Raw genomic sequence first — 55,502 nt, 5'->3', positions numbered from 1 at the left:
GAGCGGACACAACCTGCCCCTGCGCCGTACCCGCCTGATTGGTCGCCAGGTATTGGTCGACAACCTGGTGACGCAACTGCCGCGCCAGCGCTTCATCACCCTGGTCGGCCCCGGTGGCATCGGCAAGACCACCGTGGCCTTGCGCGTCGCCGAACAGCTGATCGGCCGGTACCGCGACGGCATTCGTCTGCTGGACCTGGCGCCGATCAATGATCCGCTGATGATCGCCGGTCACCTGGCCGCGTTGTTGGGCCTGTCCCTGCACGACACCGAACCACTGAACAGCCTCGCCCTGTTCCTGCGCGAGCGGGAGATGCTGCTGGTCATCGATAACTGCGAGCACCTGATCGACCATGTGGCGCTTCTCTGTGAAAGCCTGCTGCGTGGCGCGCCGCAACTGCAAATTCTCGCCACCAGCCGCGAGGGCCTGCGTGCCGAGGGCGAATTCGTCCAGCGCCTGGAATCGCTGGACTGCCCGCCGCCCATTGCCGTGCTGGACCGTGCCCAGGCCTTGAGCTTTTCCGCGCTGCAATTGTTCGTCGAACGGGCCATGGCCAGTCACGACAGCTTCGAACTGAGCGATGCCGAGTTGCCGCTGTTGATCGACATCTGCCGACGCCTCGACGGCATACCACTGGCGTTGGAACTGGCGGCCGCGCAAGTCGCCAGCCTCGGCCTCGCTGGCTTGCTGGCGCAACTGCAGGACAGTTTTCGCCTGCTCACCCACAGCAGCAACACGACGCTCGGCCGGCATCAGACCCTGCGCGCCACGCTGGACTGGAGCTTCGAACTGCTCAGCACCTGCGAACAGACCTGCTTGCGCCGACTGAGTGTCTTCCGCGGCGGCTTTACCCTTGAGTCGGCCGCGGCGGTGATCGTCGGCGGGCATATCGAACCGCGCGAAGTATTCGGCTCGATCACGCAACTGGTGGCCAAGTCGCTGCTGAGCGTGGACGTCGGCGACGAAGAGGTGTTCTACCGCCTGCTCGACACCACCCGCAGCTATGCCCTGGAAAAACTCGAGCAGACCAGCGAGCTGCCCGGCACCCGCGAGCGCCATGCCGAACGCTGCCTGGTCTTGATGCAACAGGCGCACAAAGAGTGGGAGCGGATACCGACAGCGTTGTGGATCGAGCGGTACGCCCGTGGCCTGGAAGATATCCGCGCGGCCCTCGATTGGGGCCTGGATGCCCGGGGACCGCAGACACTGGCGATCCGCTTGACCGCGGTGTCCGCACCACTTTGGCAAGAGCTGTCGCTGCCCAGGGAGCATGGCGGCCATGTGCGCAAGGCCCTGGCCTTGCTCGATGCGACGCTTGAACCCTGCCCGCACCTGAAAATGGCCCTGAAGCTGGCCCTCGGCAGCGCCTGCTACCACGCCCAGGGCGGCACCGCTGAAGCCATCGGCGCTTTCGTCACCGCCAGAACCCTCGCCAGGCAGTGCAATGACGTGGTTGGAGAACTGCGCGCCGTTTCCGGGTATCTGGCCGTCAATCTCCTCTGCGGTAACTATCAGATGGCCCTGGAGCAGAGTCAGCAATTCGACCGTTTGGGAGTGTCCGGCGACCCTGTGTTGTCTCTCAGCACCCATCGCTTGCGAGTGTTGGCGCTGCACTTTGCCGGAAATCAATCACGGGCGCGGCTGAATGCCGAAGAGGTGCTCCAGCGCATGGCCCACAGCGGCCATCTCAACCGCTTCACCCACGGCTTTGGCGTGCAGTACGACCAGAGCGTCGCCGCCCTGACCATTCTGGCGCGCGTCCTCTGGATACAGGGTCTGCCGGATCAAGCCTGGCGTACGGCACGACAGGCGCTGAACATTGCCCTGCAGATCAACCATGGCACCTCCATCTGCTACACCCTGGCGCTCTCGGGTTGCCTGATCGCCCACTACAACGGCGACACCCGCACTTCCCGCGAACTGTTGGGCCTGCTGCTGGAACAGTCGCGCAAACACTCGGTGCTGCCGTTCTACACCTTTGCGCAACACTATGCGCAGGTCATGGACAGTTCTGACGAACCCCCGCCGCGACTGGCGGGTGTCGGATTGATCAAGGAAATCATGGTGACCCTGGACACCGGCTTCGTCGATGACGACTTGCTGCAACGCGCCAACAGCGGCGCGGCGGGCTGGAGTACCGCGGAGATTCTGCGGGCCCGCGCCGATGCGCTGCTGGCAGCGGATTGCCCGGTGAAAAACCGTGACGCCGAACCCCTGCTGCTCAAGGCGCTCGACATAGCAAACACTCAAGGCGCCCTGGCCTGGGAACTGCGCAGCGCCACTTCGCTGGCGCGGCTTTGGCAGCGTCAGGGTCGCCACCAGCAGGCACATGAACTGTTAGCGCCGATCTACCAGCGCTTCACCGAAGGGCATGCCACGCCAGACCTGATTGCTGTGCGCCGATTACTCGGCGAGTTGCAGGACCACCGGCCGGCCTGACCGTCGATGCGACTGACTGATGTAGTCGGCGTACCGCATTTCAAAGGTGCGCAAGGCGCCACTGTGTTCGAGTTTTTCCAGGGCGTAACTGCGGGTGGTGTTGAGAAAGCGGTAACGGGTTACGCCACTGGCTTGCTCGCGCGATAGCAGCGACTTCAGCGCCAGGCTTTCCAGCACCTTGTTCAGGTTGGCGGACAGCAGTGTGGCGCAACTGACCACGCCCATCGCCGCGTCCGGGGTGAACGCCGACTTGAACACCGCCAGGCGCTGCAACACGGTTTGCTCCACCGGGCTCAGCCGTTCGTAACTCCAGTCCAGGGCGGCCTTGAGAGTCTGGTGCCGGGGGACTGCCGTGCGCCGGCCTTGGGTCAACAGTTGAAAGCAGTTATCCAGTTGCGCCTGCAAGCCCACCAGCGCCAGCGCATCGATCTGCGCCGCCGCCAGTTCTATCGCCAGGGGCAACCCATCGAGCCGTCGACAGATTTCGCGCACGGCCCTGAGGTCCTGCTCGCGCAGGGAAAATCCTTGCTGACGGGCACGTGCGCGGCTGACGAACAGCTGCGCAGCCGAATAGCCCATGACTTCGTCGACACTGTGCAACGCCGATACCGGCGGTACCACCAGCGGCGGCAGCGCCAATAACGCTTCCCCAGTGGCCAGCAGCGGTTCACGACTGGTGATCAGAATCGACAGGCGCGGCGCCGAGTCCAACAGCCTTTCGACCAGGGCCTGGCAGCGCTCCAGCAAGTGTTCGCAGTTATCGAGGATCAACAGCGCATGCCGTTGCCTCAGCACGTCCAGGGTGGTGCCGGTTTCCAGCGCCAGGGTGCGCGTCAGGTGATCCTCCACCTGCGCCGGATCATCGATCATCGCCAGGTCCACCCGCCACACGCCATCGCGATAGTGCTGCAACAGCAGTTCGCCGACGCGCAGGGCGACCATGGTCTTGCCGATACCGCAGGGCCCGACCAGGGTCATGCAGCGCCGTATCGGCAACTGCCGGACCAGACTGCCGACCACCGCATCACGGCCGGTGATCGACGTCAGCCGTGCGGGCAGGTTGTGTTGGGGTTTATGCGCAGGGGCGCAAGAGATCGGCATGAGCTCCGATGCCTGTTGCACCGGCGCGACGAAGCTATAGCCGCGCTGGGGAATGTTGACGATGTAGCAGTGACCGCCCTCGCCATCGCGAAAGGCTCGACGCAGCGCGGCAATATGCACCCGCAGATTGATTTCCTCGACCACCGACCTCGGCCAGACCTTGGCGATCAATTCGTCCTTGCTGACCACCGAGCCTGCGTGCTCGACCAGTACCTGGAGGATATCCAGGGCCCGTCCCCCCAGGCGCAGCGGTTGATCGCCTTCCAGCACCAATCGCTGATGAAGGTGGAACGCGTAGGGGCCGAAGCGCAGCACGGTGTCGCTATTTATGTATCCAAGGCTAATCATTGACCTTCACCCGCAGGGAGCCTGCCCGGCACACATCCGGACGGTACCTTCCTTGCTATGAGTTCAAGGCTATCTTGGCAGGCCTCGGCGACCGTACAACCGTCACGGGGGGAGCGTCACGGCCATTACGGTGCGCATCACGGCCAAAAACGTCAGCTGAATTGCTCGCGGTACTGGGTCGGGGTCAGACCGAGCTTCTCACCGAACAGAAACCGCATGTGCCGCACGCTGCCGAAGCCGCTTTTGAAGGCCACGGTCTTGAGTGGCAACTCTGTGGTTTCGAGCAGGTTGCGAGCGCAATCGATCCGCGCACTTTGCAGAAACTCCATGGGCGTCATGCCCACTTCCCGGGCGAACACCCTGGCGAAGTGACGCGGGCTCATGGCGGCCAGGCCGGCCATGCGTTCGATGCTGAAGGTTTCGTCGAGATGCTCGAGTACATGGTTCTGCAACCGGGTGATCGCCGTTTCCTGGGGCGCCACCGCCGCCATCAACGGGCTGAACTGCGCCTGGCCACCCTGGCGTTTCATCACCACCAACAACACCTTGGCCACATCCTGTGCGAGTTTCTTGCCATGGTCGTCGGCAACCACTGCCAGCGCCAGGTCAATGCCGGCGGTGACGCCACCGGACGTCACGAGATTGCGATCCTGGACGAAAATCCGATCGGTCTCGACGGTGGTCTTGGGGAAAGCCTGAATCAAGCGCTCGGTGTAGTGCCAGTGGGTGGTCACGCGATAGCCGTCGATCAACCCGGCATGGCCCAGCACAAACACCCCGGTGCAGATGGATCCGTAATCCTTTGAGCGACTGACGTTGTGCTTGAGCCAGTCGAGCAATCGCGGATGTTTTTCGTTGTAGGCACCGGGGCCTCCGGGCACCAGCAGCAGATCAAATCCGTCACAGGCCTGATCGATAGTCAGATCGGCGAGCACCCTCACGCCATTGGACGCCCGCAGCGCACCGGGTTCGGTGCCGATGGTCGTCAGCACGTAGTGGTCGTCGGGTTTGAGGTACCGATTGGCAATGGAAAAAACATCCATGGGCCCGGCCATGTCGAGCAGGAGAAAGTTGGGGAACAGCACCATTGCCACGGTTTTCATGGGTTCAAATCACTTAGGAGTATCAAGCCACTGGAGACTATCCCTTGTGGGAGCGAGCCTGCTCGCGAATACGGTTTCATATTCAACATAGAGGTGAGGGTCAGACCGCTTTCGCGAGCAGGCTCGCTCCCACAGGGTCCCGCCCGGTATTACTGTGCATTATGGCGAAGTACGGATTCAGCGTCGTCAACATTACTGTCAACCTGAATGAGACAGTATTTCAATTTTCATCTACTTTTTGCACCACTGGGTAACCATTAACCTTCTCCTCACTCGGACGAATCAACGTCCCCACAGGAGATTCCATCATGCTGACCCTTCGCAAAGCTTCTGATCGTGGCATGGCCAACCATGGCTGGTTGAAGTCGTTCCATACCTTCTCTTTCGCCAACTATCGCAACCCGAAAGAACAGGGTTTTTCCGATCTGTTGGTGATCAACGATGACCGCGTCGCCGCCGGTAAAGGCTTCGGCCAGCATCCGCACCGCGACATGGAAATTTTCTCCTATGTGCTCGACGGCGCACTGGAACACAAGGACACCCTGGGCACCGGCTCGGTGATCCGCCCTGGCGACGTGCAATTGATGAGCGCCGGCAGTGGCGTGGCGCACAGCGAATACAACCACTCGGACAAGCGTGCGGTGCACTTCCTGCAAATCTGGATCGTGCCGGATGTAAGCGGCGCCAAACCGCGCTATCAGCAAGAACACTTCAGCACGCAGAAGAAACGCGGCCGCCTGCAATTGATCATCTCCCCCGACGGGGACAAGGGTTCGCTGAAGGTGCGTCAGGATGCCCGGGTGTATGCCGGCCTGATCGACGGCCAGGAGAGTGCCACCCTGGAACTGGCCGCCCATCGCTACGCCTACGTGCATGTGGCGCGCGGCAGTGTCGAACTCAACGGCCTGCGCTTGCAGGAAGGCGACGGTGTGCGGGTTCGCGAAGAACAGGTGCTGACCTTGAGCAACGGCGTGGATGCCGAGGTGCTGGTGTTTGATCTGCGGCCGCAGGAATTGCCTGAAATGCCTTGACCATAGGAGCGCTCCTACAAACTCTTGTGGGAGCGAGCCTGCTCGCGAAGGCGGTGTATCAGTCACATCAATGGTGAATGTGCCAATGTCTTCGCGAGCAGGCTCGCTCCCACAAGGGGGATTGCCCACAGAGCTACAAGGTATGTTCGCTGGAAGATGCAAACTGCTCGACTATCTCATCGATCACCGCCCGTACCCTGGCGGTGTGTCGCAGGTCGGCGTGGGTCACCAGCCACACGTCATAGGGAATTGGTCGGGAGCGTTCCGGCCACAGCCTGACCAGTCCATCCTTCTCCCCCACGTACACCGGAATCTCCCCTATCCCGATCCCTGCAGCGATGGATCGACGCACCAACAGGCTGGAACTCAGGCTCGAAACGATCCGCCCACGCCCCAGCGGCTCACTGACCAGCGTCATGTCCTTGCTGCCCTGCAAATACGGCTGATACACCACCAGATCATGCCCTTCGAATGCCGATCCCGGCTCCGGAATGCCGTGGGCGTCCACATAGTCTTGCGAGGCGAACAGGCCCACCGGCCACCGGGCGATTCGCCGGGCGATCAGGTCCGGGTTATCCGGTCGGGTATTGCGCACCGCGATGTCGGCCTCGCGCTTGGCCAGACTGAGGATTTGCGTCGAGGCGTCCAGTTGCACCCGCACATCAGGGTGATGTTGATGCAAACGGGCAATGGCCGGAATCAGAAAATCGATCGCCAGGGAGTCCGTCGTGGTGACCCGCACGATACCGGTCAAGCGATCGTCAAGGCCCTGAATCCGCCGCTCCAGCTCCAGCGCCGAATGCTCCATTTTCTCCACGGCACGCATCGCCGCTTCGCCCACGGCGGTCAGCGCATAACCTTCGGAAGTACGCAGAAACAGGGTCGCGCTCAATGATTTTTCCAGCGCAGCGATCCGCCGGCCGACCGTGGCCTGGTCCACCCCCAGTACCCGCGCGGCGCCCCGAAGTGTCGATTCGCGGCAGACCGCGAGAAATACCCGTGCGTCATCCCAGTTCATGGCGCTCTCCATGCGATGCATTACTGCATCACTACAAAGTGAAATCGCAGCATTATTGCATCAAACAACCTCGTTATGCTGGACGCCAGAGAACACTCACAGGACAAGGTTCATGCCCAGCTCACCAGCTCCCTCCGACACAACACGTAGCGCGATCTGGCTGGCGATCTTCGCCGGCCTCTGCGCCAGCCTGGTCAGTATCGGCCTGGCGCGGTTTGCCTACACACCGCTGATTCCCTCGCTGATCGAAGCCCACTGGTTCTCCGCCAGCGACGTGGTGTTCCTCGGTGCCGCCAACCTGGTGGGTTACCTGATCGGTGCGCTGATCGGTCATCCTCTGGCTCGACGTACGTCCAACAAAACCGCCCTTCGGCTGATGATGCTGGCGGTGACCCTGGCGTTTTTTGCCTGCGCCTTTCCGTTGTCGGTGAACTGGTTTTTCGGTTGGCGCTTGCTGTCCGGCATCGCCGGTGGCGCGATCATGGTGCTGGTGGCGGCAACGGTGCTGCCCCATGTGCCAGCCGCGCGCAAAGGCCTGGCCAGTGGCGCGATCTTTCTCGGTCTTGGCCTGGGCATTGCCGGATCGGGGACAATCGTGCCGCCGCTGCTGAGCCTTGGCTTGCAGCAAACCTGGCTAGGCCTGGGCGTGCTGGCGCTGGCTCTGACTGCAGCCAGCTGGTTCGCCTGGCCGCCCGCCGCGTCCCATGCAACAGCCGTAATGCCCGCCAAGTCCGCGCCAGCAACGATCAACCCGAGTGTCTACCTGCTGTTTGCCCAATACGCGTTCATGGCGGCCGGGCTGGTGCCGGCCATGGTGTTTCTGGTGGATTACGTGGTTCGCGGGCTCGGTGCAGGGCAACACGTCGGCGCGCTGATCTGGGTGATGTACGGCCTGGGCGCGATTGTCGGACCGGTGAGCTACGGTTTTCTGGCCGATCGATTGGGGGCAAAACCAGGCATCCGACTGGTGCTGGCGGTGCAGGCGATTGCAGTTGGCCTGCTATCGGTTTCCAGCTCTTTCGCGGCGCTGGCCTTGCTGGCAGTGATCATCGGCTCGTTTCCGCCGGGCATCGTGCCACTGGCGCTGGCCCGGGTTCACGAACTGGTCCCCGAGCATCATCAACAACAGATCGCCTGGAGTCGCGCCACCGTGTCGTTCGCCACCTTTCAGGCGATCTCCGGGTTTGCGTACTCGGCGCTGTTCAATGCCAGTGGTGGACGCCATGAGTTGATGTTCGTGATAGCGGCGGGGGCGATTGTCGTGGCGTTACTGTTGGAGTTGGCTGTTCGCTTCATGCCCCCCTCCCATGTGGGAGCGAGCCTGCTCGCGAAGACGTCGGCACATTGAACAGAGTAATCGCCCGACACACAGCTTTCGCGAGCAGGCTCGCTTCCACACTGGATCGGTGTACTGAACTGATTTTTTCACTAGAGGTATCGAACATGTCCCTCCCTCAAACCATGACCCTGATCGAGATCACCCAACCCGGTGGTCCCGAAGTCTTGCAACCACGCCAGGTGCCGGTACCCACGGCCGGCGCCGGTGAAGTACTGATCCGCGTGCGTGCCGCCGGAGTGAATCGTCCTGACGTGATTCAGCGCGCCGGCAAGTACCCGATGAAACCCGGCATGAACCCGATCCCGGGACTGGAAGTGGCCGGTGAAGTGGTCGCTGTCGGCGCTGGCGCCAACGAGTTCAAGGTCGGTGATAAGGTCTGTGCGCTGACCAACGGCGGCGGCTATGCACAGTATTGCGTGGTCCCGGCCAGCCAGACACTGCCTATCCCCGAGGGCCTGGACTGGGAACACGCGGCGGCAGTTCCGGAAACGTTTTTCACCGTGTGGGCCAACCTGTTCGAGATGGGCGGCGCCCGAAAGGGTCAACGGGCCTTGATCCATGGCGGCACCAGTGGCATCGGCACCACCGCACTGATGCTCTGCCGCGAGTTCGGCATCGAGGCCTTCGCCACGGCGGGCAGTGAAGAAAAGTGTGCCGTGATTCGCGATCTGGGTGCCGAAGCGATCAATTATCGCGAGCAGGATTTCGCCCGTGTCATCGCCGAAAAAACCGCTGGCCAGGGCGTCCATGTGGTACTCGACATCATGGGCGGTTCGTACCTGAACAGTAACGTGGCGGCCCTGGCCCTCGAAGGACGGCTGGTGATGCTGGGTTTCCTCGGCGGCGCAATTGCCAAGGATGTCGACCTGTTGGCAATCATGGCCAAACGCGCCACGGTCACCGGTTCGCTATTACGCTCACGCACCCGTGAAGAAAAGGCCGCGATCGCACTGCAGTTGCGCGAACACGTATGGCCGGTGCTGGCGGCCGGTCGCTGCCTGCCAATGATCGACAAGGTTTACAGGCTCGACGAGGCGGCGCTGGCTCATGCGCGGATGGAAGCGGGCGATCATGTTGGCAAGATTGTGTTGCGGGTGGAGTGATCCGCAGAAACAACACTACCCGCCTGTGGGAGCGAGCCTGCTCGCGAAAGCGGAATGTCTGACAAATAGATATCGGATGTGTAGACGCCTTCGCGAGCAGGCTCGCTCCCACAGGTCGAAATTTTTCCCGCCCTGCGCACGCATCTGTTAAAACGCGGACTTCATGTCTGTACCAATGGAACATCCGATGCCCATTGCCCTCCTCACTCGACTTCGCCGACGCTGGCTGCCGCTGCTGTGCATGGCTGCGCTGGTCGTCGGCCTGCCGGTGAGTTGCGGCGCGCTCAAGTACAAGGAGCGCGAGTTACTGTTCCGCATCGAACCGGGCACGGCGAGCTGGTATCGCGGTTTGCCGGGGGATGTTCAGGCGTTCGACATCAAGCCCGCCAATTTCAAGGCCGGGCAAAACCTGCATGCCTGGTGGTGGCCGGCGGCACGCCGCGATGCGCCGTCGATCCTCTACCTGCACGGTGTGCGCTGGAACCTCACCGGCCAGGCGTTCCGCATCGAGCAACTGCGCGCCATGGGCTATTCGGTGCTGGCCATCGACTACCGGGGGTTCGGCCAGAGCAACGGCGACCTGCCGTCGGAAGCCAGCGTCTACGAAGACGCCCGGGCTGCCTGGGAGCGCTTTACGGCGATGCAACCTGATCCCGGCAAACGCCTGATCTACGGCCATTCCCTTGGCGGTGCGGTGGCCGTCGACCTGGCGGCAGACCTGGCCGCGCAGGCAAAAAAAGATCATGTCGCGGTGCCGGTGCGCGGTCTGGTGATCGAGTCCACCTTCACCACACTGGGCGATGCCGTGGCGGAAGTGGCCGGCAACAACCTGCCCGTCAACTGGCTGCCGGTGCGCTGGCTGCTGTCGCAGAAGTTCGACTCGATCGACAAGATCGTCGATATCGACATGCCGCTGCTGGTGGTTCACGGTCAAGCCGATGCGTTCATGCCCCCGCGCTTCAGCCAGCAATTGTTCAATGCCGCCAATGAGCCCAAGCGCCTGCTGTTGGTACCCGGTGGCACGCATAACAACAGCATGAGCCTGGGTGGCAGCCAATATCGCCAGGCGCTCGACGGCTTGATGAAAGCCAAATCGCAGATCGCCGGGCCGACGGTTTCAAGGGGTGCGCAGGACTCCTGATCGTTATCGATAACCCCGCGCCTGCAAGTCGAACAACTGCGCATAGCGCCCGCCTGCCGCGACCAGGCTGTGGTGATCGCCGTGCTCAAGAATCCTGCCCTGGTCGAGCACGATGATGTGATCGGCGTTACGCACACTGGAAAAACGGTGGGAGATCAGCAGGGTCATGCGGTCCTGGGTGTGCCGGCTGAAATGCTCGAATACCGCCGCTTCCGCTGCCGGGTCAAGGGCCGACGTCGGCTCGTCGAGAATCAGGATATCGGCATCGCGACGCATGTAGGCACGGGACAACGCGATCTTCTGCCATTGCCCGCCGGACAGTTCCTGCCCCCCGGCAAACCAGCGCCCCAATTGCGTGGCATAACCGCGATCCAGACGCTCGATGAAGGGCGCAGCCATGCCTTCGGCGGCGGCTTCGTGCCAGCGCTGCTCATCGTTGAACGCCAGGGTATCGCCCACGCCGATGTTCTCGCCGACGGAGAACTGGTAGCGGATGTAATCCTGGAAAATCACGCCGATGCGCCGACGCAGTGCGTCCTCTTCCCAATCCTGCAAGTCGCTGCCGTCCAGTAGAATTCGCCCCTGATCAGGACGGTACAAACGGGTCAGCAGCTTGATCAGCGTGGTCTTGCCCGAACCGTTCTCCCCCACCAGCGCCACACTGTGCCCGGGTACAAGGTGCAGATCGATGCCTTCCAGCGCAGCATGACGGGCGCCCGGATAACGGAAACCGACGTTCTCGAAACGCAAGCCGTCGCCAGGCACTGCACCGACGGTGAGATGCCCGGTATCGACCACCACCGGCTCAGCCAGGTATTCATAAAGACTGGACAGGTAGAGTCCATCTTCATAAAGGCCACTGATGGCGCTCAGGCTGCTGCTCACCGCTGACTGTCCCTGCTTGAACAGCACCAGGTACATGGTCATCTGCCCAAGGCTGATATTGCCGTGAACCGCATCGACCACCACCCAGGCATAGGCCAGGTAAAACGCCCCGGTGCCGAGCAGACCCAGCACGAAACCCCAGCCGTCGCGGCGCAGGGTCAGCCGCCGGTCCTCGGCATAGAGCCGGGCGAACGTCTCGCGGTAACGCCGCAACAGCAGCGGCGCGAAACCGAACAGCTTGACCTCCTTGATGTAGGCCTCATGGGACAGCAACGTCTCGATGTACGTCTGCTGTCGGCTTTCCGGTGCGCGGCGGGTGAACAAGCGAAAGGCATCGCCGGAAAAATGCGCCTCGGCAAAAAACACCGGCAACGCGCCGACCACCAACAGCACCAGCGCCCACGGCGAGAAGTGCACGAGCAACACACCGAAGCTGATCAACACGATCAGGTTCTGGATCAACCCCAGCGACTTCATCACCAGCGCCAACGGCCGGGTCGAAGCCTCGCGCCTTACCCGCACAAGCTTGTCGTAGAACTCGGAATTCTCGAATTGCACCAGCGACAGCGTCTGGGCCTTTTCCAGAATCATCGTGTTGACCTTCTGCCCCAACTGCACGCGCAACAGCGACTGCTGCACAGACAGCGCACGCTGGGTGGCGGACAGCAACGCCAGCACCCCGGCTTCCAACAGCACATAGCGAAGCACTGGCCACAACGGCGCACTGCCCTGCTGCGCGTGCAACTGCATGGCAAATACCACGGCATCGACAATGCGCTGCCCCAGCCACGCCGCCAACGCCGGCAGCACCCCGGCGATCAGCGTCGCCAGCACCAGGCCAAGGAACAGGCCGCGCGAAGTGCCCCAGACCAGCAGCAAGGCGCGCCGGGACTGGTCGAGTAATGAGGAGAAGCGGGTAAGGACCGCGGGCATATTATCTGTTGCGCCGACGCGGTCTCTCAGACTCTTTTCTTGAAGGTGGGGGGCCGAGTGGAATCACCAGCCCCGGGGGAGGAGGGCCGCCGTTAATCCAGTCCTCCATTAGCCGCCTCAATTCGGGCGGCATTTCTTGCGGTGCTCTGCTTGTCATATGTTCATCCTATGTTTTCAGGAGTTCGACCCATTGTACTTTTGAAACATCGATAACAATCACTTCGGCCCCGGTGTGAAATCTCTGGTTTGCATCTTCAATCCAGTGAGGGTACTCAAGAACGAACTGCCCTCTTGCAGGCTCCGCCGGCCATTCTATCGGCCAGCCAAACAGGCGTTTGCCATCGACCAAGTGCAGCACGACATGTCTTTGCCGCGTTGAAAAAGCACTGTACCACTCGCAAGGATATGAAGATTGCCGGGTGTTGTTCAGCTTGCGCAGGAGAGCGTGAAGCTTGTCGCTACTGGCAATGTGGCAGGAAAGAAAACCCATCAGCACCGCAATCACCGCTGACCACAAGGTCTCTGATTTTCTGCCTCACATGCCGACTGAAAAGAACCGTTCACCTGTAACCAACAGCAACGCTCCCAACCCAACGACCAGCGACTGGATCACGAAGGTAAAGATCAGCGCCTGAACTATTTGTCCAAAAGTGTCCGGCCGCTTGAAGGCTGTCAGTGAATAAAAGATCCAGGCGGCCAAGAATCCCGGAATCAAATACTGGAGTAGCGGAATCACTTCCTTGATCAAATCATCCATGCAAGTTTTCAATCCATTGAAAGCTCCGATGCGACGCAAAGAAATACCTCACTTCGCCGACTCATTCCACCCGTTGCAAAGCCCCTGTCGTCACAAGAAATTTCGAGGTTGAAGGTTCGGAAATTGCCGGCAAAAATCATGGAAAGCTCCTACAAAGACTTAATCGAAGGCCCACACCAACTACTCCTGAAACCTTGCCCGATACCGTCCCGGACTCTCCCCCGTCCACTTCTTGAACGCGCGATGAAATGCACTCGGTTCCTGAAATCCCAGTTGCTCGGCGATGTCGCTGATGCTCGCCCGGCTCTGGCGCAATTGCTCGAAGGCCACCGCACGGCGCACTTCGTCCTTGATCTCCTGATAGGAACAGCCTTCACGTTCCAGCTTGCGGCGGAAGGTGCTGGGGCTCAGGTGCTGTTCGAGGGCGAAGGCCTGCAGGGTCGGCCAGTGGCTGTAATGGCTGTTGCGCAGGCGCTGATGCACCTGTGACGCCAGGCCGTGCTGGTTGCGGAAGCGAATCACCAGCCACTGCGGCGCGGTGCGCAGGAATACTTTCAGCGAGGCCAGGTCCTGCACCACCGGCAGGCGCAGGTAGTGGCTGGCGAATTCGATTTCGGTGCGTTCGGCGCCGAACGTCAGGTTCGGCCCCCAGAGCAAGCGATCGTCACTGAGGGACACCCGCTCGTGGCGGAAATCCGCGCGGTCAATGGGTATGCGCCGACCGCCCAGCCAGCACAACAGGCTGATCATCAACACCAGGAACGTCTCTTCGCCGAAACGGCTGACCTCATCATTTGCCGCCTGGCTGTCCAGGCTGATGAAGGCCCGCTTGCCACGCACGGACAGCTCGCCGCGAAAATCGTGGAGGAACAGGGCGAAGTTGGCCAGGCACTGACGCATGGCCTTGTGCAGGTCGGGCTCCTGAATCAAGGCGCGGCAAATCAGGGCGAAAGCGCCCGGCGGCATGCCATGGGAATCGAGCCCGAAGAACTCGTCATTCAGTTCGCGGATCTGAATCAGCCACAACGCCGCAAAAGCATTGGCCGGCACCCGCGACGTCGGCTCTTGCATCAGCGCCGGATCAATGCCGGCCTGTTCCAGCACCGCTCGCACTCGCTGCGGATCGTCTCCCAGCCCGTGGATCATTGCCTGCACGAAGTAGGCGGCCACCGAGTCCTTTTCCCGCATCTGAACGCAACGCTCCCCATCATTCGAAATGGCAAAAAACACCAGTGCCGTTGAACAGTTTCGGCATAGGACAACCGCCTTGCCAGCTCTAGACTCGCGCCAATAGTACGCCTTCGGCTGCCACCACGGCCAAGGTATCGCAGGGTTTGAGCGAAAGGACGGCAACATGAATCTGCAACACATTGGCGTGATCGGCGCCGGCACCATGGGCAATGGCATTGCGCAAGTCTGCGCCCTGGCCGGTTTCAGCGTGACCCTGCTCGACATCTCTGAGAGCGCTTTGCAAAAAGCCGTCGCGACCGTTGGCAAGAATCTCGATCGTCAGGTTGCCAAGGAGACCCTGACGCTGGAGCAAAAGCTCGCCGCCCTCGACAAGATCCGCACCAGCACCGACTACAGCAGCCTGCACAACGCGCAACTGGTGATCGAAGCCGCCACGGAAAACCTCGAGCTGAAACTGCGGGTACTGCAACAGATCGCGTCGCAGGTCAGCGCCGACTGCGTGATTGCCTCCAACACTTCGTCGCTGTCGATCACCCAACTCGCCGCCAGCGTCAGCCAGCCAGAGCGCTTTATCGGCCTGCACTTCTTCAACCCGGTGCCGGTGATGGGCCTGATTGAAGTCATCCGCGGCCTGCAAACCAGCGACGCCACCCACGCCCTGGCACTGGACATGGCGACCGCGCTGGGCAAAACCGCGATCACCGCCGGCAACCGCCCGGGGTTCGTGGTCAACCGGATTCTGGTACCGATGATCAACGAAGCGGTCCTGGTGTTCCAGGAAGGCCTGGCCAGCGCCGAAGACATCGACGCCGGCATGCGCCTGGGCTGCAACCAACCCATCGGCCCGCTGGCCCTGGCGGACCTGATCGGCCTGGACACTTTGCTGGCGATCATGGAAGCCTTTTACGACGGCTTTAACGACAGCAAATACCGCCCGGCGCCACTGCTCAAGGAAATGGTTGCCGCCGGTTACCTGGGCCGCAAGACGGGGCGTGGCTTCCATGCCTATGCCTGAGCGTTGCTCGCGGTTTGCCGAGTACCGGGACAAGGTACTGGAGTTGTTTGCCAGCAAAGGTTTCGGTCAGGTCGGCATGCGCGAACTCGCCACGTGCCTGGGGCTTTCCCCAGGCTCGTTGTATCACCATTACCCGAGCAAACAGCATTTGCTGCTCGACCTGATCGAGGAGTTTTACGAAGAGCTGTTGGCCACCCTTGGCCGCATCGAACAAAAGGCCCCGGCCAAACGCGACCGGCTCAACAGCCTGATCCGCGCGCACCTGAACCTGCATCGCGACATGCCGTGGCACTTTCGACTGGTGGAGCGCGACAGCGGCTGCCTGAATGAAGAGCAGCAGGCGCGGGTTCGCCAGTTGCGCGAACAGTACGAACGCCGGTTGCTGGTGATGCTCGGCGCCCGCTCCCGATTCAGCGAATCAGGTCTGCCGGCAGCCGGGCACGCCATTGCCGCCTTGCTTAACAGCGCACCGAGTTGGCTGTCACCCCATTCGCTGGACGAAGGCGAGCAGGACGAACTGCTGGAAAACATGCTCAGCGGAGCCATCGAGCGCGTGCTCGCACCACGACGCCCGGTCGAGGCAATAAGCTTCGCCCGGTCTATCGAGAAAACGTCTAAAAAAACCCAGTTGTCCTTGTAGGAGCGAGCTTGCTCGCGAAAAACCCAAGGGCGCCTCTGGGCATCAGCTCTTACGAGCTATCGTTAACGACCATCGCGAGCGAGCTCGCTCCTACAAAAGCCCGGGATCGCCTCGATATCATCGGAATTCGCTCCTGAACCAAGCGTCCAATCCGATGTGTCCCTTCAATGACCGGGAGCCGCATCATGAAAATCAACCCCTACCTTATCTTCAATGGCGACTGCAAAGCCGCGTTCACCTTCTATGCCGAATGTCTGAAAGGCCAGATCGAAGCGATGTTGACCTACGGTGAAACACCCGCCGGCGATCATGTACCCAAGGACCTGCATAACCTGATCATCCACACCCGCCTGGCAGTGGGCGATCAGGCGATCATGGGATCGGATACCACCCCCGACCGCCCCACCGAAGAAATGAACGGCTGTTCGATTTCGCTGAATGTCGACAGCATTGCCGAGGCTGAACGGGTGTTTTCCGCACTGTCAGCAGGCGGCAATGTGCAAATGCCGCTGGAGACCACCTTCTGGGCGGCCCGCTTTGGCATGCTGGTCGACCGCTTTGGCGTGTCGTGGATGGTCAATTGCGAGAAGGATCAATGACAATCCCCTTGTGGGAGCGTAATGATTGAGTCTTACCAATCCCTGTGGCGAGCGAGCTGGCTCCGGGCGGCGTTCCGACGTCGGGCTGCGCAGCGGCCCCGAAATCTGAAAACCATTAAGATTTTTGTGAGTGCTACGCACTCAAGCGGGAGCAAGCTCCCTCGCCACAGATTTCTCACTCACTCTAGATCCGTAACGAAGACAGCCCAATCAGACCCGGTTGGGCTTTCTGGCAACTCCCGGGTCGTCTGCTACCGTCAACATGCCATTCCCCGTATAGCAGCGGATTGTCCGGAGGAAACCCACCATGCCTGCGTCCTGGTCCACCCGTTTCAAACTGTCGCTACTGGCCGGCGGGCTCACCGCCACCCTCCTCGTTCTCAGTGGCTGCGCCACCGTCGATGCCCACAGCACCGCCTATGTCGGTGTCGAGCACCCCGCTCCGACAATGCCCAGCGAAGTCGTGGTGCTGCGCTCCGAGCCCCTTCGCCCGCACATCCGTCTGGGTGAAGTGCTGATCGATGCCAGCGTCGATCCCGCGCCACCGATTGCCGAGGTCGAACAGAAATTGCGCGAGGAATCCGCCAAGCTGGGCGGTGATGCCGTGGTAGTGGTCTACGACCGTATCGGGACCGTGGGTGCCCGTGCCAACGGGCCGCTGTGGGCGCGCGATGTGCAAGCCATGGAGGGTCGTAAACTCAAGGGGATTGTCATCAAGTATCGGTCGTAGCCTTTGACTTTCCTGTCCTGAACTCATCGCACAACCTTTCGTCGCAAATCAAAACCCGGGGCGCACTATGCGCCCCTCTCTGGCTTACGGCTTGCACAGGCGGTCGTAGCGGCCCCAGAACGACATAATTCTGACACGCCAGCCCCTCAAACTAATGCTTAAGGCCTCCAGCAATACGCTTGGTCAGTCACCGGAGATGTAACGTGTCAACTCTTAATGAAATCGCAGCGAACCACGCGAGAATGGCCAAGGCAAAAGAAGAGGAGGCGACCGGGTTGAATGAGCGACAGCTTCAGATCGTCGGTGGTTTTGAAATCCCGTGCCTGGAGAAGCAGCAACAGGTTCCGTTGCACCTGATGGCTGGGTCGCAAGACAACCTTGTCGCGCAGGCCGTTGGTTTCTGATCGTCAGGATTCACCGAGTGTCACTTGCCGGTAATGGCGTGGTGTAAAACCCGTCAATGCCTTGAACTGACGGGTAAACGCACTGTGGTCGGTGTAGCCGCACTGCAGTGCGACCTCGGTGATCGGCATGTCGGTATGCAGCATTCGATGTGCATGCTCCAGGCGAACTTTCTGGATCATCTGGCGTGGCGTCAGGTTGAACACACGCTTGCAGTACCGTTCCAGTTGCGCCACTGAAATGCCGGCGATCCGCGTCAGTTCACTCAAGGTGACGCGCCGGTTGAAATGCGCGCGAATGTATTCGTCTACCGCGGCCAGGCGCTGGTAGGCCGGATGCGTCTCGCTGGCCGACTGCAGGTCGACCGAGATCCCCACCAACCCGATGATCTCACCGTTGCGGTTATGCAAGGGCCGTTTGTGCGTCAGGCACCAGCCGGGCTCCCGACTGCCGTACAAGTGCAACTCCAACTGATCCTCCAGAACAAGCCCCTGCTCCAGCACCCGTCGATCCTGTTCGGTATAGCCAGGCCCCAACTGCGCCGGAAAAACCTCGGCACTGGTTTTTCCAAGCAAGGATTGCAGGTGTTTCAACCCGCAGCGACGCACCAGGGTGCGGTTGGCCATGACGTAGCGCGCCTGGACATCCTTGATAAAGATCGCGGCATTGGGAATGACATCCAGCATCGGCAGCAGCAGTGCCACGCCTGCCAATAATTCATCGATGGTCTGAGGACGACTGGCGTCGTTCCCCTGGCACAGGATCGCAAGCGCGTTCTGCGTCATGAAGCTCCCTCCCCCACTTTTCGTCCAGGCGACCAGCACGCCGAGCAGGTTGCCCCAACCCCGGCGCCCTGTCGAGGGCGCATCACGGTCATCCGTACTGTGCTGATTTCGTCATTGATGCCAGTGAAAAACATCAATCGCGGCCAGGCTGACGCGCTCACTCTGAAGCCATTGCCGGTGAGTTCAGACTCACAGCTTTCCGATTTCCTCTAATGGACGGGACTATGAAAAAAGTACATGTCATCGATTCCCACACCGGCGGCGAACCGACTCGCCTGGTGATGAAAGGCTTTCCTGATTTGCCCGGCAATACCATGGCCGAAAAACGCGATGCCCTGCGCGAGGGGCATGACCACTGGCGTCGCGCCTGCCTGCTGGAACCCCGGGGCAACGATGTATTGGTGGGGGCTTTGTATTGCGAGCCGGTTTCGCCGGACGCCACCTGCGGCGTGATCTTCTTCAACAATGCCGGCTATCTGGGCATGTGCGGCCACGGCACCATCGGCCTGGTCGCGTCCTTGCACCACTTGGGACATATCAGCCCCGGCGTGCACAAGATTGATACACCGGTCGGCCAGGTCAGCGCCACCCTGCATGAAGACGGTGCGGTGACTGTGGGCAACGTGCCCGCCTACCGCTACCGCCAGCACGTAGCGGTCGAGGTGCCCGGACACGGCCGCGTGTACGGCGATATCGCCTGGGGCGGCAACTGGTTTTTCCTGGTGTCCGACCATGGAAAGGTATTGCAAATGGACAATGTCGAGGTGCTGACCGAGTACACCTGGGCAATGCTCAAGGCGCTGAAGGACCAGGGCATCCACGGCGAAGACGGCGCCCTCATCGACCATGTCGAGCTGTTCGCCGAAGACGATCATGCCGACAGCCGCAACTTCGTCATGTGCCCGGGCAAGGCCTACGACCGTTCGCCTTGCGGCACCGGCACCAGCGCCAAACTGGCGTGCCTGGCCGCCGATGGAAAACTGGCCGAGGGCGAACGCTGGGTACAAGCCGGCATCACCGCCAGTCAGTTCGAGGGCCGCTACGAATGGGAAGGCGATCGCATCCGCCCGTTCATTACCGGCCGCGCCTGGATGACCGCCGACAGCACGCTGCTGATCGACGAGCAGGACCCCTTCGCCTGGGGTATTTGAACCCCGTACCTCCCTGTTTATCTGAATCAACGTTCCAAGGAGCGACAACCATGAGCGACAACATATTCACCGGTTGCATTCCCGCGCTGATGACACCCTGCACCGCCGAGCGCAAGCCGGACTTCGATGCCTTGGTGGCCAAGGGTCGCGAACTGATCGATATCGGCATGAGCGCTGTCGTGTATTGCGGCTCGATGGGCGACTGGCCCCTGCTCACCGAAGCCGAGCGTCAGGAAGGTGTGGCGCGCCTGGTCGACGCCGGCGTCCCGACCATCGTCGGTACCGGTGCCGTCAACAGCCGTGAAGCGGTGTCCCATGCAGCCCATGCGGCCAACGTCGGTGCCCATGGCTTGATGGTCATTCCTCGCGTGTTGTCCCGTGGCGCATCCGCAACCGCCCAAAAGGCGCACTTCGCCGCCATCCTGAACGCCGCAGCGAATCTACCGGCAGTGATCTACAACAGTCCTTACTACGGCTTCGCCACCCGTGCCGATCTGTTCTTCGAACTGCGCCGAGAGCATCCGAACCTGATCGGCTTCAAGGAGTTCGGCGGTGCCGCCGACCTGCGCTACGCCGCCGAGAACATCACCTCCAGGGACGATGATCTGACCCTCATGGTGGGCGTCGATACCCAGGTGGTGCACGGTTTCGTCAACTGCAACGCCACCGGTGCCATCACCGGCGTGGGCAACGCACTGCCGCGCGAGGTGCTGCAACTGGTGGCCCTGAGCAAGCAGGCGGCCAAAGGTGACGCCAAGGCTCGCCGTCTGGCGCGCGAACTGGAGTCTGCATTGGCGGTGTTGTCGTCCTTCGACGAGGGCTGCGACCTGGTGCTCTATTACAAGCATCTGATGGTGCTCAATGGCGACCAGCAATACACCTTGCACTTCAACGAGACCGATGCACTCAGCGATGCCCAGCGTCGTTACGCCGAGACCCAGTACGGGTTGTTCCGCCAGTGGTACGCGAACTGGTCGAAAGAGCAGAACCTGGTCTGACACCCGACTCGATCACATCGTGGTGCGCCGATGCGCACCTTTTGCTGGATGACCCAACAGAAGCCCAGGAACATGACGTCCCTTAATTCAGGCAATACGCAAAACCCCGCGGACATCGCCGTGGTCGGCGCCGGCATCATCGGCGTCGCCTGCGCCCTTCGGCTTGCACGCCAGGGAAAGCGGGTGGTGGTCATCGATCATCAGGATCCGGGGCACGGGGCTTCATTCGGCAACGCCGGGCATCTGGCCACCGAGCAAGTGTTTCCCATCGCCGACCTGTCCATCCTCAAGCGTCTGCCGGCGATGCTCATGGACCCCATGGGGCCGTTGCGCCTGGACTGGAGATACATGCCCCGGGCATTACCGTGGTTCACCCGTTTGTTGCTGAACCTGCGACCGGCACCTTTCCAGCGCACCGTGGCCGGCATTCGCGCACTCAACGAAAGCAGCCTTGGCGCCTGGCAACGGCTGCTCGAAACGATTGCCCGTCCGGACCTGCTGAAAGAGGATGGCTCGCTGCTGGTGTTCGAGCACCCCGACTCGCGACCGGCAATCGACGCGTTACAGGCACGCATGCGCCATCAAGCAGTGCCCGTCGATTTATGGCAGGCGAGCGCAGTGCGTGAGGTTGCCCCGCAGCTGAGCGAGCACGTTCAGGGCGGGCTGTTCTTCCCGCGCACCGGGCACTTCCTGGACCCCTACCGCGTCGTTGGCGAATTGGTGAAAGCGGCCAAGGCCAGCGGCGTGCAGTTCATCAAACATCAGGTGATGGGCGGGCGTGTGCAGGAGCACGGCGTGTCACTGCTCACCCACCAAGGCAGCCTGACTGCCCGCCAGGTCCTCATCGCCTGCGGCGCTCACTCCGCCAGACTGACCGCCGCGCTGACCGGCAAAAAAGTGCCCCTGGACACCGAACGCGGCTATCACCTGATGCTACCCAATGAACACCAGCGCCTGCCTTTCGCCGTCACCTCGCTGGAACGCAAATTCATCATGACTCCCATGGCCGACGGCCTGAGGCTGGCCGGCACCGTCGAATTCGCCGGCCTCGACAGCCCTCCGAACATGGAACGCGCCTGGCAGTTGCACCGATTGAGCAAAGGCCTGTTCAAGCGTGATCTGAATGCTGAGGCTGCAACCCCCTGGATGGGGTTTCGTCCTTCGCTGCCTGACTCATTGCCGATTATTGATCGGGTGTGCGACGGCAAGGTGTTGCTTGCGTTTGGTCATCAGCATTTGGGGCTGACTCAAGCGGCGGTTACGGCTGAGCTGATTGGCCGGATGGTATTGCCTGCAAGCCCCACTGAGGTTCATGCATTGCCGGCGGTTGAGGCGTATCGATTGGATCGGTTCTGAGCGCCCCCCCTGCACCACCAACCCACCCAATCCCTGCTCGCGAAGGCGGCTGCACAGCCAACACCTGCGTTGCCTGACAGGCTGCTTTCGCGAGCAGGCTCGCTCCCACAGGTTTTACACCTTGACTGACTGGCATTAGCGTTTTCCGCGCCCCTTTTTTCGTTTGAAGGTTCGGTGGCATGGCTGCGATTACATGCCCATCCATGCACCTTTTATCGCCTCGCATTGATACGTTTATTTTCACATTATTGATTTATGAAATTTTATATGTCATTTATATCTCCGCGTCATCCCCCATCCAAGGAGTCAACAATATGAACAAGACAGAACTTCTAGGTGCCCTGGCACTGTGCGCCGCAAGCTTTCTGGCCCACGCCGACGAAGACAGCCTGCGTATCGGTATCGAAGCCGCCTACCCGCCCTTCTCCTTCAAGACGCCAGAGGGCAACGTCAGTGGTTTCGACTACGACATCGGCAACGCGCTGTGCGAGGAAATGAAGGTCAAATGCGAGTGGGTCATCCAGGAGTTCGACGGCATGATCCCGTCGCTGAAAGTGCGCAAGATCGATGCGGTGCTGTCGTCGATGTCGATCACCGAAGACCGGATGAAGTCGGTCGACTTCAGCAAAAAGTACTACCACACACCGGGCAAGTTCGCGATCAAGGCCGGCAACGTGATCAACGACCCGCTGGTCGATCTCAAGGGCAAGAAAGTCGGCGTGCAACGCTCCTCGACCTACGACCGCTTCGCTACCGAGCAGTTGGTGAAAGCCGGCGTCGAGGTGGTGCGCTACTCCTCGCAGAATGAAGCCTTCCTCGACTTGGCGTCGGGTCGACTGGACGCCACGCTCGCCGACATCGTCAACACCGATGAGAGCTTTATCAAAACGCCGTTAGGCAAAGGTTTCGCCCTGACAGGACCGGACATCAACGACCCGAAATACTTCGGCAGGGGCGCCGGGATCGCGGTGCGCAAAGGCGACACGGCGAACGTTGCACGCTTGAGTGCAGCGATTGACGCCATCCGCACCAATGGCAAGTACCAGCAAGTGATGGCCAAGTACTTCGCCTTCGATATCTACGGCGAATAAGCCGTTACCCGAAACCCTGGCGTCGGCCCCTGCGGGCGCCACGTTTGGCTTTTCTCGTGCGCCTGCGGGCGCTCGCTTGAGGAATTTCATCATGCTCCACGGCTACGGATCGAGCATTCTCGATGGCGCCTGGCTGACCATTAACCTGGCCCTGATCTCCATGTCCATGGCGATTGCCCTGGGCCTGATCGGCGCCGCCTTTCGTTTATCGCCGTTCAAATGGCTGGCGATACTGGGCGAAGGCTACACCACCCTGATTCGCGGTATTCCCGACCTGGTGTTGATCCTGCTGATCTTCTACGGCGGCCAGGATCTGGTGAACCGCATTGCCCTCGCACTCGGTTACACCCGCTACATCGACATCAATCCCTTTATCGCCGGCGTGTGCACCATGGGCTTCATTTTTGGTGCCTACCTCTCGGAAACCTTTCGGGGTGCCTTCATGGCGATCCCTAAAGGCCAGGCCGAAGCCGGTGCGGCGTATGGCATGGGTGGTGCCCAGGTGTTCTGGCGGATTCTGGTGCCGCAGATGATTCGTTTCGCCATTCCCGGCTTCACCAACAACTGGTTGGTGCTGACCAAATCCACCGCGCTGATCTCGGTCATCGGCTTGCAGGACATGATGTTCAAAGCCAAAAACGCAGCGGACGCCACCCATGAGCCATTCACGTTTTTCCTCGCGGTTGCCGCGCTCTACCTGATGCTGACCAGCGTGTCATTGCTGGTCCTGCGCTGTCTGGAAAAACACTACTCGGTCGGCATCAAAGCCGCCGAACTGTAACCGGGAGCCCACCCATGATTCTCGACTACAACCTGATCTGGGAGAACCTGCCGCTGTATTACAGTGGCGTATGGGTGACCCTGAAAGTGCTGCTGATTTCCCTGGCCGTTGGCCTGGTGCTGGCGATTCCGCTGGCGCTGATGCGGGTATCGCGATCACCGTTGATCAACTTTCCGGCCTGGCTCTACACCTACGTGATTCGCGGCACGCCGATGCTGGTGCAACTGTTCCTGATCTATTACGGGTTGGCGCAGTTCGAAGCGGTACGCCAAAGCGCGCTCTGGCCTTACCTGTCCAGTGCCACCTTTTGTGCCTGCCTGGCCTTCGCGATCAATACCAGTGCCTATAGCGCGGAACTCCTGGCCGGCAGTTTGAAGTCCACGTCACACGGCGAGATCGAAGCCGCCAAAGCCATGGGCATGTCGCGCGTTACCTTGTACCGCCGCATTCTCCTGCCGTCCGCCTTGCGTCGGGCGCTGCCGCAGTACAGCAACGAAGTACTGATGATGCTGCAAACCACCAGCCTGGCGTCGATCGTCACGCTGGTGGATATCACCGGCGCCGCGCGAACGGTCAGTTCGCGGTTTTATCTGCCGTTCGAAGCGTTCATCACTGCCGGCCTCATCTACCTGGCCCTGACCTTCATCCTGGTTCGCCTGTTCAAGCTGGCCGAGCGCCGCTGGCTGGCCTATCTGGCACCGCGCAAGCACTAAGGAGTTTTATGGAACACATTCAATACCGCTTGCCGTGGAGTGCCTCGGGCACGGAGCGATCGCTCGCGCTGTTTCGTTTTGGCAGCGGCCCGCGCAAGGCCTACATCCAGGCCTCGCTGCACGCCGACGAGCTACCGGGGATGCGCGTCGCCGTCGAACTCAAGCGCCGCCTGCGAGCGCTGGAAGAACAAGGTCGCCTGACCGGCGTGATCGAGTTGGTGCCGATGGCCAATCCGATCGGCATCGCACAGATGTTCCAGGCCACCCATCAAGGGCGTTTTGAGTTTTCCAGCGGGAAGAATTTCAATCGCGACTTCCCGGAGCTCGCCGAAGCCGTGGTACCGATGCTGGAAGGTCGACTGGGAGACGATAGCAACAGCAACATCGCGCTGATCCGTCGCGCCATGAGCGATGCCCTCACCAACATGTCACCACCGACATCGGAACTCGATGGCCTGCGGCGCCTGTTGATGCAACATGCCTGTGATGCCGACGTGGTGCTGGACCTGCACTGCGACTTCGAGTCGATCATGCTGCTGTATGCGATGCCGCAAAACTGGCCACGCTTGCACTCATTGGCCGCCCGCCTGGGCGCTGGCGTTGCCCTGCTGGCCGAGGCGGCGGGAGGTAACGCCTTCGACGAAGCCTGCGCCATTCCCTGGCTGCAACTGGCCGAGCGATTTCCCGAAGCCAATATTCCGCTGGCGTGCGTCGCGACCACCATCGAACTGCGCGGCATGGCCGACACCGAACGCGAGCAATGCGTCGAGAGCGCGCAGGCCATTCTCGGCTATCTCGCCGAGCAAGGCCTGATCAGTGGTGACTGGCCTGACGCCCCGCCGAGCCGTTGTGAAGCGACCCCCTTCGCCGGTGCGCAATACGCCTATGCGCCGCACCCGGGGGTGGTGAGCTATTTGCAACCGTTGGGCGCCCACGTCAGGGTCGGCGATCCGCTGTTCGAAGTCATCGACCCGCTGACTGACCTGCACAGCGTGGTGCGCGCCAGCACTGACGGCATCCTGTATGCCCGCGAACGACTGCGTTTTGCCCAGCCTGGCTTGTGGCTGGCCAAAGTGGCCGGCCGTACCCCCATCCGCCAAGGCCGCTTGCTCAGCGACTGATTCCAGAGAGTTGAACCCATGTACAAGCTTGAAATTCAGGACCTTCACAAAAGCTACGGCAGCCACGAAGTGCTCAAGGGCGTGTCCCTGGAGGCGAAAGCCGGCGACGTCATCAGCATCATCGGCTCCAGCGGTTCAGGCAAAAGTACCTTCCTGCGCTGCATCAACCTGCTGGAGCAACCCAACGCCGGCAACATCGTGCTCAACGGCGAACAACTCAAACTGGTGACCAACAAACTCGGCGGGCTCAAGGCGGCCGAACCCAAGCAACTGCAACGCATGCGTTCGCGACTGTCGATGGTGTTTCAGCACTTCAACCTCTGGTCGCACATGAGTGCCCTTGAAAACGTCATGGAAGCGCCGGTGCATGTGCTGGGTGTGAACAAGAAACAAGCGCGGGAAAAAGCCGAGTACTACCTGAACAAAGTCGGCGTGGCGCACCGCATGGACGCCTGGCCGGCTCACATGTCCGGCGGTGAGCAACAGCGTGTGGCCATTGCCCGCGCGCTGGCCATGGAACCTGAAGTGATGTTATTCGACGAACCGACTTCGGCACTCGACCCCGAGCTGGTCGGCGAAGTGCTCAAAGTCATGCAGGACCTGGCACTCGAAGGCCGCACCATGGTGGTCGTGACCCACGAAATGGGTTTTGCACGGGAAGTATCGAATCAGTTGGTGTTCCTGCATAAAGGCCAGGTCGAGGAACGTGGCGATCCGCGCGAAGTGCTGGTCAAACCGCAATCCGAGCGCCTCCAGCAGTTTCTGTCCGGCAGCTTGAAATAATCAACCCGCCCCGCTCACCGCAAGAGACGGCTTCGGATACACTCCAGCCTGCGCAGCACCCTGTGGGAGCGCCGCCCGCACGCTCCCACAGGTTATGCGCCAGCCCCAGCCCCAACCCTCAGGAAGTGTTGAACCGGATATGCCGACTCCTTCGAAAAACACCACGGTCTATGCCGCTCCAGTGATGCGCAAACTCGCGGAAATCGTTCCCGACTTACCGCCGTCATTGCGCAAGGTGGCGGATTTTATCCTGCGTCATCCGCTCAGGGCCGCGACGCTGACGATCGAAGAAATGGCTCATGAAACATCCACCTCGCCAGCAGCGGTCAATCGTTTGACCAAGGCGCTGAACCTGGGTGGCTACACCGGCATGAAAGCCGAGCTGGTCGCGACGTTGCAGCAGATGGTGTCGCCGGTCGACAAACTGCGAAACGAACTGGCCCATCGTCCTGGCGGCGCCTTTGGCCTGCATGAGCAAATCCAGAGCGCCACCAGCAACCTCGCCACGGCCGCCACCAACAACCACGCAGACACCTTTGAAGCGTTCGTCACCCGTCTGATCAACGCTCGCAAGATTTACATCCTGGGCTTTGGCAACAGCGTCTACTTCGCCGGGCTTGCCGCCTCGACACTGATGCCGTTCTGTGCGGACGCCACCGCCATCAGCATGGAGGGCGGCAACGAAAACGCCGCTTACCGTCTGGCCGCCATCACCGATCAAGACGTGTTGCTGGCAATCTCCCTGCCGCGCTATTCCCTCGACACCCTGCAACTCGCGCGTTTTGCAAACGAGCGCGGCGCCTCGGTGCTGGCAATCACCGACTCACCCGCCTCGCCGCTGACCAGTATTGCCGAACACGTGTTGTTTGCCCCCGCCGATCATCCGGTAATGACCAGTTCCAACATCGCCGTGCTCGCCTTGATCGAAGGATTAGTGGCGGGTGTGATGGCTCGTAATAAAGAAGCCGTCAAGCTGGCGACCGAACTGACCGAAAGCGTGATGTCTTACTTGCATATCCCCTCCAGCGGTAAATCGCCGAAAAAGTGATGATTCCAAGGCCAATTGGGTGCCAACGGAAAATCACTTCGCAACATACTGCGTGCCGCGCTGATCGTTAAGCTTTGCCTGCAACATCCCCCACTCGCGTTGAATGATCGAGTAAGGGATAAAGATACTGATCCTCTCAGCGTCCTTTACCCCGGCGTTATTGCTCACATCATTCAATGTGGTTGAGTGGAAACCAATATTGATGCCGACAACACTGCCGTCATTGGCAATGACCGGCCCACCGGACATCCCCTTGACCAGCGGGGCGTCATGGATGCCGTAGAGATCACCGCTGTTCTCGTCGGCGTTGACGAACGGCGTTTGATACACCTTGCCTTTCCCGGTAGTGGTCACCAGGTAAGGACTCACCCCCACTGCCGTAATGCTCTCGCCCACACGCGGAGCGCGCCATGAGGGGTAGCGGCCGTTGGCTTTATGCTTGATGAAGACAAGGTCGCAGTTAGTGCTGCAACTGTACTTCACGTTGGCGATGAACGGCGTGTGACGGGTGGTGACGGCGTAGTCATCGTTCCATTGCACGGCCGAGGCCATGTACACATACGGCAGAGGAAAGCCTGAAAAGACTAAAAAGTATGAATCATTGGCAGGCCCCGAAAAGTCGGGCTTTACAATGCCATTGCATCCTGCAGTTACAGCTCCTATTAAAAAGAAGGCCATGATCTTGATCATGATGTATCACCGACTTAATAGGGAGAATGTGACTGTTTTTTGTTGTCAGTATTTTGTCTTTTGTCGGGTTGCAGTACTCCTCGCCTCTTGCTCTAGTTGGACGCTTTGATACTTATGGCTGAAGTTACAGCAATGCGTATGAATAAATCGCACTAAGACCAATCGCTTTTCGATCAACTTTTATAGTGTAAATATTTGGCGCCAGAAATATGTTGAAAGCGAGACTAATTACCAAGAATAACTATGATTGCCTGTATTAAAGAGGGCAACTGTAGTTTGTATATTTGCGCGAAAGAAGACCACAGCGGTCTCATCGGCCAGCAGCGGGCAAGGCCAAGCTATGCCAGAATTCAAGGGAACGCTTGGCCATGGGCCGCTGATGCCAAGGCCATCATTGCCAACGCGATAACCTGGCCGCCTGCTGCATCGGAGTGTCCAATGTCCGAAACTACCGAGGTGTCGCGCGTGAAGCACTTCGCCGCCAATACGGTGGGCCGGGATCTCGCGGTCGGCGACATTCACGGTCACTTCACCCGGCTGCAAGCGGCGCTGGAGGCGGCCGAATTCAATCCTGCCGTCGACCGCCTGTTCAGCGTCGGCGATCTGGTTGACCGCGGGCCTGAATCGCTGGATGTCGATGAATGGCTGCTGCGCAAGCCCTGGTTCCATGCGGTGCGTGGCAACCATGAGCAGATGGCTGTTGATTCACACGCCGCCGGCCCCATCAGCTATGAATGCAGCCTGCACTTGCTCAATGGTGGCGCGTGGTTCTACGGGCTGTCGAGCATCGAGCAAGGCAGCTACGCCAGCCTCTTTCAGGACTTGCCTCTGGTGATCGAAGTCGAGACCGCACAGGGCCTGATCGGCATCGTGCACGCCGACGTTCCGCGCGCAAGCTGGGGAGAAATGATTACAGGGCTTTCTGGATCAGTGAGAGAGGTCGACCACATTGCCGCCATCCTTCAGTGGTCGCGCAAGCGCTTGACTGACGAAAACCACGCCGGTGTTGACGGCGTGCGGGCCGTGATCGTGGGCCATACGCCACTCAGGCAGCCGGTCATACTCGGGAATGTCTACCACATAGATACGGCGGGCTGGAAGAATGGTTACTTCACGTTGCTGGATCTGGCCACACTGGAATGTTTTCCGCCAATCAACCCTGCGCTCGATTACGGGTGGGAGTGAACGTCTTCTAACCTGACGCACGTCCAGGGTGCACGCTTACACAAGGAAGCCAGGCTACGCAGTGCCTGGTCCCCTTGTGCAATAGCTTGCAGTCAATGTCAGCGCTTGAGTTTGCGCTTGTTGCGGTACTGGTCGATGACCACCGCGACCACGATGATCAAGCCCTTGATAATGTCCTGGATGTAGGCATCGACCCCGACGAAAGTGAACCCGCTGGCCATCACCCCGAGGATCAGTGCACCGATGACCGTGCCGGTGATGCGCCCTACTCCGCCTGCCAGGCTGGTACCGCCGATGACCGCCGCGGCAATGGCATCCAGTTCATAGGACATGCCCATCCCGGCCTGCCCGGTGGCGGCACGGGCCGAAGCGACCACGCCCGCCAGTCCCGCCAGCAACCCGGCGATGCTGTAGACGATGACCAGATGGCGCTTGACGTTAATACCCGACGTACGCGCCGCCTGCATGTTGCCGCCGATGGCGTAGGTGTATTTACCGTACTTGGTGTAGCGCAGCGCGATATGGAAGATCACCGCCACCACCAGAAAAATGATCACCGGCATCGCGCCGTGACCGATGGCCGTGTAGGAATCCGACAGCATGCTCACCGGCTGGCCTTCGGTGTAGTAACGCGCCAGGCCACGAGCCGAGACCATCATGCCCAAGGTGGCAATGAACGGTGGAATCCCGGTGATGGCAATGATGCTGCCGTTGATTGCCCCCGCCAGCAGCCCGACACCGAGCCCGGCAATCACTGGAATCCACACCGGCAAGTCGGTCAGCGACGGGAATACCGCCCGAGCGAAATCCGAGGTCTGCGCCAGGCTGGCAGCGATCATCGCCGATAAGGCCAGCACCGAGCCCGACGACAGGTCGATGCCGGTGGTGATGATCACCTGGGTCACGCCGATCGCCAGCAGGCCGATGATCGACACTTGCAGGATCATCAATACCAGCCGCTGGGAGTTCATCAAAAAACTCTGGTCGCGCACGATCCAGCCGAACAGTTCGAACACCAGGCCGATGCCAATCAGCACCAGGAAGATGCTCAGCTCGGTCGGAAAGCGCCGGCGACTCTTGACCGGTGCCGTTGCCGGTTTGTTTTCCAGTATCGCGTTCATAACCATTCACCCTTCATATGAATTTCGTGTGGCCAGGCCGCTTGCCTGGGGCGAGGGAGCTTGCTCCCGTTGGACTGCGCAGCAGTCCCATTTTTTTGGGGCCGCTTCGCTGCCCAGCGGGAGCAAGCTCCCTCGCCACACAATCCCCTTTCACCTGTGCTCGCCCTTGACTTAATGAACCGCGGACATGCCCGAGGCCAATTGCATCACGCGCTCCTGAGTTGCCTCGAAGCGGTCGAGGGTGCCCATCAGGTCGCCCTCGTGCATGACCATCACCCGGTCGCTCATGCCGAGCACTTCCGGCAGCTCCGAGGAAATCATGATCACCGCCATGCCTTCGCTGGCGAGGCAGGCGATGAGCCGGTAAATCTCGGCCTTGGCGCCGACATCGATACCGCGGGTCGGCTCGTCGAGAATCAGGATTCGTGGGTTGGTCATCAACCAGCGCGCCAGCAAGGCTTTCTGCTGGTTACCACCGGAAAGCGTGTCGATGCATTGCTCCAGCGACGGTGTTTTCACCCGCAGCTTTTTGCACATGTCTTCACACAGTGCGCGCAGGGCTTTCTGTTGAATGAAGCCGTTACCGACGTAATGGGGCAGTACCGCCATTTCCATGTTTTCCAGCACTGACAGGCATGGGAACAGGCCACTGAGCTTGCGATCTTCAGTCAACAGCGCGAAGCCCTTCTCGATCGCCATGTGCGGATCACTGATGCGCACCACCTCGCCGTCGAGCCGGATCTCGCCACCGTCGCTTGGCGTGATGCCGAAAATCGCCTCGGCGACATTGGTCCGCCCCGACCCCATCAAACCGGCGATGCCCAGGATCTCTCCGGCATGCAGGTCGAAGGAGACGTCCTTGAAAATACCGTCCAGCTTGAGGTCACGCACCGACAGCAGCAGATCGCCGATCGGCTTCTCACGCACCGGGAACAACTGGCTCAGCTCGCGCCCCACCATCATCGAGATCAGGCTGTCGCCGTCCATGCTGTCGGCCCGTTGCAGACCGATGTAGGCGCCATCGCGGAACACTGCCACTTCGTCGGCGATGCTGAACACTTCGTTCATTTTGTGCGTGATGTAGATGATGCCTTTGCCCTGGCTTTTCAGGTCGGCAATGATCGAGAACAGATGGGCGACTTCCTTCTCGGTGATGGCCGAGGTCGGTTCGTCCATGATCAGGATGTCGGAGTCGTAGGACACCGCCTTGGCGATCTCGACCATCTGCCGTTCGGCGATGCTCAGGTTGCCTACCAGCTCCTCCGGGTCGAGATTGATCCGCAGGCGCTCCAGCAGTTTCGCTGTGCAGCGGTGCATTTCGCGGTGGTCGATCATGTGGAAACCGTTGAGCTGCTCACGGCCGATCCAGATGTTTTCGGCGATGCTCATGTGCGGCATCAGGTTGAGTTCCTGGTGGATCATCGCGATCCCGGCCTGGAGCGCCGCCAGGGGTGTTTCGAAGACCACCGGCTTACCCCGCAGGCGCAACTCGCCGGCATCCGGCTGGTAGATGCCGGCGATGATTTTCATCAAGGTGGATTTGCCTGCGCCGTTTTCACCCATCAGCGCCAGCACGGAACCGGGACGCACCCGCAGTTGTACGTCGGACAAGGCCACCACACCGGGAAAACCCTTGCTGACGTTGATGATCTCCAGCAGGTACGGCTCATCGACAGGCGTTGCAGTTGGCTGGACACCCACCAACGGGGTGCTCGAAGCAGTCGCTGAAGCGAACATGATCAGGTACTCCATCAGCAAGGTCGCGTCGCAACCTTGCGTGTTTATTGTTGTTATCGAACGGATGGACTATTTGAACTGGTCAACGTTTTGCGGCGTGATCAGGCGAAACGGCACCCAGACAGCCGATTCGACCGGCTCGTTTTTCGCCATTTTCACGGCGGTATCGATGGAGCCGTCGGCCTGTCCCTTGGCGTCCTGGAACACGGAAGCGGCCAGCGAACCTTTCTTCACGGCATTCAAACCATCTGGCGTACCGTCGACACCCGCAATCAACACGCTGCCTTTTTCGACGCCCGCCTGTTGAAGCGCCATCGCGGCACCAATGGCCATCTCATCGTTGTTGGAGACGATCGCGTCGAACTTGCGGCCCTGGGTCAGCCAGTCGTTGACCAGGGTCATGCCTTTATCCCGCAGCCAGATACCGCTCTGCTCTTGCTCGATCTTGATGTTCGGGTATTTGGCCAGCACCTCTTTGACGCCCTTGGTGCGGTTGGTGGTGGAGTTGTTCGCCAGGTCACCCAGCAAAATCACGATATCGCCCTTGCCGCCCATCTTGTCGGCCAGGTACTGCATTTGCATTTCACCGGCCTCCAGGTCGTTGGAAGCGACAGTCACCACGCCTTTGGGCAGGTTCAGGTCATCGGGACGGCGATTGACGTAGACCAGCGGAATGCCGGCCTTCACCGCGGCTTCAGTGATTTTTTTGGTAGCGGCTGTATCCACCGGATTGACCACGATGGCATCGACTTTCTGGCTGATGAAGCTTTCGACCTGGCTCAGTTGCTTGACCACGTCGCTGCGGGCGTCTTCGAATTGCAGCTGGACGCCGTCGGGGTAAGACTTGGCTTTCTTGTCCATGGATTCACGCAGGTAGGTCAGCCAGGTGTCATCGAACTGGGACATGCTGACACCGATCTTCACATCGGCCAGCACGGCGCCGCTGGCGAACATCAGGGACAAAGCGAGAGAGGCGAAACGGATCTTGGTCTTCATGAAAAGTCTTTCTCCACATTTTTGTTGGTTTTATGGATGAGGCGTGACGATTTCAGTAAGCGGACAAGCAGGAAAAGTGTTGAAACGTTGTGCGAAGCAGTTCGCTGGAAATGACTTTATTGGAAAATATTTTCTACATCAACCGATTTTAGAATTTTTTTCTGATTTCATTCCATGGCTCTCGAACGGGCCCAATGCCACTACTTGATGACGCTCAAAACTGAGTCGCGCAGCGTCTAGTACGTGGGTAGTCGCCAGTGCATCACGGGCCTCGACCGGCAGTGGGCCACCGCTCTGTAACGAGGTTTTCAGCTGTAAATAGAACTGGTTCCAGCAGCCGCGCTCGGACGGCACCCGTTCGCGTACCTCACCCTGCTCGAACCAGCCCCAGCGACGGTGCTCCTCGACGCCCCAGCGCTCGCCCTCGGATTTGGGGGTGAGCCCGGCAAGGGCCGACGCCTCCTGCCCGTCCAGACCATCGACGCTGTAGCAGCCTTGGGTGCCGGTCACGCGAAAACGCGGGCCGGGGGTGTTTTGCAGGCAACTGCCCCCCAAGTGTGAAATCACGCCGTTGGCATGGGTCAGGGACATGAAAAAGCCGTTGTCGAAGGTCTGGCCTTTTTCGGCGTAATCCAGTTCGGCATACACCCGGGTGACGGGGCCGAACAGGAGCAGGGCCTGATCCACCAGGTGGCTGCCCAGATCGCGCAGGAAACCGCCGCCGCTGCTGTTGTTCACTGACTGCGGCGAATAGCGCTCGATCCGCGATTCGAAACGGGTGACCTGACCCAACGCACCGGACTCAATGAGTTTGCGCACGGTGAGAAAATCCGAATCCCAGCGCCGGTTCTGGTAGACGCTCAATTGCACGCCCTGACGTTCGGCCATGGTGATCAGGGTTTGCGCCTGTTGCGTATCGGCGGCGAACGGCTTGTCGCTGACCACCGCCACGCCGTGTTCGATGGCGTCGAGCACCAGTGCCGGGCGACCTTTGAGCGGCGTGGACACCACCAGCACATCGACACCGGCTTCGACCAGTTGGCCAATGCTGTCGAAGGCCGGTACACCGGGATGCTCCGCGGCCAGCAGTTGCCGGCGCTCGGCGGAGCGGGTAACCACACCCACGAAGGTCGCCGCCGGCAAACTGCTGATCAGCGGAGCATGAAAAAACCGGCCACCATGGCCGTAACCGACAAGTCCGATACGCATGACTCAACTCCTTCTTTTTGTTATGTGAGCCGCCTACTGGATACACGCGGTCCTTGTGGGAGCGAGCCTGCTCGCGAAGGCGGCGCAACCGTCAATATTGATGTTGTCTGACACACCGCTTTCGCGAGCAGGCTCGCTCCCACAGGGAATCGGGGTCAGCCGTAGAAATGGGGGCGCTCTGGGAGTGCGACTTTGACGATCTGGCCGCTGTTCTGCGCTTCGATACACGCATCTGCGGCGACGGCAGCGGCAAAACCGTCCCACGCCGATGGCCCGCCTACCTGACCGGCCCGCACGCCATCGATGAACGCCTGCAACTCGACGTCATAGGCCGCAATGAACCGGTCCTTCCAGTCCATCAGAATCGCATTGGAGAGCTTCGCTCCACTGCGCAACTGAACCTGCGACGGCTCCGGCAGTTTGGCGATGCCCGTCTCCCCCACCACTTCGCATTGGATGTCGTAGCCGTACTGGCAATTGACGAACACTTCCACATCGATGCGCGTGCCCTTGGCGGTTTCCAGCAGCACGATCTGTGGATCTTTCAAATGCGCGAGAGCCTTGCTGGTCTTGCGCGGGAATACCACTTGCACCGAAACGTAATCGTCATCGAGCAACCATCGCAGCACGTCCAGTTCGTGGATCAGCGTGTCGGTGATCGCCATGTCGGTCTTGTAGTTTTCACCCACGGTCGGGTTGCGATGGGCGCAATGCAGCATCAGCGGCTCGCCGATCTGACCGCTGTCGATCACCGCTTTCAATGCCCGATAACCTTCATCGTACGGACGCATGAAACCGACCTGTACCAGCCGCTTGCCGTGGGCCACTTCGGCCTCGACGATCCTGCGGCAGCCTTCAGCGGTGACCGCCAGCGGTTTCTCGCAGAACACCGGTTTGCCCGCCGCAATCGCCGCCAGCACAAACTCTTCGTGGCTCGGCCCCCAGGAAGTGACGAGGATCGCCTCGACTTCCGGCGCCTTGATCAGCGCGTGGCCGTCCGGATAGACCTCGGCGGTCAGTTTCAGATCGGCTACGACCTTGGCCGCTTGCTGCAAATTGATGTCGGTGACCGCGACGACCTGGCTGTTGAGCAAGGTCTGGCTGCAACGACGGATGTGGTCCTGGCCGATGGCCCCGGTGCCGATGACGCCTAAGCGCAACGAATGGGTAAGCGATGACATGAAAGGACTCCTTGTTGTTCGATTCAGGGCAATCAGTACTGACGGGCCTTGGCCAGTCGTTCGTTCAGGGTCTTGGCCACCGCATCGGTCCGCGCGCTGGTGGAGACTTGCGCCACGCCGACCCGCCACCAGGACAGGTATTTGTGAATCATGGTCTTGGGCAAGACCTTGATGTCGATCAGCGTCGACACTGTCTGCAAACGCGCATCGGCCAACGCGGCCCGCAGCGCTTCAACCGTGTTCACCTTGTAGGTCTTGCAGCCGTAAGCCGCCGCGCTCATGGCAAAATCCACCGGCACAAAGCCGCCATCGAGCTTGCCGGTTTCAGGATTGCGGAAGCGGAACTCGGTGCCGAAGCTGTCCATGCCATGTTCCATTTGCAGATTGTTGATGCAGCCGAAGGTCATGTTATCCAGCAGCACCACGTTGATCTTGCGACGTTCCTGGATCGAGGTTGCCAGTTCCGAGTGCAGCATCATGTAGGAGCCGTCGCCCACCAGCGCGTAGACCTCGCGCTCAGGTTCGGCGAGCTTCACGCCCAATGCGGCGTTCACCTCATACCCCATGCACGAATAACCGTACTCGACGTGATAGGTGTTCACGCCCTTGCTGCGCCAGCTGCGCTGCAGGTCGCCAGGCAAGCTGCCGGCAGCGGCGACGATCACGGCATCATCGGCCAGGGTCTCGTTAAGCACACCGAGCACCCGGCTCTGGGTCAGGCAGGAACCGGTCAGCTCGATGAATTCGCGCAGCACCGCCGGGTCCAGGTGGTCGTTGATTTCCGGGACGAAGTCCTGGGTCTGGTACTCGACCTGATAGATGCGGTCGACTTCCTCGTCCAATTGCGCCTTGGCTTCACCAGGTTGATCGCCCCAGCTGGAGCGGTAATCACCCAGTGCTTCGGCCAGCGCCAGCAAACCGGTTTTGGCATCTGCCAGCAGTTGCACGCCGTCGAGTTTCAGGGCGTCGCACGGACTGATATTGAGGTTGAGAAATTGCACGTCCGGGTGTTTGAACAAGGATTTCGACGCGGTGGTGAAATCGCTGTAGCGGGTGCCTACGCCAATGATCAAATCCGCGTCCCTGGCCAACAGGTTCGCCGCCAGGCAACCGGTTTCGCCGATCCCGCCGACGTTCAACGGATGGCCGGACACCACCGCGCTCTTGCCAGCCTGGGTTTCGGCGAAAGGAATATCGAAACGTTCGGCAAAGGCCTGCAACGCCGCGTTGGCACCCGAGTATTTGACTCCACCGCCACAGATGATCAGCGGTTTGCGCTTGCCTTTGAACAGCGCCACGGCATCGCCGAGCATCGCTTCAGAGGCCGGACGGCGCTCGAGGCGGTGCACGCGTTTTTGCAGGAAGTAATCAGGATAGTCATACGCCTCGGCCTGCACGTCTTGCGGCAAGGCCAGGGTGACGGCACCGGTTTCGGCGGGGTCGGTGAGCACGCGCATGGCGTGGATCGCCGCTGTCATCAACTGCTCGGGACGGTTGATGCGATCCCAGTATTTGCTCACCGCCTTGAACGCATCATTGGTGCTGATGCTCAGGTCATGGAACTGTTCGATCTGTTGCAACACCGGGTCTGGTTGACGGCAGGCGTAAACGTCACCGGGCAACAACAGCAAGGGAATACGGTTGGCGGTGGCCGTTGCGGCAGCGGTCAGCATGTTCGCCGCGCCTGGCCCCACGGATGAGGTACAGGCGTAGATCTTGCACCGCAGGTGTTGCTTGGCGAAACCGATGGCGGCGTGAGCCATGCCTTGTTCGTTGCGGCCCTGATGGACGATCAGGTCGCCGCTGTCCTGCTCCAGGGCTTGCCCCAGACCCAGCACATTACCGTGGCCGAAAATGGTAAAGATCCCGGCGACGAATTTGCTCTGGACGCCATCGACCTCGATGTACTGGTTATCGAGGAATTTCACCAGGGCCTGGGCCATGGTCAGTCTTGTTGTGGTCATAACCGATCCTTCAATACACGAAGAAACCTTGTGGGAGCGAGCCTGCTCGCGAAGACGGCGGTACATCCAGCATTGATGTCGCCTGACACACCGCTTCGCGAGCAGGCTCGCTCCCACAGGGGGGATTTCCCTTAACCTTGGGATTTCTGCAGGTGATCCATGCTGGCGCCGATTGCCGATTGGATATCCACCAGCCCATGGACGCTGTCGGCAAAGGGCTCGAACGACAGGTAGCCGCTGTAGCCGCTGCTGAGCAAGGTGTCGATTTGCGCCGCGTTGCCGAGAATGTCGCCCTCGCCCACCAGCACCCGATGCCCGTCGCGGATGGTCGCCAGCGGCGCCTCGGCATCTTCGACACCGGAGATGTGCACCAGCCCGGTCAGCTCGGGAAAGAATTCATGTTCGCTGGCCAGGTGATGATGAAAGGTGTCATGCACCAGGCGGAAGACATCCAGCCCGCCGATCGCCTTGATCGAATCAACCGCCGTGCGTTTGCGCCGTAGCGAGCATTCCTCGAAGCCCAGCGGCTCGATGAAACCGAGGATGCCGTGATCGCGCAGGATCGGCGCCAGTTCACTCAGCGCCGTGCGCAGGCCTGACGCGCGCTCGGCCTCGCTGCGCGGGTCGGCACGGTCGTTCAGCGGGCACATCACCAAACCCCGGGCGCCACAGTCTCGGGCATAAGCGGCAAGCTTGCGGGCTTGTGTGCGGCGCTCGTCATTCCAGACATCGAACGGATACAACGCGTTGATCGACAATACGGTGATGCCCCGGGCCGCGCACAATTCACGGACGAGCCCAGGCGCGGTGCCATCCTCGATCTCGACGCCTTTGAGGTCGTTGCGGATCTCGATGGCGTCGGCCTTGAGGGTCACCGCCAATTCGATGAACGCAGACAGGGACAAACGTGGGGCGACCATACGGTTCAGGGCGAAACGCAGGGGTTTGCTCATTATTGTTGTTCTCCGCACAGGTGAATTATTTGGCCGTCGGCATGCTGAATTCAGGACCCTTGGCAATGCTGTCGGGCCAGCGCTGCATCACGCTTTTGTAGCGACTGTAGAAACGGATGCCTTCTTCGCCGTAGGCATGGTGGTCGCCGAACAGCGAGCGCTTCCAGCCGCCGAATGAATGCCAGGCCATGGGTACGGGAATGGGCACGTTGATGCCGACCATGCCGACCTTGATGCTGCGGGCAAACGAGCGTGCGATGCCGCCATCGCTGGTGAAGCAGGACACGCCGTTGCCGAATTCATGGGCGTTGATCAGCGCCACGGCGCTGGCGAAGTCCGGCACGCGCACGATGCCCAGCACCGGCCCGAAAATCTCTTGTTGGTAGATGCTCATGTCGGTCGTGACGTTGTCGAACAGCGTCGCGCCAACAAAGAAGCCGTTCTCGGCTCCCGGCACCTTGAAGTGACGTCCGTCAACGATCAGTTGCGCGCCCTGGGCCACGCCCTGATCGATGAAACCCTCAACCTTGGCCTTGTGTTCGGCAGTGACCAGTGGCCCCATGTCGGTGTCACCCTGCATGCCGTTGCCAACCTTAAGTTGATCGATGCGTGGCAGCAGTTTGGCAATCAGTTGATCGCCGACATCACCGACGGCCACGGCAATCGAAATCGCCATGCAGCGCTCACCGGCCGAACCATATGCAGCACCGATCAGGGCATCCGCCGCTTGATCCAGATCCGCATCGGGCATGACGATCATGTGGTTCTTCGCCCCGCCCAGCGCCTGTACACGTTTGCCGCGCGAGGTCGCTTGTTGATGGATGTACTCGGCAATCGGCGTCGAGCCGACAAAGGAAATCGCCTCGATGTCCGGGTGTTGCAACAAAGCGTCGACCGCCACCTTGTCGCCCTGGACCACGTTGAACACACCGTCCGGCAACCCGGCTTCGGTGAGCAGGCGGGCCATCAGCAAACTGGCGGAGGGATCACGCTCGGAGGGTTTGAGGATGAAGCAGTTACCGGTCACCAGCGCCAGCGGGATCATCCACAGCGGTACCATCACCGGGAAATTGAACGGCGTGACCCCGGCGCAAACACCCAGTGGCTGACGCAGGTTCCAGTTGTCGATGCCACCGCCGATGTTGTCGCTGAACTCGGTCTTCAGCAAGTTCGGCGCACCGCAGGCGTACTCGACGATTTCGATGCCGCGGGTGACTTCGCCTTTGGCGTCCGAAAAGACCTTGCCGTGTTCGCGGCTGATGATTTGCGCCAGTTCGTCGTGATGGCGATCGAGCAATTCCTTGAACTTGAACATCACCCGCGAACGCCGCAGGGACGATTGTTCGGACCAGGCCGGGAAGGCCTTCAGGGCTGAGGCGACGGCGGCGTCCACGGTCTTCTGGCTGGCCAGCCCGACCCGCGCCTGAACGCTGCCGGTGGCCGGGTTGAAGACATGGCTGAACCGTTCGCTACCGCTGTCCTGCACCTGACCGTCGATGTAATGGCCTACAACCTGGGCATCGCTCATTGTGCGTATTCTCCGTGCAGAGCTTGAAATTCAGACGTTGGAATTCAGAGATCCAGCAGCCAGCTGTGCTGCGGATCGTTATGGAACTGCCAGACGCGCTTCGGGCCGGCCATTACGTTCAGGTAGTACGACTCGTAACCGTATGGCACGCTGACCGGGTGATAGCCCTTGGGCACGACCACCAGGTCGCTGTTTTCCACGGCCATGGCCTGATCGATGCTGCGATCGTCGGTGTAGACCCGTTGGAACACGAAGCCCTGGGGCGGGCTGATCTGGTGGTAATAGGTTTCTTCGAGAAAGCTCTGGTGCGGCAGGTCGTCGGTGTCGTGTTTGTGCGGAGGGTAGCTCGATGAATGCCCCGAGGGCGTGCGCACTTCCACCACCAGCAACGAATGGGCGGGTTCGGTGTCCGGCAAAATGTCGCAGACGTAACGGGTGTTGGCGCCCTTGCCGCGCACGCTGCGTTTCATGGTTTCAGGTTTGATCAGGCGTGGGCCGTGGTTGGCGGTGGCCGAACCGGGTGCGGCACATAGAGCGATTTGCACATCGCTCAACGCAACGACTTGCGCCTGGCTCCCGGGTGGCAAGTACGCGGCGAACGGGGATTTGTCTTCGAACACCGATTGGCGATCGCCGATGTTGTCCCAGTCGAACGCACCCTGCCCCGGCGCTTCACCCTTGATGCTGACCCGGCCGCTGAGCAGCACCAGGCACAGTTCTTTGTCGCCCGATGCGACTGGCAAGGTTTCACCCAGGCTCAACCGATAGGCAGCGAAGCCAACGTATTGCAGCTCACCTTCGCCCAACTCGACCATGGTTCGGCCACGGGCATTGCTTTTGACCAGCAGGCTCATCGCGCAGTCCTCTCGTCGAGCAGCGCGCGCAAGGTGTCGAAGCCTTTTTTCGCGTAGACATAACTTGGCGCCACCGCCGGGTCCTGCTCGGCCTCGACCACCAGCCAGCCGTGGTAATCGGCCGCCAGCAGCACGTCCAACAGTTCGGCGAAATCGATGTCGCCGTCGCCCGGCACGGTGAAGGTGCCGTTGATGATGCAGTCCGGGAAACTCCAGAGGTTGTTGCGCGCCAGCTGCACTACCGGTTTGCGCACGTCCTTGAAATGCACATGGCAAATGCGCGAGATGTGTTTGCGCAGTACCTGCAAGGGTTCACCGCCCCCCATGTAGCAATGGCCTGAATCGAACAGCAGGCCGACCTCGCTGCCGGTCAACGTCATCAGGGTGTCGATGTCCGACGGGGATTCGACGTAGGCGCCCATATGGTGGTGATACGCCAGACGTACCCCCTGTGACAGGGTGAAGCGTGCCAGCTCGGTCAGTTTGTCAGCGTATGCCTGCCACGCCTGTTCGGTGTGAAAACGCGGGCGTTCGACCAGAGGAATGCGTTGGCCTTGAATCGAGTCTGCGACTTCACCGTAAACCAGTACCTTGGCGCCGTTCTTCGCCAGCAACTCGACATGACTGCCGATGGCGTCGATTTCCTCGGAAACGGAGCGGCGGGCCAGGCGACTGGAATACCAGCCGGACACCAGCGCCAGGTCATACGGACGCAGCACATCGCCAACGCCTTCGGCGTCCTTGGGAAACTTGCCGTTGAGTTCGAAGCCTTCGTAGCCGATGTCCTTGCCTTCGCTCAAGGCGGTGCTCAGCGGCGTCTCGCCACCGAGGGACGGCAGGTCGTCGTTGCTCCAGGAGATCGGGTTGATGCCAATTCGGATAGCGGGCATGGCTGCACCTTTTATTGTTTTACACACATCAGTAAGAACGACGTAGGACCCTGTGGGAGCGGGCTTGCCCGCGATAGCGATCTAGCAGTCACATTGATGCTGAATGTACCGCCGTCATCGCGGGCAAGCCCGCTCCCACAGGGTTTCGCGGAGTAACATCAGGCGCGGGCACTGCGCCAGGCATCGATCAGCTCGACAAAGGTGCCCTGTACCTGACGGATCAGCGCCTCATCGTCGATTTCACCGGCCATCCACGCGCGGCTCGGCTCCTGAAAAATCGTCCGGCCAACGGCAAAACCGCGGCAGGTCCGGCTCTGACTGGCTTGCTGAAACCCTTCGGCCAACGCCGTCGCCGGCGCGTTCAAGCCCAGTAACACCACCCCACGACAATACGGATCGCGCTCCTGGATCAGTTCGTCGAGTTGCTTCCACTCCTCGGCGCTTTGCGCTTCGATCTTCCACCACGCCGGGTAGATGCCCAGGTTGTAGAGGCGTTTGAGTGCGCGATACAACACGTCGGGGTGCGTCGAGGGGTGATCCTTGGGCGGGATGATTTCCAGCAGCAGTTCATGACCGCTGACTTGCGATGCCTGATACAAACCCTTGATCTGCGCTTCCTGTTCCAGGCGCAGCATGGGCTCGTCGTCCGGGTGGAATTGCACCAGGCATTTGATGATTTGCTCTTGCGGCCAAGCGATCAGGTTGCTGCCGATCGAACGCCCGTGTTCAAAGGCCAATGGCCGGGAGCCTTGTACTTCGACCGGCCGCGCCACCCACCAGCCACGACCGGTAGCAGCGTTGAGCGAGTCCTGGCCGAAACGCTGGTCCGCCAGCAGCCCGACATCGGCCTCGATGCCCTGCTTGCGCAAATCGATTTCGACCCGCTCCACGGCCTTGATGAAGAGTTGTTTGAGTTCGCCGATAGCGTTGAGGTCGCGTCCGCCCTTCTGGGCCAGTTCCACCAGTTGCCCGCGATGGTCGAAGGCAAAGATGAACAGTTGCTTCCACTCTTTGCGCGGCACGCTGACCTGATGCAGGCGCTGCAGCGAGGCATCCTGATCCGGCCGGGTAATCGGCACCGGACTGTTGAACAGGTAATCGAGTTCGGCGCGGGTCGGCATGGCCGGTGCGCAGGCATGGCGCGAGACCACCAGGCCGCCGCAGGCATTGGCCAACCGGCAGCAATGCTCATAGCTGGCGTCCTCCAGCCAACCGCTGAGAAAGCCCGACATGAAGGCATCGCCCGCGCCCAGTACGTTGAGCACCTCCACGCGCACGCCGGGATAAATCGCGCCGTCTTCGAGGCGGGCCGGGATATCCCCGTGAATCACCGTGCAACCCTGCGGGCCGAGCTTGACCACCAGGGTTGCCGCGCTCAGCCGCCGGACATTGCGCAACGCCGTGAGCAAATCCACCGCGCCGCCGGCAATCAGAAACTCTTCTTCGGTGCCCACGATCAGGTCGAAACGCGGCAGGATTTTCTGCACGTGCTGACTGACGTTCTGGTCGGCGACGAAACGGGTTTCGCCGTCTGCCTTGCCGGCAAGCCCCCACAGAACCGGGCGGTAGTCGATGTCCAGAACCCGTTTGACGTTATGTTTTTCGGCGTAGTCCAGCGCCTGGATGCTCGCCTTGTAGACGCCGTCGGTGGAGAAATGCGTGCCGGTGATCAGCAAGGCCTTGCTGGAGGCGATAAAGGTTTCGCTGATGTCTTCGGCCCGTAGCGCCATGTCGGCGCAATTCTCACGGTAGAACACCAGTGGAAAGGTTTCGCGATCCTTGAGACCGAGCAACACCATCGCGGTCAGGCGCTCCGGATCAACTTTGATACCGCTGATGTCACAGCCTTCGCGGGCCAGGGATTCGACCAGGAAACGCCCCATATGGTCGTCCCCTACCCGGCTCAGCATCGCTGACTTGAGCCCCAGTCGAGCGGTGCCGAATGCGATGTTGGCGGACGATCCACCGAGGTACTTGGCGAAGCTGCTCACATCCTCCAGCCGCGCCCCGACTTGCTGCGCATAAAGGTCGACGCCAAGGCGTCCCAGGCAGATGAGATCCAATTGCCGCCCACCGGAAAAACGAGTCTGGCCCATGCTGGCTCCTGTTATTTTTATCAGCCTGTGTCCAGGACGATGACCGCGCCGAACACTCTTGGTGGGATGCAGACTAAAACGACCGGGACCGAAGAATCAATAATTTTTCCAAATATTTTTACATGGAATATTTTTTCCAATAAACTTTAGTACAGGCGTTCCAGACGCGGTGCATCGTTTCAGCAAGCTTCATACCACAGCAAGCTCAAGATTTTGTCCGGGCCTACCCTGTAGACTGCGCACAGCCAACCTATTGTCAGGGGACGAGGTGAACAATCGTCCCTATAAGAACAAGCCAGAAGGATTCCCTATGTCCCGCACCGATCAGCCGGCTACGACCGAAAGCACGCCCGAGAGCGATCTTGTCAGCCCCCCGATCAACGCCGAGCGTTTGTTGCAGCTGATCACCCAGGAATACGAAAGTCTGCCGCGCCAGCTCAAACGCATTGCCAGCTACATGAGCCAGCAAAGCGACCGGATCATGGTCGACCGCATCAGCGACATCGCCCGCGAGTGCGAAGTGCACCCGTCGGCCATCGTGCGGTTTTCCCAGCGTTTCGGCTTCAGCGGCTTCAGCGAAATGCAGGCGCTGTTCCGCGAGGCGTATACCCACAAAACCACGCCGGTGCAGAACTACCAGCAGCGCATTCGCAGCATGATCGCCAACAAGTCGCAGAAAGCCAGTGGCGGCGACCTGGCGCGCGAGTGCATCAACGCGACCCTGTCAGGCATCGAGCGCCTGGGGCTGGAACTCGATGACCAGACCTTCGACAAGGCAGTGGACCTGGTGGTCAATGCCGACAACATCTACGTGGTCGGCGTGCGCCGTTCGTTCGCCGTGGCTGATTACCTGGTCTACAACCTGCAACACACCAATAAACGCATCCACCTGGTCTCGGGCCTTGGCGGCAGCTACCGCGAACAGATGCGCAGCGTGCGCGCCAATGACCTGGTGATCGCCATCAGCTTCACCCCCTACGGCAAGGAAACCCAGCACTGCCTGCGCATCGCCCAACACCATCAGGCGAAAACCCTGATCATCACCGACAGCAACCTCTCTCCCCTGGCCAAGCGCGCCAATGCTGTGCTGCTGGTCAATGAAGGCAGCTCGTTCGCCTTCCGCTCACTGAGCGCGACGCTGTGCCTGTGCCAGGCACTGTTTATCGCCGTGGCCTATCGACTGGAATTGAAGGTCGACGAGATTCACGAGCAGGTCGGGTTCGAAGACTGAGCGAGAACTGGCGCCATGGCTCCGCGCATTGCCAAGGATTTTTGAGTAGCGGTTCAACGCATATTGTAAATTTTTATTCTAGAAATTGATGGTAGAGAATTTTTATTCTATAAATTGGATCTCTGAAAACAAAAATTCAAGGATCCTGTCATGCGCGAACTCGGTATCGGACTTATCGGCACGGGCTTCATGGGGCGTGCCCACGCCCTGGCTTTTCGTAACGTCAGCGCGGCATTCGAACTGCCCTTCACGCTTCGCCTCGCCGCCCTGGCCGATGCCGATCCCGTTCGTGCGCAAGCCTGCGCCACTGCCTGGGGCTTCGAGCAAGCCCATGGCGACTGGCAACAATTGATCGACGACCCCAGGGTCAACCTGATCGCCATCACCACACCCAACCACCTGCACTACCCGATGGCCATGGCCGCTATCGCCGCGGGCAAACCGGTGTACTGCGAAAAACCACTGGCGGTGAACCTGGAACAGGCCAATGCCATGCACCTGGCGGCCAGGCACGCCGGTGTCGTCACTCGTGTCGGCTACAACTACCAGCACAACCCGATCATCGGCCTGGCGCGCGAACTGATTCTGAACGGCAGCCTCGGCGAGATCATCAGCTTTCAAGGTGAATTCAGCGAAGACTTCATGGCCGATCCAGCGTCCCCCTGGTCGTGGCGCTGCGAGACTGAACACGCCGGCGGTGCACTGGCGGATCTGGGCAGCCACTTGCTGGCCATGGCGCGCCATCTGCTAGGCAATGTCGAATCGGTGTGTGCCGACGCCCAGACCGTACACCGCCAACGCCCGGCCATGGCCGGTAGCCAGGATCAACGCAGCATTGCCGTCGACGATCAGACCCATGCCTTGCTGCGCTTCGCCAGCGGCGCGCGTGGCACCTTCAGCAGCAGCTGGCTCAAACACGGCTACAAGAATCACCTGAGCTTCGAAATCAGCGGCACCCGAGGCACCCTCACGTTCGATCAGGAGCGCTTGAATGAACTACGCCTGTGCCGCGTCGGCCAGGACGGTTTCCAGCGCTTACTCGCCGGCCCTAACCTGCCCGGTTACGCAGCATTCAGCCCGGCACCGGGGCATCAACTGGGCTACAACGAGTTGAAGACGCTGGAAGTGCATGAGTTGGTCATGGCCTTGGCGGGGCATGGACAGGCCGGTACCGATTTCGAAGAAGCCTTTGAAGTGGAGCGACTGGCGACGGCGATTCGATTGGCGGCGCGGGAGCGGCGGTGGGTTGATGTGAGTGAGGTTTGATCGCCAAGTCATAAATCAGCGCAGGAAGCGCGAGAAAAACGCGGCCAGGAAAGCCGCTCCGGGCATCGAAAAGTCAGCCATTTCTGTCGGGTTGAGCAGGCCAGCCGCTAAAGAAAATGATGACTCCGGGGATAGATAGCCCAAGCAGATATTGACCGGGACACACCACCACGCCGGCGACCCAGGCAGCGAGCAGTGCACCACCGACGATGCGTCGGCGCCGGGGTGTGAACCGTTCACGGAACACTTGTAGTTTTTCGAGCCAAGCCATTACCGTACTCCCTGTCTGGTAGGCGGCGAATCATATCACCCAACTTAAACGAATCACGCTAGCCGGCGACACCGACAATGGCTTGGCCCGCTGGTGGGCATGGCGGGTGGCACCATGATCCTGCTCACAGTGCCAGCCCTTTTCTGGTTCACCTACGTGTACCGCTACAAGGGCCGCGATTAAAGAAAAAGCCCACCCTGACCAGTTGCGGCCACTCAGCACTTCTCTGAAACAGCTGGCAGGGCGAACCACTGAACATTATTCGAGTGAGTCTTTCTCGTATATCAGCTATTCCCTGATACCCACTGCCAGCGTCCCCACCGAATTCATCAGACTGCAAACCAAAACCTTACAACATGCCGGCGTACGAAGGGCGAGGGATCTTTATGTCCGAGTCGATCGTTGCACGGCTGATAGCTTTTCGCGCTGAAGGCGATGGCTGCATCGCCGACGTAGCGGCTCTGCTCGAGGTCGTTGACTTGTCGAAGACTGGAGACATTGAAGTCGCCTTCGCCGCGACAACGCTGATCGACAAGCCGCGAAATTGGTGCCCACCCTGACCAAATGCTGGCCATTCAGTAATCCATCTGAAACACACCTGGCCGGGCAAGCGGTGTCGACTTTACCCAGAGCAGCGCCAAGTGTCCCGAACTCAAAGCTGAACAAAATTAACATTCAGCCTGCCGGTGAACGGCGGGCGAGGATTTCTACATGCCCGAAGACACCGAGATGCTGTATGTGCACGCTCAAGGCCCAGACGATCTCTATGCGGCAGCCAGCAAAGGCGAAGCTGAAGATCTGGCCTTCCGATTGAATGAGCAGGTGCCGATGGCGAAGTGCATCGTCGTCAGCAGCCCCTGGCTTCAGTGTTCAGGCGAGTGACCGTGGCAACGGTGCCAGCCGCATCGGATGCCACCTCTTTTCCGTCGTCATGCACATACACGGGCTTGGCGTCCTGCAATACAACGTGGCCTTGCTCGTCGAGTTTCAGTTTCATGCACGCCTCCACACATCCGCCCGTTGTTGAGCCATCCGGCCCGGCGCGGCGCTAACCCTCCGGAATCGCGCCCAATAAAAAGCCCCGGCGGATGCCAGGGCTTCGTATTCTGTGGACTCATTGCATAGTGTTCGCTTCTTTCCACTTTTGACGTTTCAGCTCACTTTCCAAATGATGTCGCATATACGACACATAAACTGAATCTAGTGGAAAAGAAAATCGCCCCAAGCTTGTAGTGACTATTAACAAAAGGTCATCAAATTTTTTACCGAATCTCTTTTCGGCTTCTTGGGCTATCTGCAGATCGAACTTATCCAGCACCAAAACGCTGATTAGTTCACCGAAATCGATTCGGCCTATAGGGAATTTTTCTTTAAGAAAATTACTTTTTGAAAGATGCAGCTTCTCTTCTGAGTTTTTGTGTCCGATGTACAGACCTGTAACGAGTGACGGCCTATTCCCGGAAGATATCACACTGATTAACAAGCCTTCCTCGCGGGAGACCTGCTCAACCTTGATCCTTTCTGTATTTTCTTTTCGCTGCTTGTCGTTAAGCCATAGTGTTACGAATACAGCAGAGAGTGCGCCTACTCCTGAGACCCAATCCCCCACACTGCCGAGATTGAGGAGGTACACATCTGCGGTTTGAGGATTGAGCCGTATAGCAAAAGCGAACCCGACAACCAACCCAACCAACGAAGACACTACGACAAGCAACCCAACCCATCCCTTCGTCATTTTCCACCTCGCTCAGATTGCGAGGCGTTATATCAGCCCATTGGAATCCTATCTAGTCGTCAAACTACTATCCAAGGACATCCCTCTCGCCACGCATGAAGCAGCCCACGCACAGCAGCTGCTTCGTCCCACCAGTTGGCTTGCTGCACTTCAACAGGACGCAGATTTTGGGCTCGATCACTTCCCTACCGCCGAAACGATGGCAATGGACCATCGTCGCCGGCTTCGGCTCCGGCATCGCACGCACACGCTTACGCACCTGCTCGTCCGGGGGATGCCGTCGATGACATGGAGGCGGGTTTGTCGGTCATCTGCGACACTGCATGGCCACAGTCTGAAAGAGCTCAACCAATTCAGGCAAGGCACGCTTATCCACCCTAATGGTTTTCTCTCCCCAGTTTTCGACGGCCACGGTGAGCAATACAAAATCGGAGTTGGTCCGATCCTCGCTGACGCCAACCCAGTGCTCCTTGCTCGTCTGAAATTTATAGGGCATGGGCATGATCAATCTCCTTCATCGAGAGTTGAGGTAGTGTCATGATCAGTGCCCTACGGGATTAAACGCCGGCACCGGCCTTTGCGGCACTCTTAAAGTTGTTGTCAGTCTTCCGGCTCTTCCTCTTCATCCGGCTTGCACCTGGCGATCAGGTCAGCCATCAATCCAGCAATGGCATCAGTGTTGGATTCCAGCACCTGCAGGTGCTTGCTGACTCGGTCAGAAGTGTTCGTGGAACCACGCTGACCGATCCAGATACCGATCTCCTCGAGAGCAGACCCGAGAGCCATGATGTTCTGGTTCATGCGGTAAAGCAGTGCGGGAGTAGGATCGTCTGGCATGGCGTTTCCTCCAGTTCTCGGGGAAAGCGTAGCAAGTGGCGGGAAAAACAAAAGCCTGGCACTGAGCCGGGCTCCAGGGCGCGGAGGTTTGCGCACTCCGCGACAGATCATGTCAGAGCCCTGACATGCACCTTGGGCGTAAAATGAGCACGGTGCAGCATGCATTGAAAAGTGCTGCGCCTGGAGGTGATGCCATGCGCCCATTAACCGCTTGCACCTCGATCGCACTGCTGGCCCTGTTTACAGTGCCACTTGCCACCGCAGAGCCTTCGGTCGAAGTCGTCTTCACGAACCCCGAAAAATTCAGCGATGCCAGCCTGGATAGCCCAGGCTACGAACGTGGTGCCGACCCTTATGTCATGAAAGAGCTGCGCAGCTACATCCAGAAGCTTGGCGAGCGGTACCTGCCGCCCGGCCAGCAACTGCAAATTGAAATACGCAACATCGACCTGGCCGGTCACTACGAACCCTGGAGGCCAAATGCCTATGAGGTGCGCTTCATGCGCGATATCACCTGGCCGAGCATCGATCTACATTACGTGCTCAGACAAAACGGTCAGATCGTGAGCCAGGCCGACGCCAGGGTCATCGATCAGTTCTACCTGCAACGCCCGGGGCGCGCCAACAGAAGTGACAGACTCTACTCCGAGAAGGCCATGCTTTCGGACTGGTTCCGCAGACAATTCACCGAGCAACATAAGATTGGGTTGAATTGACCTCCATACACTCCGCCCTCGGGGCCAGACACGAAAAAAGCCCGGCTCATTGGCCGGGCTCTCTGTGGTATGCGCGAGCCAAATCCCTTTGGCTGGGAGCATTGTGCTGGGTACGTATGACGTTGGCGTGACAGGGAGGATATGAAAAAACCCAGGCTCTGGCCGATCTGGAAAACCTTCGCCCCGTTCAGGGGGGGCATGATCATTCCTTCAATGGTATGTTTCATGACCGAGGCCCTTCGCGCCCTCCATCCTTGAATCCGCGGACAACCCAGGCCACAGCCCAGCCAAAGATATAGAGCGGCACACCAACGATCATCGTCCACAAGACCATACGGAGCAACAGCAGTCCTAAGCCAACGCCCCCTGCGGTGTCGCTAGCGACAAGCGCAAAAACCACCCCCAAAACCACACTGCACACCACCCAAGCCCTTTGCCAGCCATTGAGATGCCATCTCACAGTGACTCCCTCCCTTTCGCCCGCGTGTCGAAATGCATAGAACATTACCGAATGAGGGCATTATAGGACGCCTGACACACCAGACCCGCTATTTGGGCGCGGTCATAAACTTTCGCCAGCTCTCCCTGTCCAGCATCAGTCCGTGAGACAGTTTAGAGAGCACCATTGCGGCGCGGGTAGCTGCCTGACCTCGGGAAATAGCGGCGGTATCCGTGACGAGGCAACTGAGGGTGGCCGCTGCAACCAGGTCATCTGAGCCGGCTCATAGCACTGCGGGCCAAAGCCGCCGGCAGTTTTCACCGAGGTGTTCATCAGCTCTGAGATCCGTTGCGCTTACGGTGTTACTCGCGGCGTAACATCTACGCGGCGCTAGAGCGGCGGCCAGGTTCTGGAAGAACGACTCCTACAAGAATACTGGTTGAAAACCTGCATTTGGGCCAAAGACATGTGTTATTTCCCGACTTGAGAGGGAGATCTGGGAACTTGCTGGCAATCGCCTCGGTTCGTTCCGTTTTGGTGCCGCCAATTTTTCCTTTTGCGGCCCCGCCGCCATTCCCAGCACCGTTGGCCCGCCGCCCGATGCCTTACTCCCCGCGATCAATGGCGCGAACGCCACGTCGTTTGCGAACTCCACTGGTCGCCAAGGCTTGATTCAAAGCATGTAGCCCGTGCGAATGGACGGGCTTTTGGGGTGTTAAGTACTTCTGTGTCAGTCGTCCTGATCTATCTGATCAAGAAAATCAACGTCATCATCTTCGTCAACAACTGCCTGAGCGTCTTCTTCGACCCATGACTCGTCATTATGGAATTCATGATCGAGCAGATGATCGTGCTCGGGCTCTGGAATATCTCGTTCTTCGCTCATGACTTACCGAAAAAAAATGGAAAGAACGGACTGTATATGCAGATCCGCTCCCTCCGTCAACGATCACGAAACAGCTGACGTTGTCTCCCTGAGACGTAGGTGCAGGCCCTGTCTGCAGAGATAGAAATGATTTCTGAATATGCGGAGAATTCGCCGGCGAAATTAAATTACGTGCAGGAGCAACAGATGACGGACGCTACACCTGGTGAGAAAACAAGGCTTGAACTATGGAGCCCAATTCTCATACCGGCCATAACAGGACTTCTTGTTCTGGCAGCCACGATGAGCACCGGCGTGACGAGCTGGATGACAGCTTCACAAACTGCAGAAATCGCCAATCGGCAATCCTGCATAGCAAGAATTGACACCCAAGAGCAAAACTTGCGCGTCAAGGCCGACCTATTTATCAGTGCACTAGGGAACCTGATGGCAATGACAGGTTATGGTGATTTCAAAAACGAAATTTACAATTCAAGGCTCGATGAGCTCATGAAAGCTGGTTACTCGTTCAGCGTTTATGCCCCTGCCGAACTCTCCGTGTTGAGCCTGAATTTAGTGACTGCCCTGAAGAACGCGCTGAATGAGAGGGACGATAAAATCTCTAACGAATATTTAGAAAAATTCAACAAAAACCACGATAAATGGAGATACGAATTTCAAAAATTTATGAATTCAATCAGTTCTGATCGGAGTCGTTGTTAGCTAAATACCCGCACTCCAAAACGCTAGCGGCTCCAGAGCTCTCATCTCCGCTAGCGTAAGCGGCGCAAAGTTCCGATCAAGCTGCAGCTCGGCGAATCGCTCGACGCTAAGCCCACCTTCACGGAAAAGCTTTGCCCGAACCGGGCCAATGGCCTTGTCCTGGAAAGCTGCCGGCTGCTGCTTGAGCCAGTCGTATTAGCTGAGGTCTGCCCTCACCTGCTGAGCGCCACCGTCACCGATGAATGCCCGGGTTGCGTCCTTAGCGAACAGGGCACTGAAGCGCGGCACCGCAACCACCGTCGAACGGCAGTTGATGTGAATCGGCGGCCGCGCCCCTTCGGTAAGTTTGAATCGGCGCTTATCGAGCGTCCGGCACTGGCTGGGTGGCTACGTGCTGCACCGCCGTGCGAACGATCGCACCGGCGTTCCGGTTCGTCGTGGCCAGGATGCCGTCGTCGTACTTCCGCGCCTTGGTGCCGGCGAATGTTCTTGATGATCTGGAAGTTGATCATCTGGTCCGAGGCAATTCCGGACCTGAATATCAGCGAAATCACCGGGTAGTTTTGCGCCAGTTTTGCGCAGGCACAAAAAAGCCGATCTAACTGATCGGCTTAAGTGTCTGATTTTACTCAGTAAATATGGTCGGGACGGAGTGATTCGAACACTCGACCCCTAGCACCCCATGCTTGCAAGGGGCCTAAAAAGCTATACGGAACAGTCCTTTGGAACGGCGCCCACTGCAATCGATGCCGTACCGTGCTTTACCGCGATTCACGTTTCCCCGCAAAAGTCCCTACAGGCTTTCGGCAAGAAAGCACCTGCCTTGGCGTCCTGCCGATCGTAAAAACCCTTCATTTAACCTGGATGCTACGCTTGACCTCAAAACCGAGGATTCGCGATGCCGCACTCAGACCTGCTCCCATCTCTCCTCTTCAAGATCAACGAAAACCAACTCGCCCTCGAGGCCGCCATCATGGAGCTCACGAACTGGGTGGAGCAGCGTGGTGCTGCCGAGGTCGCCGACAATGTCCGCGGTGCTCTTGAAGCGATCGATCGCAACGAGGAGTTCATCAAGATGACGCTTGCGGTGATGATGGCCCCCGAGTAATCCGCCGGATCGTCGCTGACGCCGTACCCGAAAGACTTCTCCGCTGACTGGACACCTTGAAACAATTCGCACCTATCGTCCAAGTCTGCTTCGCCACATTGGGCCTACAATGGATATTCTCCCAACAGGAGCAAATCAAATGACTGAGCCGAATAGTCTGTATACCGGTTGGCCCGCGCATCACCTGATGTTTGTGGCCTTGCGTGACGGCGGCGACGCCCCGGAAAACCTCGCACCAGCCGTCGCGGCGTTTCACGGCATCAGCGTCGACGAATTGAAAGCACACTGCCGACGGACCGGTGAAGAATGGATCGCCCGCGACGGTGGGCTGGGTGAGATCAATCAGCGCGTGTACGACTGGGCAAAACGCCTCTAAATCGACACGGAAGCGGCGTTGTGCCGACCGAACACTCTCCCTTAAAGCACCCTGCTCGTCGCCTCACCCTCGCGAAAGTCTGCCGCCTGGATTACTGTATATACAGACAGTATCAGTAAGGCATGGACGTGGACCCCTACGAAATCGAAGACACCAGCGATTGGCTCGGCTGCCCGACGCCACTTGAAACCTGCCAGCATCAGCTCCGCATGCTTGAGAACGAAATTGAGGAACTGACTCTGCAGTTGCGCCAGGCCCGGCAGAACATCTTCAAGCTGGTCGAGATGCATGCCGAAGCTGTCCAGCAGCGGGACGAAGCCATGGTGAATTTGCGCGCAAGATCAGGCGAGTCAGCGACCCTGCGTAAGCAGCTATACGACCTGGACATTTCGGCTAGAGGCCATCAACGTGAAGCTGAGCGATTGCGTGGCATCCTTTCCGGCCTGGTACCTGAAACAAAAACAATTTTATAGGCGACGCGCGAACATACGTCGATTGGCATTGGGTTTGGTATCTTGACGAATCGCTAAAACACTACTCCTACCAGGGATCGACAATGAGCGTAAAAGCATTTGCTACACAGCTTTTGAATTCTGTTAAAGAGGTCAGGACCAACAGCGAAACACTTCAGTGCGATAACCTGATCAAATACCTTGAGCAGGTTATCGCTACAGAACCCGGAGTGTTAAGCCCAGATCAAATTGAACATCTTAAGGCCCAGCTTCAACTCATGGTTGAAAGGGAAAAAAGCAGTCATGCTTCCGATCTTGAGATGTTCCGCTCAGTAATTCAGTCCGGTCAAAACGCGGTTAAGACGGCGCTTTTGATGAATGGCGGTGCGTCGGTTGCTTTACTTGCGTTCATTGGCAAACTTACCGAAGAGCAACAATCTCGAATCCCTCTTTTTGCTGAGGCTCTTGCGATTTTTGTGGCAGGTGTTTTTGCCATAGTTGTAGCATCGGGCTCTACGTACCTGAGTCAGTGGCTATATGCCGAGTCTGAAACTTGGAAACAGCGTACTGGGCTGGGCTTCAACCTCCTATCCATATTGCTTGGCCTAACTTCTTATGGTCTTTTTGTGTGGGGGATGCGCTCAGCGTACACCGCGTTTTTGACGTTCTCATGAGTCGATATCAATTACTCGCCGTAACGGCTCGCACGTAAGCCTGGCACGCGGCCAGCGCTATCAGTCCTTGGTCACCGGTATCGGTGATGGCGACAATTCGTTGAGCATGCGCTGGGTCAAGTTCGGCTCGTACGGCGCCATGAACCAGGCCGACGGTGCCGGGGGCGGAAGGCACTGAACAGCCACCGGCTGAACCCTGGTCGAGGATGACTGACAACCGCAGATCAGAAGTGGCAAGGCGATCGCGTAGACGAGCCTGGTCTTTTTGGGCATTGGTCAAACTCTCGTGATGGGATTGGTCGCTGGTTGCCAGACGCTGCTCGAGCACCAGACGTTTGTCCTGCTCGTCTTTCTGCGCAGCGGCGCCGACCATGGCCAGCTGGTTGAGGGTGTCGGTGTGCAACCGCGACTGCTCGGCAAGCTGGGCACCGTATCGCCAGCCCTGAGCAGTCCAGGCACTTATGGCCCCGAACATCACCAGCGCCAGTGCAACGGCAACCTTCCACGCCAGCGAGCTCAAGGCACATCCTTGAAGAAGACGTGCCCGCCCAGCTTCAGTGTCTGTTTCGCCTTCGCTGCCCACGCCGGCGACGTCTTCATGGCGATCGCGTAATAGTGCGTGGCTCCACCGGTGGGATCGGGCATCTTTCCGTCGATCACCTGGTCGGCCACGACTCGACACTGTGCCAGTTCGCGGAACGGGATCTGCTTCACGCCAATCAGGAACTGATAGTTCGGGTCAGTTTTGTTCCAGCAGCTGAACTGGTACGGCTTCTGGCACACGCTAGCGTAGCCTTCGCCC

General features: G+C 59.5%; 56 protein-coding genes, 1 tRNA gene and 3 pseudogenes (2 of these 60 running past the window's edge). 29 read left to right on the top strand and 31 right to left on the bottom strand.

From position 1 onward, the window contains the following. On the top strand, positions 1–2,440 hold the 3' portion of the coding sequence (locus tag ACW9HW_RS02235) for an ATP-binding protein (protein WP_457397986.1). It extends 365 nt beyond the left edge of the window; the window shows 2,440 of its 2,805 coding nt (coding positions 366–2,805); its start codon lies beyond the left edge, outside the window; its stop codon occupies positions 2,438–2,440. Here ACW9HW_RS02235 and ACW9HW_RS02230 read toward each other — a convergent pair. Next, positions 2,405–3,889, bottom strand: coding sequence for an ATP-binding protein (locus ACW9HW_RS02230; protein ID WP_457397984.1), 1,485 nt, complete (start codon positions 3,887–3,889; stop codon positions 2,405–2,407). The two genes, ACW9HW_RS02235 and ACW9HW_RS02230, sit on opposite strands and share 36 nt — an antisense overlap. A gap of 152 nt (positions 3,890–4,041) precedes the next feature. Then, positions 4,042–4,992: a GlxA family transcriptional regulator gene (locus ACW9HW_RS02225; RefSeq protein WP_095193404.1), complete on the bottom strand. Its 951-nt coding sequence runs from the start codon at positions 4,990–4,992 to the stop codon at positions 4,042–4,044. A 308-nt stretch (positions 4,993–5,300) separates the two neighbouring features. Between ACW9HW_RS02225 and ACW9HW_RS02220 the strand changes: the two genes are divergently transcribed. Continuing rightward, positions 5,301–6,023 carry a pirin family protein gene (locus tag ACW9HW_RS02220; RefSeq protein WP_095193403.1) on the top strand — a complete coding sequence of 241 codons (723 nt, stop codon included), beginning with the start codon at positions 5,301–5,303 and terminating at the stop codon, positions 6,021–6,023. Positions 6,024–6,156: 133 nt separating this feature from the next. Here ACW9HW_RS02220 and ACW9HW_RS02215 read toward each other — a convergent pair whose 3' ends face one another. Further along, positions 6,157–7,041, bottom strand: coding sequence for a LysR family transcriptional regulator (locus tag ACW9HW_RS02215; protein WP_095193402.1), 885 nt, complete (start codon positions 7,039–7,041; stop codon positions 6,157–6,159). Positions 7,042–7,153: 112 nt separating this feature from the next. Between ACW9HW_RS02215 and ACW9HW_RS02210 the strand changes: the two genes are divergently transcribed. The 3 genes from ACW9HW_RS02210 (at position 7,154) to ACW9HW_RS02200 (ending at position 10,624) form a co-directional block, all read left to right on the top strand. Next, entirely contained in the window at positions 7,154–8,389 is a 1,236-nt protein-coding gene (locus ACW9HW_RS02210; protein WP_095193401.1) for a YbfB/YjiJ family MFS transporter, read from the top strand. A gap of 95 nt (positions 8,390–8,484) precedes the next feature. Beyond that, complete coding sequence (locus ACW9HW_RS02205) at positions 8,485–9,483, top strand: NAD(P)H-quinone oxidoreductase (RefSeq protein WP_457397979.1); 999 nt, start codon at positions 8,485–8,487, stop codon at positions 9,481–9,483. Positions 9,484–9,670: 187 nt separating this feature from the next. Continuing rightward, positions 9,671–10,624 (top strand): alpha/beta hydrolase, encoded by a 954-nt coding sequence (locus ACW9HW_RS02200; protein ID WP_095193399.1) that lies wholly within the window; start codon positions 9,671–9,673, stop codon positions 10,622–10,624. A 3-nt stretch (positions 10,625–10,627) separates the two neighbouring features. Here the strand turns inward: ACW9HW_RS02200 and ACW9HW_RS02195 are convergent, their stop codons facing one another. The 3 genes and pseudogenes from ACW9HW_RS02195 to ACW9HW_RS02185 form a co-directional block, all read right to left on the bottom strand. Continuing rightward, complete coding sequence (locus ACW9HW_RS02195; RefSeq protein WP_095193398.1) at positions 10,628–12,442, bottom strand: ABC transporter ATP-binding protein; 1,815 nt, start codon at positions 12,440–12,442, stop codon at positions 10,628–10,630. Between the two features lie 166 nt (positions 12,443–12,608). Then, positions 12,609–13,199 (bottom strand): annotated as a pseudogene (locus ACW9HW_RS02190) (DUF6338 family protein). Positions 13,200–13,379: 180 nt separating this feature from the next. Then, on the bottom strand, positions 13,380–14,387 hold the full coding sequence (locus ACW9HW_RS02185; protein ID WP_095193397.1) for an AraC family transcriptional regulator: 1,008 nt from the start codon (positions 14,385–14,387) through the stop codon (positions 13,380–13,382). A gap of 166 nt (positions 14,388–14,553) precedes the next feature. Here ACW9HW_RS02185 and ACW9HW_RS02180 point away from each other — a divergent pair, with 166 nt between their 5' ends. The 5 genes from ACW9HW_RS02180 (at position 14,554) to ACW9HW_RS02160 (ending at position 17,778) form a co-directional block, all read left to right on the top strand. Further along, on the top strand, positions 14,554–15,405 hold the full coding sequence (locus tag ACW9HW_RS02180) for a 3-hydroxybutyryl-CoA dehydrogenase (protein ID WP_457397974.1): 852 nt from the start codon (positions 14,554–14,556) through the stop codon (positions 15,403–15,405). Next, positions 15,392–16,045, top strand: coding sequence for a TetR/AcrR family transcriptional regulator (locus ACW9HW_RS02175; RefSeq protein WP_457397972.1), 654 nt, complete (start codon positions 15,392–15,394; stop codon positions 16,043–16,045). Before ACW9HW_RS02180 ends, ACW9HW_RS02175 begins: the two co-directional genes overlap by 14 nt. A gap of 185 nt (positions 16,046–16,230) precedes the next feature. Further along, positions 16,231–16,644 (top strand): VOC family protein, encoded by a 414-nt coding sequence (locus ACW9HW_RS02170; RefSeq protein ID WP_095193394.1) that lies wholly within the window; start codon positions 16,231–16,233, stop codon positions 16,642–16,644. A 307-nt stretch (positions 16,645–16,951) separates the two neighbouring features. Beyond that, entirely contained in the window at positions 16,952–17,374 is a 423-nt protein-coding gene (locus ACW9HW_RS02165; RefSeq protein WP_095193393.1) for a hypothetical protein, read from the top strand. A gap of 203 nt (positions 17,375–17,577) precedes the next feature. After that, positions 17,578–17,778, top strand: a complete 201-nt coding sequence (locus ACW9HW_RS02160) for a hypothetical protein (RefSeq protein WP_095193392.1) — start codon at positions 17,578–17,580, stop codon at positions 17,776–17,778. Positions 17,779–17,781: 3 nt separating this feature from the next. Here ACW9HW_RS02160 and ACW9HW_RS02155 read toward each other — a convergent pair whose 3' ends face one another. Further along, the gene (locus ACW9HW_RS02155) at positions 17,782–18,561 is read right to left on the bottom strand and encodes an AraC family transcriptional regulator (protein ID WP_095193391.1); all 780 of its coding nucleotides are present in this window, start codon (positions 18,559–18,561) and stop codon (positions 17,782–17,784) included. Between the two features lie 224 nt (positions 18,562–18,785). On the opposite strand from ACW9HW_RS02155, the gene ACW9HW_RS02150 reads away from it, so the two are divergent. The 9 genes from ACW9HW_RS02150 (at position 18,786) to ACW9HW_RS02110 (ending at position 27,603) form a co-directional block, all read left to right on the top strand. Then, positions 18,786–19,712, top strand: coding sequence for a 4-hydroxyproline epimerase (locus ACW9HW_RS02150; protein ID WP_095193390.1), 927 nt, complete (start codon positions 18,786–18,788; stop codon positions 19,710–19,712). Positions 19,713–19,762: 50 nt separating this feature from the next. Next, positions 19,763–20,710 (top strand): dihydrodipicolinate synthase family protein, encoded by a 948-nt coding sequence (locus tag ACW9HW_RS02145; protein ID WP_095193389.1) that lies wholly within the window; start codon positions 19,763–19,765, stop codon positions 20,708–20,710. A 72-nt stretch (positions 20,711–20,782) separates the two neighbouring features. Beyond that, positions 20,783–22,066: an NAD(P)/FAD-dependent oxidoreductase gene (locus tag ACW9HW_RS02140; protein ID WP_457397967.1), complete on the top strand. Its 1,284-nt coding sequence runs from the start codon at positions 20,783–20,785 to the stop codon at positions 22,064–22,066. Between the two features lie 314 nt (positions 22,067–22,380). Continuing rightward, the gene (locus ACW9HW_RS02135) at positions 22,381–23,157 is read left to right on the top strand and encodes an ABC transporter substrate-binding protein (RefSeq protein WP_457397964.1); all 777 of its coding nucleotides are present in this window, start codon (positions 22,381–22,383) and stop codon (positions 23,155–23,157) included. Between the two features lie 91 nt (positions 23,158–23,248). Further along, positions 23,249–23,938 carry an ABC transporter permease gene (locus tag ACW9HW_RS02130; RefSeq protein ID WP_457397962.1) on the top strand — a complete coding sequence of 230 codons (690 nt, stop codon included), beginning with the start codon at positions 23,249–23,251 and terminating at the stop codon, positions 23,936–23,938. A 14-nt stretch (positions 23,939–23,952) separates the two neighbouring features. Continuing rightward, positions 23,953–24,651, top strand: a complete 699-nt coding sequence (locus ACW9HW_RS02125; protein ID WP_095193385.1) for an ABC transporter permease — start codon at positions 23,953–23,955, stop codon at positions 24,649–24,651. A gap of 8 nt (positions 24,652–24,659) precedes the next feature. Further along, the gene (locus ACW9HW_RS02120; protein ID WP_457397960.1) at positions 24,660–25,772 is read left to right on the top strand and encodes a succinylglutamate desuccinylase/aspartoacylase family protein; all 1,113 of its coding nucleotides are present in this window, start codon (positions 24,660–24,662) and stop codon (positions 25,770–25,772) included. A gap of 18 nt (positions 25,773–25,790) precedes the next feature. Further along, positions 25,791–26,555: an ABC transporter ATP-binding protein gene (locus ACW9HW_RS02115; RefSeq protein ID WP_457397957.1), complete on the top strand. Its 765-nt coding sequence runs from the start codon at positions 25,791–25,793 to the stop codon at positions 26,553–26,555. Positions 26,556–26,694: 139 nt separating this feature from the next. After that, complete coding sequence (locus ACW9HW_RS02110; protein ID WP_457397954.1) at positions 26,695–27,603, top strand: MurR/RpiR family transcriptional regulator; 909 nt, start codon at positions 26,695–26,697, stop codon at positions 27,601–27,603. A gap of 33 nt (positions 27,604–27,636) precedes the next feature. Here the strand turns inward: ACW9HW_RS02110 and ACW9HW_RS02105 are convergent, their stop codons facing one another. Further along, positions 27,637–28,293, bottom strand: coding sequence for a trypsin-like peptidase domain-containing protein (locus ACW9HW_RS02105; RefSeq protein ID WP_095193381.1), 657 nt, complete (start codon positions 28,291–28,293; stop codon positions 27,637–27,639). Positions 28,294–28,731: 438 nt separating this feature from the next. On the opposite strand from ACW9HW_RS02105, the gene ACW9HW_RS02100 reads away from it, so the two are divergent. Beyond that, complete coding sequence (locus ACW9HW_RS02100; RefSeq protein ID WP_095193380.1) at positions 28,732–29,478, top strand: metallophosphoesterase; 747 nt, start codon at positions 28,732–28,734, stop codon at positions 29,476–29,478. 98 nt (positions 29,479–29,576) lie between these two features. On the opposite strand, the gene ACW9HW_RS02095 is transcribed toward ACW9HW_RS02100, so the two are convergent. The 11 genes from ACW9HW_RS02095 to ACW9HW_RS02045 all read right to left on the bottom strand — a co-directional run bounded on the left by ACW9HW_RS02095 (position 29,577) and on the right by ACW9HW_RS02045 (position 44,007). Further along, the gene (locus tag ACW9HW_RS02095; protein ID WP_007956055.1) at positions 29,577–30,599 is read right to left on the bottom strand and encodes an ABC transporter permease; all 1,023 of its coding nucleotides are present in this window, start codon (positions 30,597–30,599) and stop codon (positions 29,577–29,579) included. A 171-nt stretch (positions 30,600–30,770) separates the two neighbouring features. Then, positions 30,771–32,336 (bottom strand): sugar ABC transporter ATP-binding protein, encoded by a 1,566-nt coding sequence (locus ACW9HW_RS02090; RefSeq protein ID WP_095193692.1) that lies wholly within the window; start codon positions 32,334–32,336, stop codon positions 30,771–30,773. 69 nt (positions 32,337–32,405) lie between these two features. After that, positions 32,406–33,332, bottom strand: coding sequence for a sugar ABC transporter substrate-binding protein (locus tag ACW9HW_RS02085; RefSeq protein ID WP_457397950.1), 927 nt, complete (start codon positions 33,330–33,332; stop codon positions 32,406–32,408). A 138-nt stretch (positions 33,333–33,470) separates the two neighbouring features. Continuing rightward, complete coding sequence (locus ACW9HW_RS02080; protein WP_457397947.1) at positions 33,471–34,541, bottom strand: Gfo/Idh/MocA family protein; 1,071 nt, start codon at positions 34,539–34,541, stop codon at positions 33,471–33,473. Positions 34,542–34,696: 155 nt separating this feature from the next. After that, on the bottom strand, positions 34,697–35,722 hold the full coding sequence (locus tag ACW9HW_RS02075; protein ID WP_457397944.1) for a Gfo/Idh/MocA family protein: 1,026 nt from the start codon (positions 35,720–35,722) through the stop codon (positions 34,697–34,699). Between the two features lie 32 nt (positions 35,723–35,754). After that, on the bottom strand, positions 35,755–37,686 hold the full coding sequence (gene iolD, locus ACW9HW_RS02070; protein ID WP_095193376.1) for a 3D-(3,5/4)-trihydroxycyclohexane-1,2-dione acylhydrolase (decyclizing): 1,932 nt from the start codon (positions 37,684–37,686) through the stop codon (positions 35,755–35,757). Between the two features lie 131 nt (positions 37,687–37,817). Continuing rightward, the gene (locus ACW9HW_RS02065) at positions 37,818–38,639 is read right to left on the bottom strand and encodes a TIM barrel protein (protein ID WP_457397941.1); all 822 of its coding nucleotides are present in this window, start codon (positions 38,637–38,639) and stop codon (positions 37,818–37,820) included. A gap of 25 nt (positions 38,640–38,664) precedes the next feature. Then, positions 38,665–40,167, bottom strand: a complete 1,503-nt coding sequence (locus ACW9HW_RS02060; RefSeq protein ID WP_095193374.1) for a CoA-acylating methylmalonate-semialdehyde dehydrogenase — start codon at positions 40,165–40,167, stop codon at positions 38,665–38,667. Positions 40,168–40,211: 44 nt separating this feature from the next. Further along, on the bottom strand, positions 40,212–41,021 hold the full coding sequence (gene iolB, locus ACW9HW_RS02055; protein ID WP_457397938.1) for a 5-deoxy-glucuronate isomerase: 810 nt from the start codon (positions 41,019–41,021) through the stop codon (positions 40,212–40,214). Beyond that, the gene (iolE, locus tag ACW9HW_RS02050) at positions 41,018–41,911 is read right to left on the bottom strand and encodes a myo-inosose-2 dehydratase (RefSeq protein WP_095193372.1); all 894 of its coding nucleotides are present in this window, start codon (positions 41,909–41,911) and stop codon (positions 41,018–41,020) included. The genes iolB and iolE overlap by 4 nt, the downstream gene beginning before the upstream one ends. A 158-nt stretch (positions 41,912–42,069) precedes the next feature. Beyond that, positions 42,070–44,007, bottom strand: coding sequence for a bifunctional 5-dehydro-2-deoxygluconokinase/5-dehydro-2-deoxyphosphogluconate aldolase (locus ACW9HW_RS02045; RefSeq protein WP_457397934.1), 1,938 nt, complete (start codon positions 44,005–44,007; stop codon positions 42,070–42,072). A gap of 310 nt (positions 44,008–44,317) precedes the next feature. On the opposite strand from ACW9HW_RS02045, the gene ACW9HW_RS02040 reads away from it, so the two are divergent. Further along, positions 44,318–45,238, top strand: coding sequence for a MurR/RpiR family transcriptional regulator (locus ACW9HW_RS02040; protein WP_095193370.1), 921 nt, complete (start codon positions 44,318–44,320; stop codon positions 45,236–45,238). Between the two features lie 150 nt (positions 45,239–45,388). Then, positions 45,389–46,504, top strand: a complete 1,116-nt coding sequence (locus ACW9HW_RS02035; protein WP_095193369.1) for a Gfo/Idh/MocA family protein — start codon at positions 45,389–45,391, stop codon at positions 46,502–46,504. 73 nt (positions 46,505–46,577) lie between these two features. On the opposite strand, the gene ACW9HW_RS02030 is transcribed toward ACW9HW_RS02035, so the two are convergent. Together ACW9HW_RS02030 and ACW9HW_RS02025 are read right to left on the bottom strand one after the other, a co-directional pair. Beyond that, positions 46,578–46,775 (bottom strand): hypothetical protein, encoded by a 198-nt coding sequence (locus ACW9HW_RS02030; RefSeq protein WP_095193368.1) that lies wholly within the window; start codon positions 46,773–46,775, stop codon positions 46,578–46,580. 329 nt (positions 46,776–47,104) lie between these two features. Further along, entirely contained in the window at positions 47,105–47,350 is a 246-nt protein-coding gene (locus ACW9HW_RS02025; RefSeq protein WP_457397930.1) for a hypothetical protein, read from the bottom strand. A 136-nt stretch (positions 47,351–47,486) separates the two neighbouring features. Here ACW9HW_RS02025 and ACW9HW_RS02020 point away from each other — a divergent pair, with 136 nt between their 5' ends. After that, positions 47,487–47,657, top strand: coding sequence for a hypothetical protein (locus ACW9HW_RS02020; RefSeq protein ID WP_170948644.1), 171 nt, complete (start codon positions 47,487–47,489; stop codon positions 47,655–47,657). On the opposite strand, the gene ACW9HW_RS02015 is transcribed toward ACW9HW_RS02020, so the two are convergent. The 4 genes from ACW9HW_RS02015 to ACW9HW_RS02000 form a co-directional block, all read right to left on the bottom strand. Next, positions 47,623–47,772 carry a hypothetical protein gene (locus tag ACW9HW_RS02015; RefSeq protein WP_170948641.1) on the bottom strand — a complete coding sequence of 50 codons (150 nt, stop codon included), beginning with the start codon at positions 47,770–47,772 and terminating at the stop codon, positions 47,623–47,625. The two genes, ACW9HW_RS02020 and ACW9HW_RS02015, sit on opposite strands and share 35 nt — an antisense overlap. A 117-nt stretch (positions 47,773–47,889) precedes the next feature. Continuing rightward, positions 47,890–48,510, bottom strand: coding sequence for a hypothetical protein (locus tag ACW9HW_RS02010; RefSeq protein WP_095193367.1), 621 nt, complete (start codon positions 48,508–48,510; stop codon positions 47,890–47,892). 307 nt (positions 48,511–48,817) lie between these two features. Next, positions 48,818–49,012: a hypothetical protein gene (locus ACW9HW_RS02005; protein WP_095193365.1), complete on the bottom strand. Its 195-nt coding sequence runs from the start codon at positions 49,010–49,012 to the stop codon at positions 48,818–48,820. Between the two features lie 98 nt (positions 49,013–49,110). Continuing rightward, positions 49,111–49,347, bottom strand: coding sequence for a hypothetical protein (locus ACW9HW_RS02000; protein ID WP_095193364.1), 237 nt, complete (start codon positions 49,345–49,347; stop codon positions 49,111–49,113). Positions 49,348–49,541: 194 nt separating this feature from the next. On the opposite strand from ACW9HW_RS02000, the gene ACW9HW_RS01995 reads away from it, so the two are divergent. Then, positions 49,542–50,063: a DUF3016 domain-containing protein gene (locus tag ACW9HW_RS01995; RefSeq protein ID WP_457397925.1), complete on the top strand. Its 522-nt coding sequence runs from the start codon at positions 49,542–49,544 to the stop codon at positions 50,061–50,063. Positions 50,064–50,567: 504 nt separating this feature from the next. On the opposite strand, the pseudogene ACW9HW_RS01990 reads toward ACW9HW_RS01995, so the two are convergent. Both ACW9HW_RS01990 and ACW9HW_RS01985 read right to left on the bottom strand, forming a co-directional pair. After that, a pseudogene (locus ACW9HW_RS01990) lies at positions 50,568–50,761 on the bottom strand (DUF2514 family protein); the annotation flags it as partial. A 471-nt stretch (positions 50,762–51,232) separates the two neighbouring features. Continuing rightward, on the bottom strand, positions 51,233–51,388 hold the full coding sequence (locus ACW9HW_RS01985; RefSeq protein WP_170948643.1) for a hypothetical protein: 156 nt from the start codon (positions 51,386–51,388) through the stop codon (positions 51,233–51,235). A 126-nt stretch (positions 51,389–51,514) separates the two neighbouring features. Between ACW9HW_RS01985 and ACW9HW_RS01980 the strand changes: the two genes are divergently transcribed. Next, a complete protein-coding gene (locus tag ACW9HW_RS01980; RefSeq protein ID WP_457397922.1) occupies positions 51,515–52,090 on the top strand; it encodes a hypothetical protein in 576 nt (191 codons plus the stop codon). Here ACW9HW_RS01980 and ACW9HW_RS01975 read toward each other — a convergent pair. Further along, positions 52,091–52,596: pseudogene (locus ACW9HW_RS01975) on the bottom strand (phage head morphogenesis protein); the annotation flags it as partial. Between the two features lie 133 nt (positions 52,597–52,729). Then, positions 52,730–52,874 (bottom strand) — tRNA-OTHER (locus ACW9HW_RS01970). 114 nt (positions 52,875–52,988) lie between these two features. On the opposite strand from ACW9HW_RS01970, the gene ACW9HW_RS01965 reads away from it, so the two are divergent. From ACW9HW_RS01965 to ACW9HW_RS01950, 4 genes are all read left to right on the top strand, one after another. Continuing rightward, complete coding sequence (locus ACW9HW_RS01965) at positions 52,989–53,198, top strand: hypothetical protein (protein ID WP_457397919.1); 210 nt, start codon at positions 52,989–52,991, stop codon at positions 53,196–53,198. 139 nt (positions 53,199–53,337) lie between these two features. Then, entirely contained in the window at positions 53,338–53,574 is a 237-nt protein-coding gene (locus tag ACW9HW_RS01960; RefSeq protein ID WP_457397917.1) for a hypothetical protein, read from the top strand. 122 nt (positions 53,575–53,696) lie between these two features. Beyond that, positions 53,697–54,047: a hypothetical protein gene (locus tag ACW9HW_RS01955; RefSeq protein ID WP_457397914.1), complete on the top strand. Its 351-nt coding sequence runs from the start codon at positions 53,697–53,699 to the stop codon at positions 54,045–54,047. Between the two features lie 83 nt (positions 54,048–54,130). After that, positions 54,131–54,700 (top strand): hypothetical protein, encoded by a 570-nt coding sequence (locus ACW9HW_RS01950; protein WP_457397911.1) that lies wholly within the window; start codon positions 54,131–54,133, stop codon positions 54,698–54,700. Between the two features lie 7 nt (positions 54,701–54,707). On the opposite strand, the gene ACW9HW_RS01945 is transcribed toward ACW9HW_RS01950, so the two are convergent. Both ACW9HW_RS01945 and ACW9HW_RS01940 read right to left on the bottom strand, forming a co-directional pair. Then, entirely contained in the window at positions 54,708–55,175 is a 468-nt protein-coding gene (locus ACW9HW_RS01945) for a lysis protein (RefSeq protein ID WP_457398000.1), read from the bottom strand. Positions 55,176–55,216: 41 nt separating this feature from the next. After that, positions 55,217–55,502, bottom strand: partial view of a cell wall hydrolase gene (locus tag ACW9HW_RS01940; protein WP_457397909.1) — the 3' portion only. 140 nt of this gene lie beyond the right edge of the window; the window shows 286 of its 426 coding nt (coding positions 141–426); its start codon lies off the right edge, out of view; it ends in the stop codon at positions 55,217–55,219.

It is taken from the genome of Pseudomonas sp. SDO5532_S415, from assembly GCF_054071155.1.
Note: the sequence above shows the minus strand (reverse complement) of the source record. Positions and strands in the feature narration are given on the sequence as shown.

Coding starts and splice junctions, on each gene's coding strand:
- ACW9HW_RS02230 (WP_457397984.1), bottom strand. CDS start 3,889: ATGATTAGCCTTGGATACATAAATAGCGACACCGTGCTGCGCTTCGGC.
- ACW9HW_RS02225 (WP_095193404.1), bottom strand. CDS start 4,992: ATGAAAACCGTGGCAATGGTGCTGTTCCCCAACTTTCTCCTGCTCGAC.
- ACW9HW_RS02220 (WP_095193403.1), top strand. CDS start 5,301: ATGCTGACCCTTCGCAAAGCTTCTGATCGTGGCATGGCCAACCATGGC.
- ACW9HW_RS02215 (WP_095193402.1), bottom strand. CDS start 7,041: ATGAACTGGGATGACGCACGGGTATTTCTCGCGGTCTGCCGCGAATCG.
- ACW9HW_RS02210 (WP_095193401.1), top strand. CDS start 7,154: ATGCCCAGCTCACCAGCTCCCTCCGACACAACACGTAGCGCGATCTGG.
- ACW9HW_RS02205 (WP_457397979.1), top strand. CDS start 8,485: ATGTCCCTCCCTCAAACCATGACCCTGATCGAGATCACCCAACCCGGT.
- ACW9HW_RS02200 (WP_095193399.1), top strand. CDS start 9,671: ATGCCCATTGCCCTCCTCACTCGACTTCGCCGACGCTGGCTGCCGCTG.
- ACW9HW_RS02195 (WP_095193398.1), bottom strand. CDS start 12,442: ATGCCCGCGGTCCTTACCCGCTTCTCCTCATTACTCGACCAGTCCCGG.
- ACW9HW_RS02185 (WP_095193397.1), bottom strand. CDS start 14,387: ATGCGGGAAAAGGACTCGGTGGCCGCCTACTTCGTGCAGGCAATGATC.
- ACW9HW_RS02180 (WP_457397974.1), top strand. CDS start 14,554: ATGAATCTGCAACACATTGGCGTGATCGGCGCCGGCACCATGGGCAAT.
- ACW9HW_RS02175 (WP_457397972.1), top strand. CDS start 15,392: ATGCCTATGCCTGAGCGTTGCTCGCGGTTTGCCGAGTACCGGGACAAG.
- ACW9HW_RS02170 (WP_095193394.1), top strand. CDS start 16,231: ATGAAAATCAACCCCTACCTTATCTTCAATGGCGACTGCAAAGCCGCG.
- ACW9HW_RS02165 (WP_095193393.1), top strand. CDS start 16,952: ATGCCTGCGTCCTGGTCCACCCGTTTCAAACTGTCGCTACTGGCCGGC.
- ACW9HW_RS02155 (WP_095193391.1), bottom strand. CDS start 18,561: ATGACGCAGAACGCGCTTGCGATCCTGTGCCAGGGGAACGACGCCAGT.
- ACW9HW_RS02150 (WP_095193390.1), top strand. CDS start 18,786: ATGAAAAAAGTACATGTCATCGATTCCCACACCGGCGGCGAACCGACT.
- ACW9HW_RS02145 (WP_095193389.1), top strand. CDS start 19,763: ATGAGCGACAACATATTCACCGGTTGCATTCCCGCGCTGATGACACCC.
- ACW9HW_RS02140 (WP_457397967.1), top strand. CDS start 20,783: ATGACGTCCCTTAATTCAGGCAATACGCAAAACCCCGCGGACATCGCC.
- ACW9HW_RS02135 (WP_457397964.1), top strand. CDS start 22,381: ATGAACAAGACAGAACTTCTAGGTGCCCTGGCACTGTGCGCCGCAAGC.
- ACW9HW_RS02130 (WP_457397962.1), top strand. CDS start 23,249: ATGCTCCACGGCTACGGATCGAGCATTCTCGATGGCGCCTGGCTGACC.
- ACW9HW_RS02125 (WP_095193385.1), top strand. CDS start 23,953: ATGATTCTCGACTACAACCTGATCTGGGAGAACCTGCCGCTGTATTAC.
- ACW9HW_RS02120 (WP_457397960.1), top strand. CDS start 24,660: ATGGAACACATTCAATACCGCTTGCCGTGGAGTGCCTCGGGCACGGAG.
- ACW9HW_RS02115 (WP_457397957.1), top strand. CDS start 25,791: ATGTACAAGCTTGAAATTCAGGACCTTCACAAAAGCTACGGCAGCCAC.
- ACW9HW_RS02110 (WP_457397954.1), top strand. CDS start 26,695: ATGCCGACTCCTTCGAAAAACACCACGGTCTATGCCGCTCCAGTGATG.
- ACW9HW_RS02105 (WP_095193381.1), bottom strand. CDS start 28,293: ATGATCAAGATCATGGCCTTCTTTTTAATAGGAGCTGTAACTGCAGGA.
- ACW9HW_RS02100 (WP_095193380.1), top strand. CDS start 28,732: ATGTCCGAAACTACCGAGGTGTCGCGCGTGAAGCACTTCGCCGCCAAT.
- ACW9HW_RS02095 (WP_007956055.1), bottom strand. CDS start 30,599: ATGAACGCGATACTGGAAAACAAACCGGCAACGGCACCGGTCAAGAGT.
- ACW9HW_RS02090 (WP_095193692.1), bottom strand. CDS start 32,336: ATGTTCGCTTCAGCGACTGCTTCGAGCACCCCGTTGGTGGGTGTCCAG.
- ACW9HW_RS02085 (WP_457397950.1), bottom strand. CDS start 33,332: ATGAAGACCAAGATCCGTTTCGCCTCTCTCGCTTTGTCCCTGATGTTC.
- ACW9HW_RS02080 (WP_457397947.1), bottom strand. CDS start 34,541: ATGCGTATCGGACTTGTCGGTTACGGCCATGGTGGCCGGTTTTTTCAT.
- ACW9HW_RS02075 (WP_457397944.1), bottom strand. CDS start 35,722: ATGTCATCGCTTACCCATTCGTTGCGCTTAGGCGTCATCGGCACCGGG.
- iolD (WP_095193376.1), bottom strand. CDS start 37,686: ATGACCACAACAAGACTGACCATGGCCCAGGCCCTGGTGAAATTCCTC.
- ACW9HW_RS02065 (WP_457397941.1), bottom strand. CDS start 38,639: ATGAGCAAACCCCTGCGTTTCGCCCTGAACCGTATGGTCGCCCCACGT.
- ACW9HW_RS02060 (WP_095193374.1), bottom strand. CDS start 40,167: ATGAGCGATGCCCAGGTTGTAGGCCATTACATCGACGGTCAGGTGCAG.
- iolB (WP_457397938.1), bottom strand. CDS start 41,021: ATGAGCCTGCTGGTCAAAAGCAATGCCCGTGGCCGAACCATGGTCGAG.
- iolE (WP_095193372.1), bottom strand. CDS start 41,911: ATGCCCGCTATCCGAATTGGCATCAACCCGATCTCCTGGAGCAACGAC.
- ACW9HW_RS02045 (WP_457397934.1), bottom strand. CDS start 44,007: ATGGGCCAGACTCGTTTTTCCGGTGGGCGGCAATTGGATCTCATCTGC.
- ACW9HW_RS02040 (WP_095193370.1), top strand. CDS start 44,318: ATGTCCCGCACCGATCAGCCGGCTACGACCGAAAGCACGCCCGAGAGC.
- ACW9HW_RS02035 (WP_095193369.1), top strand. CDS start 45,389: ATGCGCGAACTCGGTATCGGACTTATCGGCACGGGCTTCATGGGGCGT.
- ACW9HW_RS02030 (WP_095193368.1), bottom strand. CDS start 46,775: ATGGCTTGGCTCGAAAAACTACAAGTGTTCCGTGAACGGTTCACACCC.
- ACW9HW_RS02025 (WP_457397930.1), bottom strand. CDS start 47,350: ATGGCCAGCATTTGGTCAGGGTGGGCACCAATTTCGCGGCTTGTCGAT.
- ACW9HW_RS02020 (WP_170948644.1), top strand. CDS start 47,487: ATGCCCGAAGACACCGAGATGCTGTATGTGCACGCTCAAGGCCCAGAC.
- ACW9HW_RS02015 (WP_170948641.1), bottom strand. CDS start 47,772: ATGAAACTGAAACTCGACGAGCAAGGCCACGTTGTATTGCAGGACGCC.
- ACW9HW_RS02010 (WP_095193367.1), bottom strand. CDS start 48,510: ATGACGAAGGGATGGGTTGGGTTGCTTGTCGTAGTGTCTTCGTTGGTT.
- ACW9HW_RS02005 (WP_095193365.1), bottom strand. CDS start 49,012: ATGCCCATGCCCTATAAATTTCAGACGAGCAAGGAGCACTGGGTTGGC.
- ACW9HW_RS02000 (WP_095193364.1), bottom strand. CDS start 49,347: ATGCCAGACGATCCTACTCCCGCACTGCTTTACCGCATGAACCAGAAC.
- ACW9HW_RS01995 (WP_457397925.1), top strand. CDS start 49,542: ATGCGCCCATTAACCGCTTGCACCTCGATCGCACTGCTGGCCCTGTTT.
- ACW9HW_RS01985 (WP_170948643.1), bottom strand. CDS start 51,388: ATGAGCGAAGAACGAGATATTCCAGAGCCCGAGCACGATCATCTGCTC.
- ACW9HW_RS01980 (WP_457397922.1), top strand. CDS start 51,515: ATGATTTCTGAATATGCGGAGAATTCGCCGGCGAAATTAAATTACGTG.
- ACW9HW_RS01965 (WP_457397919.1), top strand. CDS start 52,989: ATGCCGCACTCAGACCTGCTCCCATCTCTCCTCTTCAAGATCAACGAA.
- ACW9HW_RS01960 (WP_457397917.1), top strand. CDS start 53,338: ATGACTGAGCCGAATAGTCTGTATACCGGTTGGCCCGCGCATCACCTG.
- ACW9HW_RS01955 (WP_457397914.1), top strand. CDS start 53,697: ATGGACGTGGACCCCTACGAAATCGAAGACACCAGCGATTGGCTCGGC.
- ACW9HW_RS01950 (WP_457397911.1), top strand. CDS start 54,131: ATGAGCGTAAAAGCATTTGCTACACAGCTTTTGAATTCTGTTAAAGAG.
- ACW9HW_RS01945 (WP_457398000.1), bottom strand. CDS start 55,175: ATGTTCGGGGCCATAAGTGCCTGGACTGCTCAGGGCTGGCGATACGGT.